This is a genomic window from Salinicola sp. MIT1003, assembly GCF_001858555.1.
Classification (GTDB): Bacteria; Pseudomonadota; Gammaproteobacteria; order Pseudomonadales; family Halomonadaceae; genus Salinicola; species Salinicola salarius.
On sequence record NZ_MCAP01000016.1, the window covers coordinates 1 to 57,671 of the forward strand.

Annotated in this window: 46 protein-coding genes (1 of these 46 running past the window's edge); 28 read left to right on the forward strand and 18 right to left on the reverse strand. The window is 64.2% G+C overall.

The features are described 5' to 3' along the window. Window positions 1-283 precede the first annotated feature (283 nt). Window positions 284-2,902, reverse strand: a complete 2,619-nt coding sequence (locus BC443_RS08730) for a membrane-bound PQQ-dependent dehydrogenase, glucose/quinate/shikimate family (RefSeq protein WP_083387295.1) — start codon at window positions 2,900-2,902, stop codon at window positions 284-286. Window positions 2,903-3,377: 475 nt separating this feature from the next. Between BC443_RS08730 and BC443_RS08735 the strand changes: the two genes are divergently transcribed. The 6 genes from BC443_RS08735 (at window position 3,378) to BC443_RS08760 (ending at window position 9,364) form a co-directional block, all read left to right on the forward strand. After that, window positions 3,378-4,499, forward strand: coding sequence for a branched-chain amino acid ABC transporter substrate-binding protein (locus BC443_RS08735; RefSeq protein ID WP_071231460.1), 1,122 nt, complete (start codon window positions 3,378-3,380; stop codon window positions 4,497-4,499). 122 nt (window positions 4,500-4,621) lie between these two features. Beyond that, window positions 4,622-5,536, forward strand: coding sequence for a branched-chain amino acid ABC transporter permease (locus tag BC443_RS08740; protein ID WP_071231461.1), 915 nt, complete (start codon window positions 4,622-4,624; stop codon window positions 5,534-5,536). 1 nt (window position 5,537) lies between these two features. After that, the gene (locus BC443_RS08745; protein WP_071231462.1) at window positions 5,538-6,566 is read left to right on the forward strand and encodes a branched-chain amino acid ABC transporter permease; all 1,029 of its coding nucleotides are present in this window, start codon (window positions 5,538-5,540) and stop codon (window positions 6,564-6,566) included. Between the two features lie 153 nt (window positions 6,567-6,719). Continuing rightward, the gene (locus BC443_RS08750; RefSeq protein WP_083387296.1) at window positions 6,720-7,496 is read left to right on the forward strand and encodes an ABC transporter ATP-binding protein; all 777 of its coding nucleotides are present in this window, start codon (window positions 6,720-6,722) and stop codon (window positions 7,494-7,496) included. A 59-nt stretch (window positions 7,497-7,555) separates the two neighbouring features. Continuing rightward, complete coding sequence (locus BC443_RS08755) at window positions 7,556-8,263, forward strand: ABC transporter ATP-binding protein (RefSeq protein WP_210766270.1); 708 nt, start codon at window positions 7,556-7,558, stop codon at window positions 8,261-8,263. Between the two features lie 54 nt (window positions 8,264-8,317). Next, window positions 8,318-9,364 (forward strand): proline racemase family protein, encoded by a 1,047-nt coding sequence (locus BC443_RS08760; protein ID WP_071231464.1) that lies wholly within the window; start codon window positions 8,318-8,320, stop codon window positions 9,362-9,364. Here the strand turns inward: BC443_RS08760 and BC443_RS08765 are convergent. The 4 genes from BC443_RS08765 to BC443_RS08785 form a co-directional block, all read right to left on the reverse strand. Next, window positions 9,361-11,424, reverse strand: coding sequence for an FUSC family protein (locus tag BC443_RS08765; RefSeq protein WP_071231465.1), 2,064 nt, complete (start codon window positions 11,422-11,424; stop codon window positions 9,361-9,363). The genes BC443_RS08760 and BC443_RS08765 overlap by 4 nt on opposite strands. Before the next feature lie 5 nt (window positions 11,425-11,429). Then, window positions 11,430-12,434, reverse strand: coding sequence for an HlyD family secretion protein (locus tag BC443_RS08770; RefSeq protein WP_083387297.1), 1,005 nt, complete (start codon window positions 12,432-12,434; stop codon window positions 11,430-11,432). Continuing rightward, window positions 12,434-12,652 carry a DUF1656 domain-containing protein gene (locus BC443_RS08775; protein ID WP_071231466.1) on the reverse strand — a complete coding sequence of 73 codons (219 nt, stop codon included), beginning with the start codon at window positions 12,650-12,652 and terminating at the stop codon, window positions 12,434-12,436. The genes BC443_RS08770 and BC443_RS08775 overlap by 1 nt, the downstream gene beginning before the upstream one ends. 423 nt (window positions 12,653-13,075) lie before the next feature. Continuing rightward, entirely contained in the window at window positions 13,076-14,011 is a 936-nt protein-coding gene (locus BC443_RS08785) for a LysR family transcriptional regulator (RefSeq protein ID WP_071231468.1), read from the reverse strand. Window positions 14,012-14,236: 225 nt separating this feature from the next. Here BC443_RS08785 and BC443_RS08790 point away from each other — a divergent pair, with 225 nt between their 5' ends. From BC443_RS08790 to BC443_RS08810, 5 genes are all read left to right on the forward strand, one after another. Then, window positions 14,237-16,198: a ligand-gated channel protein gene (locus BC443_RS08790; protein ID WP_071231502.1), complete on the forward strand. Its 1,962-nt coding sequence runs from the start codon at window positions 14,237-14,239 to the stop codon at window positions 16,196-16,198. A 105-nt stretch (window positions 16,199-16,303) separates the two neighbouring features. Continuing rightward, on the forward strand, window positions 16,304-17,236 hold the full coding sequence (locus BC443_RS08795) for an iron-siderophore ABC transporter substrate-binding protein (RefSeq protein ID WP_071231469.1): 933 nt from the start codon (window positions 16,304-16,306) through the stop codon (window positions 17,234-17,236). Between the two features lie 121 nt (window positions 17,237-17,357). Further along, on the forward strand, window positions 17,358-18,326 hold the full coding sequence (locus BC443_RS08800) for an iron ABC transporter permease (protein ID WP_083387302.1): 969 nt from the start codon (window positions 17,358-17,360) through the stop codon (window positions 18,324-18,326). A gap of 6 nt (window positions 18,327-18,332) precedes the next feature. After that, on the forward strand, window positions 18,333-19,442 hold the full coding sequence (locus tag BC443_RS08805; protein WP_071231471.1) for an iron ABC transporter permease: 1,110 nt from the start codon (window positions 18,333-18,335) through the stop codon (window positions 19,440-19,442). Then, window positions 19,439-20,314 (forward strand): ABC transporter ATP-binding protein, encoded by an 876-nt coding sequence (locus BC443_RS08810; RefSeq protein WP_083387298.1) that lies wholly within the window; start codon window positions 19,439-19,441, stop codon window positions 20,312-20,314. Before BC443_RS08805 ends, BC443_RS08810 begins: the two co-directional genes overlap by 4 nt. A gap of 12 nt (window positions 20,315-20,326) precedes the next feature. On the opposite strand, the gene BC443_RS08815 is transcribed toward BC443_RS08810, so the two are convergent. Both BC443_RS08815 and BC443_RS08820 read right to left on the reverse strand, forming a co-directional pair. Continuing rightward, a complete protein-coding gene (locus BC443_RS08815) occupies window positions 20,327-20,785 on the reverse strand; it encodes a GNAT family N-acetyltransferase (RefSeq protein ID WP_210766269.1) in 459 nt (152 codons plus the stop codon). Then, a complete protein-coding gene (locus BC443_RS08820) occupies window positions 20,782-21,651 on the reverse strand; it encodes an EamA family transporter (RefSeq protein ID WP_071231472.1) in 870 nt (289 codons plus the stop codon). Before BC443_RS08820 ends, BC443_RS08815 begins: the two co-directional genes overlap by 4 nt. A gap of 310 nt (window positions 21,652-21,961) precedes the next feature. On the opposite strand from BC443_RS08820, the gene BC443_RS18815 reads away from it, so the two are divergent. The 9 genes from BC443_RS18815 to BC443_RS08865 all read left to right on the forward strand — a co-directional run bounded on the left by BC443_RS18815 (window position 21,962) and on the right by BC443_RS08865 (window position 31,780). After that, complete coding sequence (locus BC443_RS18815; RefSeq protein ID WP_170835865.1) at window positions 21,962-22,126, forward strand: hypothetical protein; 165 nt, start codon at window positions 21,962-21,964, stop codon at window positions 22,124-22,126. A 52-nt stretch (window positions 22,127-22,178) separates the two neighbouring features. Further along, entirely contained in the window at window positions 22,179-22,787 is a 609-nt protein-coding gene (locus BC443_RS08825) for a DedA family protein (RefSeq protein WP_071231473.1), read from the forward strand. A 30-nt stretch (window positions 22,788-22,817) separates the two neighbouring features. Next, a complete protein-coding gene (locus tag BC443_RS08830; RefSeq protein WP_071231474.1) occupies window positions 22,818-23,297 on the forward strand; it encodes a DUF192 domain-containing protein in 480 nt (159 codons plus the stop codon). A 324-nt stretch (window positions 23,298-23,621) separates the two neighbouring features. Beyond that, the gene (locus BC443_RS08835) at window positions 23,622-24,596 is read left to right on the forward strand and encodes a TAXI family TRAP transporter solute-binding subunit (RefSeq protein ID WP_071231505.1); all 975 of its coding nucleotides are present in this window, start codon (window positions 23,622-23,624) and stop codon (window positions 24,594-24,596) included. Between the two features lie 175 nt (window positions 24,597-24,771). Further along, on the forward strand, window positions 24,772-27,372 hold the full coding sequence (locus BC443_RS08840; protein WP_071231475.1) for a TRAP transporter permease: 2,601 nt from the start codon (window positions 24,772-24,774) through the stop codon (window positions 27,370-27,372). 121 nt (window positions 27,373-27,493) lie between these two features. Continuing rightward, window positions 27,494-27,940 (forward strand): DUF4385 family protein, encoded by a 447-nt coding sequence (locus BC443_RS08845; RefSeq protein ID WP_071231476.1) that lies wholly within the window; start codon window positions 27,494-27,496, stop codon window positions 27,938-27,940. Window positions 27,941-27,982: 42 nt separating this feature from the next. Then, window positions 27,983-28,771, forward strand: a complete 789-nt coding sequence (locus tag BC443_RS08850) for an MOSC domain-containing protein (RefSeq protein WP_071231477.1) — start codon at window positions 27,983-27,985, stop codon at window positions 28,769-28,771. Between the two features lie 581 nt (window positions 28,772-29,352). Next, window positions 29,353-30,012 carry a carbonic anhydrase gene (locus BC443_RS08860; protein ID WP_071231479.1) on the forward strand — a complete coding sequence of 220 codons (660 nt, stop codon included), beginning with the start codon at window positions 29,353-29,355 and terminating at the stop codon, window positions 30,010-30,012. A gap of 79 nt (window positions 30,013-30,091) precedes the next feature. Beyond that, the gene (locus tag BC443_RS08865) at window positions 30,092-31,780 is read left to right on the forward strand and encodes a SulP family inorganic anion transporter (protein ID WP_071231480.1); all 1,689 of its coding nucleotides are present in this window, start codon (window positions 30,092-30,094) and stop codon (window positions 31,778-31,780) included. A 76-nt stretch (window positions 31,781-31,856) separates the two neighbouring features. On the opposite strand, the gene BC443_RS08870 is transcribed toward BC443_RS08865, so the two are convergent. From BC443_RS08870 to cra, 3 genes are all read right to left on the reverse strand, one after another. Further along, window positions 31,857-32,339 (reverse strand): GNAT family N-acetyltransferase, encoded by a 483-nt coding sequence (locus BC443_RS08870; protein ID WP_071231481.1) that lies wholly within the window; start codon window positions 32,337-32,339, stop codon window positions 31,857-31,859. Continuing rightward, entirely contained in the window at window positions 32,336-34,258 is a 1,923-nt protein-coding gene (locus tag BC443_RS08875; protein WP_247643248.1) for an alkaline phosphatase D family protein, read from the reverse strand. Before BC443_RS08875 ends, BC443_RS08870 begins: the two co-directional genes overlap by 4 nt. Window positions 34,259-34,469: 211 nt before the next feature. Beyond that, window positions 34,470-35,453 carry a catabolite repressor/activator gene (gene cra, locus BC443_RS08880; protein WP_071231482.1) on the reverse strand — a complete coding sequence of 328 codons (984 nt, stop codon included), beginning with the start codon at window positions 35,451-35,453 and terminating at the stop codon, window positions 34,470-34,472. 306 nt (window positions 35,454-35,759) lie between these two features. On the opposite strand from cra, the gene ptsP reads away from it, so the two are divergent. The 4 genes from ptsP (at window position 35,760) to BC443_RS08900 (ending at window position 42,225) form a co-directional block, all read left to right on the forward strand. After that, the gene (gene ptsP / locus BC443_RS08885) at window positions 35,760-38,684 is read left to right on the forward strand and encodes a phosphoenolpyruvate--protein phosphotransferase (protein WP_071231507.1); all 2,925 of its coding nucleotides are present in this window, start codon (window positions 35,760-35,762) and stop codon (window positions 38,682-38,684) included. Then, window positions 38,684-39,649 (forward strand): 1-phosphofructokinase, encoded by a 966-nt coding sequence (pfkB, locus tag BC443_RS08890; protein WP_071231483.1) that lies wholly within the window; start codon window positions 38,684-38,686, stop codon window positions 39,647-39,649. The genes ptsP and pfkB overlap by 1 nt, the downstream gene beginning before the upstream one ends. Before the next feature lie 26 nt (window positions 39,650-39,675). After that, entirely contained in the window at window positions 39,676-41,472 is a 1,797-nt protein-coding gene (locus BC443_RS08895) for a PTS fructose-like transporter subunit IIB (protein WP_071231484.1), read from the forward strand. A 210-nt stretch (window positions 41,473-41,682) separates the two neighbouring features. After that, complete coding sequence (locus BC443_RS08900; protein ID WP_071231485.1) at window positions 41,683-42,225, forward strand: O-acetyl-ADP-ribose deacetylase; 543 nt, start codon at window positions 41,683-41,685, stop codon at window positions 42,223-42,225. A 49-nt stretch (window positions 42,226-42,274) separates the two neighbouring features. On the opposite strand, the gene BC443_RS08905 is transcribed toward BC443_RS08900, so the two are convergent. From BC443_RS08905 to folB, 4 genes are all read right to left on the reverse strand, one after another. Continuing rightward, window positions 42,275-42,967 carry a response regulator gene (locus tag BC443_RS08905; RefSeq protein WP_071231486.1) on the reverse strand — a complete coding sequence of 231 codons (693 nt, stop codon included), beginning with the start codon at window positions 42,965-42,967 and terminating at the stop codon, window positions 42,275-42,277. 15 nt (window positions 42,968-42,982) lie between these two features. After that, window positions 42,983-44,575, reverse strand: a complete 1,593-nt coding sequence (locus BC443_RS08910; RefSeq protein WP_071231487.1) for an ATP-binding protein — start codon at window positions 44,573-44,575, stop codon at window positions 42,983-42,985. 104 nt (window positions 44,576-44,679) lie between these two features. Beyond that, complete coding sequence (gene folK, locus BC443_RS08915) at window positions 44,680-45,237, reverse strand: 2-amino-4-hydroxy-6-hydroxymethyldihydropteridine diphosphokinase (protein ID WP_071231488.1); 558 nt, start codon at window positions 45,235-45,237, stop codon at window positions 44,680-44,682. Then, window positions 45,237-45,590, reverse strand: coding sequence for a dihydroneopterin aldolase (gene folB, locus BC443_RS08920; RefSeq protein ID WP_071231489.1), 354 nt, complete (start codon window positions 45,588-45,590; stop codon window positions 45,237-45,239). The genes folK and folB overlap by 1 nt, the downstream gene beginning before the upstream one ends. A gap of 152 nt (window positions 45,591-45,742) precedes the next feature. Here folB and BC443_RS08925 point away from each other — a divergent pair, with 152 nt between their 5' ends. Next, window positions 45,743-46,462, forward strand: a complete 720-nt coding sequence (locus BC443_RS08925) for a glycerol-3-phosphate acyltransferase (protein ID WP_348769671.1) — start codon at window positions 45,743-45,745, stop codon at window positions 46,460-46,462. Here BC443_RS08925 and tsaD read toward each other — a convergent pair. Next, window positions 46,443-47,471: a tRNA (adenosine(37)-N6)-threonylcarbamoyltransferase complex transferase subunit TsaD gene (gene tsaD / locus BC443_RS08930; protein ID WP_071231490.1), complete on the reverse strand. Its 1,029-nt coding sequence runs from the start codon at window positions 47,469-47,471 to the stop codon at window positions 46,443-46,445. The genes BC443_RS08925 and tsaD overlap by 20 nt on opposite strands. 300 nt (window positions 47,472-47,771) lie before the next feature. Between tsaD and rpsU the strand changes: the two genes are divergently transcribed. The 3 genes from rpsU to rpoD all read left to right on the forward strand — a co-directional run bounded on the left by rpsU (window position 47,772) and on the right by rpoD (window position 52,249). Beyond that, a complete protein-coding gene (gene rpsU, locus BC443_RS08935; protein ID WP_071231491.1) occupies window positions 47,772-47,987 on the forward strand; it encodes a 30S ribosomal protein S21 in 216 nt (71 codons plus the stop codon). Window positions 47,988-48,231: 244 nt separating this feature from the next. Beyond that, entirely contained in the window at window positions 48,232-50,136 is a 1,905-nt protein-coding gene (gene dnaG / locus BC443_RS08940; RefSeq protein WP_071231492.1) for a DNA primase, read from the forward strand. Window positions 50,137-50,368: 232 nt separating this feature from the next. After that, window positions 50,369-52,249 carry an RNA polymerase sigma factor RpoD gene (rpoD, locus tag BC443_RS08945; RefSeq protein WP_276231999.1) on the forward strand — a complete coding sequence of 627 codons (1,881 nt, stop codon included), beginning with the start codon at window positions 50,369-50,371 and terminating at the stop codon, window positions 52,247-52,249. Window positions 52,250-52,438: 189 nt separating this feature from the next. Here rpoD and BC443_RS08950 read toward each other — a convergent pair whose 3' ends face one another. The 3 genes from BC443_RS08950 to BC443_RS08960 form a co-directional block, all read right to left on the reverse strand. After that, complete coding sequence (locus BC443_RS08950) at window positions 52,439-56,398, reverse strand: NahK/ErcS family hybrid sensor histidine kinase/response regulator (protein WP_071231494.1); 3,960 nt, start codon at window positions 56,396-56,398, stop codon at window positions 52,439-52,441. A gap of 96 nt (window positions 56,399-56,494) precedes the next feature. Then, window positions 56,495-57,010 (reverse strand): hypothetical protein, encoded by a 516-nt coding sequence (locus BC443_RS08955; RefSeq protein ID WP_071231495.1) that lies wholly within the window; start codon window positions 57,008-57,010, stop codon window positions 56,495-56,497. Window positions 57,011-57,101: 91 nt separating this feature from the next. Further along, a protein-coding gene (locus BC443_RS08960; RefSeq protein ID WP_071231496.1) for a sodium:solute symporter family protein crosses the window boundary here: on the reverse strand, window positions 57,102-57,671 show its 3' portion. It continues 1,212 nt past the right edge of the window; 570 of the gene's 1,782 nt are visible here — the last part of the coding sequence; its start codon lies off the right edge, out of view; its stop codon occupies window positions 57,102-57,104.

Sequence of the window (57,671 nt, forward strand, 5' to 3'; positions counted from 1 at the left end):
TCACTGAACACGCGGCCGCGCAAGACGCTCGACTGGCGCACGCCGCTGGAAGTCTACGCCGAGGTGCTCAAGAAATCGGTCGCTGGACCGAGCACCCTTCAATAGCGTTGCGCTTGGAACTTGAGACCGCCTAGCCTTGGCCTACGCTATCACCATCTCGCAATAAAAGAGCGGGCGGCAGTGTCGGTGACACCGCCGCCCGTTATTCTTTAGCGCTGACTTTTTGCCGGCTCCCTGAATGGATTTTATCCAGACAGGGAGTGGCGCTGGCCGAGACCAGTAATCAGCTATCGTCACTCTTGGGGAGTGCATAGGCGATCACATAGTCACCGGAGGGCGTTTCCATGAAGTGGTGTCCGGTGGCGACGATAACCACGTACTGACGACCATTGGCTTCATACACCATCGGGTTGGCCTGACCGCCCGCGGGTAGCGCAGCCTGCCACACCGTCTCGCCACTTTCGATGTCGATGGCACGAATGAGGTCGTCAGTCGCGGCAGCAATAAAGATCAAGCCACCAGCGGTCACCACGGAACCACCGTTATTGGGCGTGCCGATATCGATGGGTAGCCCTGAACGAATGCCCCACGGGCCATTGGCGCGAGCCGTGCCTAGCGGCCGATCCCATAGCGTATCGCCGCTGGCCAGGTCGATGGCGCGGATATGACCATACGGCGGCTGCTTGCAGAGCATGCCGGTGTAGGGCACACGCCAGCCAGCGTTGACGTTGATCGCATACGGCGTATTGGCTTGCGGATCACCGGCACCCTCGGCGCCACCACTGTCTTCTTGCTGTTCCTCGCGGGGCACCCAGCCCAGTTTGTTGGCGACGTCACGCGGCACGAGTTCGTTGTAGTTCGGCATATCGTTGTAGTTGGCGATGATGACGCCGCGACGCGGGTCGATCGCCACGCTACCCCAGTCGGAGCCGCCGTTGTAGCCGGTGTACTGGATCCACGGCTCCTCGGCGGTCGGCGGGGTATACATGCCCTTCCAACTGGCCTGGTGATACTGAATACGGCAGAACAGCTGGTCGAACGGGGTCATGCCCCACATGTCCTTCTCGTCGATGTCCGGCTGACGCAGCGTTGCGTAGAGTGAGAAAGGTTGTGTCTTGCTGCGCTGCTCCGGCTCGGCGCCGCCCTGGGGTACCGGCCGCTCTTCGGCACCGCCACCCAGCAGTTCACCCGTCTCACGATTGAAGACATAGATCTCGCCCTGCTTGGTCGGCATGACCAATGCCGGCACCTTGCCATTGTCGGTGGGGAAGTCGATCAATGTCGGCTGTGAACCCGGATCGTAATCCCAGACGTCCTTGTGCGCCGTCTGGAAATGCCATTTCGGCAGGCCCGTCTCGACATCGAGCGCGATCATGGAACTGGCCCACTCGTTCTCTTCCGGCGTACGCGAGCTGCTCCAGTAGTCGGCGGCACTATTGGCCATCGGCAGGTACACGAGGCCCAGCTTGCTGTCACCGGCCGCGGTGGTCCACATGTTGGGAGAGCCGCGCACATAGGTCTCGTCGCCGGTCAGGGGTTCGCTCTGATCCGGGCGACCAGCATCCCACGCCCACAGCAGCTCGCCGGTTACGACGTCATAGCCCTTGATCACGCCGGAGGGCGGGTAGCGACGCTGCCCATCCAGGACCTGGTGACCCGTGACGAGCACGTTGCGCACCACGACAGGCGCTGAGTTGATGGAGACATATCCTTCCGGCGTCTCGCCCATATTGCGCTTGATATCCACCTGACCATTGTCACCGAAGCCGGTGCACGGTTCGCCGGTTGCGGCATCGACTTCGATCAGACGGCCGTCAAGCGTGCCCGAGATGATGCGCGCCTGGCAGGACTGGTCGTCATTCGAAGTGGTGGCCATCTGGCTCGACGATGCCTCATCGGACTGCGCCTGGCCTTCATCGTTGCCTTGTGGCTCGTTCGCTGCCGTAGACTGGCTCGGGTCCGCTGATTGATCCGTGTTCGACGTCTGATCTTCCGGCACCTCGTAATACGTCACGCCGCGGCATGCAGCCGTATAAGGGATGGCGTCCTCGGAAACCTGCGGGTCGTAGCGCCAGTTCTCCTCTCCGGTTGCAGCGTTCAGAGAGATCAAGATATTGCGCGACGTGCACAGAAAAACATCATCTCCGATTTTCAGCGGCGTAGTTTCAGCGCCCCAGCGATGATCGAGAATGTCACCGGTGCGATATTGCCAGGCCACCTGCAGGTCGCCGACGTTATCCGGGGTGATCTGCTCGAGAGGCGAATAGCGCGTGGCAGCCGAGTCACGACCATAGGCGGCCCAGTCGCCCGGAGCCGGCGTATCGGCTGGCTGTGCGTTACCGACATCCGTCGATAGCGATGCATCGGCTATCGCAGGGACATCCTCAAGATGCTCGTAGCCGCGGTTGGGAAGGAACGCTAGCGCGCCGGCCACCACTAGGCCCAGAAACAGGACGCCTGCCAGCGAGAACCCGGCCTTGCGGGAGGGACCGTTCTTCAGCGCAGGGGTGACCAGCGCGACCAGAATGGCCAGGATCAGCACGACATCCAGACGAGGGATCCAGCGCCAGTAATTCAGTCCCGATTCCCAGGCCGCCCACAGGAAGGTACCAATGAAGACGATCCCGTAAATAACGGCACCGGAAATCTGACCGCGGAACAATTGGATGCCGGCAATCAGCATCAGCACGCCAGCGATAAGGTAGTACCAGGAACCGCCTAGTACCGCCAGGTAAGCGCCGCCGGCTCCCAGAGCCAGACCAACGAGCGCAACAATGATTCCGACGAGCTTGGCAAAAATGCCCCCTGCACCGCCGGAAGAAGTCGTAGTGACCACTGCATTCTCCCTTGAATGATATTTGGTATTAGGTTGGTCATGCGTCGAAGCGACCAACTGCCTCATGCGACAAGCTGTGGCATATAGTTAGGGTAGTCACGGTAATCCAAGCTGGCGACCAAAATCCCTCGAAACCCGGTCAGATCCTTCCTTGCAGTGATTCCCAGGCTCGCTTGCTCTGTGCAACGCGGTCAGGAAAATGAACAGGCCTGTCACGACGCTCATTGACACCGCGTAAACTGCGGCGCCAGCCCGGTCCTTCTTCACCGATTTTTGCCTTGTCTGGCCTTTGCTCGTCGGCTTTTCAGACAGCGCCGAGTACGGGGGCGGGGAGAAGGGGGGACAATACGACCAATCGGGATCTTGTATATTTTATACAAAACGCCTAGTGTCTGCAGAGTGTCAGAACGTAACTTCCATGTCAGGATACAACAATGCCGCTATCGAAGCGGCGAGAGAACGGAAGGGCCCCGCCCGACCCCCTTTGCAGTACGAACAAACAAGCGAACAAACAACAAACGCTGAAGGGAGTAATCGCTGTATGGGTAAACTTCTCAAACTGATCGCCTCTGCGGCCGTCGTCAATCTGGCAGCCGGTTCGCTCGCCATGGCGCAGGACGGACCCATCACTATCGGCGTCCAGGTGCCGACCACCGGCTCCGAAGCCACCTATGGCAAGGACATGTACAACGCCATGTCGCTGGCCGCCGACGAGATCAACGCCGACGGCGGATTGCTCAATGGACGCCAGATCGAACTGGTCACCGGGGACACGGCCTGCGACCCGCAGCAGTCGGTCAACGCCGCCAGTCGCCTGGCCTCGCAGGAAGTCGTCGGCGTGGTGGGCGGCTACTGTTCCGGTGCGACCCAGCCGACGCTCAAGACCTACGGTGATGCCAACATCCCGTTCGTGATCGTGGCAGCCAACTCGACCCAGTTGATCCCGGCCAACCCGGGCAACGCGGTGATGATCAACTCCACCGGTGACGATCAGGCCAAGACTGCACTCGAGTTCTTCGAAGGCAAGGGCATCGAGAAACTGGCAATCGTCAATCAGGGGGATGCCTATTCCCAGGATCTGGCCAATCTGACCCGAGACGCCTGGACCAGTGCCGGTCACACCGTCTCGGCCTTCGAATACGTCAACAAGGGGGAGCAGGACTTCTCCGCGCTGGTCAACAAGATCCGTGGCTCCGGTGCCGAAGCGGTTTTCTGGACGGCCTACTACGCCGATGGCGGTCTGCTGATTCGCCAGCTGCGTCAGCGTGGCTTCCAGGGCACCATCGCCGTGGGTGACGGATCCAACTCGCCGGAACTGTTCAATATCGCCGGTCAGGCTGCCGAGGGCGTGTTCGCATTCTCCAATCCGACAGCCGACTTCCTGCCGGCCGCCAAGCAGTTCACCAGTGACTACCAGGCCAGGTTCGGCAACGCGCCGGGGCCGTATGCGCCGCTCGCCTATGACGGCATGCAGCTGATGGCCTGGGCGATCGACAAGGCCGGCTCCACCGATGGCGATGCCATCATCAAGGCGCTGAACAGCGCCGACGGGCAGGAGTGGCTGGCCGGTCCGATCTCCTTCACGCCGCAGCACACGCTGGCACGCAGCAACTTCGTGGTGCTCGAGGGCCAGGGCGGCAAGTGGACTCGCTACGAGGAATGACGATTCCCTCTTCGGTTCGAGTCTTGGCTCGAACCGAAGGCGTCGTCGCGCGTCGCGGGGCGTGAAACCCGCGACGCGCTCGCTCTCCTCATTCGCTTTCCGCTGTTCAGAGACGCACGCCCATGACCTGGTACGATTCTTTTCTGCAGCAGCTCGTCGACGGGCTGGTGCTAGGCTCTTTCTATGCCCTGGTGGCGCTCGGTTACACCATGGTGTTCGGGGTCATCAAACTGCTCAACTTCGCCCATGGCGATCTCTACATGACGGGCGCCTTCGCGGGCTTCGGTGGCCTGTCCCTGGTTTCCGGATTCCTCGGCGCCGGCTGGATCGGCATCTTCGTTGCCATGCTGCTGGCGATGCTCGCCGTCGGCTGCCTGGGGGTGGTGATCGAGCGGGTGGCTTACCACCCGATGCTCGGCGCGCCGCGGCTTTCGATCCTGATCACGGCGCTGGCAGTGTCGCTGGTGCTGCAGAACGCAGCGCTGGCGCTGACCGGTGGTCAGTACACCGCTTTCAGCACTGATCTCGGGTTCGGCGGCTTCAATCTCGGCAATCTTTTCCTCTCCTACAACCAGATCGTGCTGGTGGCGACCGCAGCGGTATTGATGATCGCGCTCGAGCTGTTCGTCTCCAGGACGCTTTACGGCCGGGCCATGCGGGCGGTTTCCATCGACAAGGACATGTGCCGGATGATGGGGATCAACGTCTCCGCCGTCATCGCGGTGACCTTCTTCATCGGCTCGGGGCTGGCGGCAGCCGCAGGCACCATGGCCGGCGCCTATTACGGCAGCATCTGGTACTTCATGGGATTCCTGATCGGGCTCAAGGCGTTCACCGCCGCGGTGATCGGCGGGATCGGCAGCATCACAGGCGCCATGCTGGGCGGCCTGATCCTGGGGTTGCTGGAATCCTTCGGGACGCACATTCCGTTCATCGGCAGTGAGTGGAAGGACGTCTTTACCTTCTCGATCCTGATTCTGGTGCTGGTGTTCAAGCCCACCGGTCTGCTGGGCAAATCCGAAGTGGAGAGGATGTGACATGGACAAACATTCACCGCCCTCGACGCCCGATACCCACGAGCCTGATTTCCATGAGCCTGACTTCCACGAACCCAGGCCACGCAATCCGCTCCAGCGCCTTTACGCGGCATTCGAATCCCCGGGTCGAAGACGGGCGCTTCATCTCGCCATCATTGCGATCCTGATCGTCACGCCCTGGATCTCGAGTCAGTACACCACGGTGATCCTGACCAACGCGCTGCTCTACGTGGTGCTGTGCCTGGGGCTCAACATCGTGGTCGGCTACGCCGGCCTGCTCGATCTCGGCTACGCCGCCTTCTTCGCCGTCGGCGCCTATACCGTCGGCATTCTGACGCAGCAGTTCGGCGTCAATTTCTGGGCGGCGATCCCCTTCGCGCTAATGGCGGCGGCGCTGGCCGGCGTCATCATCGGCGGGCCAACGTTACGCCTGCGCAGCGACTATCTGGCGATCGTGACGCTGGGTTTCGGTGAAATCGTGCGCTTCACCGCGCGGAATCTCGAGATCACCGGTGGCGCCAGCGGCCTGTCGCACATTCCGGAGCCATCGCTGTTCGGCTGGCACATCGATAGCTCGATCGACTTCTACTACGTCTTCGTAGTGCTGGCGGTGCTGGCGTATATCGCCAGCCAGCGGCTGTTCGATTCCCGTCTCGGCAGGGCATGGCTCTATGTCCGTCACGATGAGGATGCCGCCGAGGCGATGGGGATCAATCGGGTCGCGACCAAGCTGGCGGCCTACATCATCGGCGCCATCTTCGGCGCGATCGGGGGAATCTTCTTCTCGGTGAACCTGGGCGCGATCTCGCCGGAAAGCTTCAGCTTCCAGCAGTCCGTGCTGATCCTGCTGGCCGTCGTGCTGGGCGGCATGGGCAAGATACCCGGCGTCATCCTGGGCGCGTTCATCGTGGTGCTGGGGCCTGAATTGCTGAGGGATTTCGGCACCCTGAGACTGCTGATATTCGCCGTGCTGCTGTTGCTGATCATGCTGTTCCGGCCGAGCGGTATCTGGCCCGAGAAGCGTTCATGAAAGGTACCTACAAAAGGGCTGCGCTCGACGATACCGCGTTAAAAATGGCCTCGGAGTACTCATTTACCCGAGTAAACTCCGTTTCCTCGGCCATTTTTGCCTTGTCTCGCCTTCGCTCGCCTGTTCTGTAAGCACCTTTTTGAGGAGTTCTTGATGCTGCTGCAACTGAAACAGGTGTCGCTGAGCTTTGCCGGCAACACCGTCCTGCACGAGGTCGACTTCGGCGTCGAATCGGGACGCATTCATAGCCTGATCGGCCCCAACGGGGCCGGCAAGACATCGATGTTCAACGTCATAACCGGGTTCTATCGCCCCCAGCAGGGGGAAATCACGCTGGATGGCGAGTCCATCGTCAAGCGCAAGCCGCACGCCGTGACGCGGCTGGGCATCGCGCGGACTTTCCAGAACGTTCGGCTGTTCCGGGAAATGTCGGTGCTGGAGAACGTCATGGCCGGCCAGCATTGCCGGACGCGATCGGGGGCGCTTGCCGCCATTCTCCGGCTGCCGAGTCAGCGTGCAGAGGAGCGCCGGATTCTCGAAACTAGCCTGGAGTGCCTCGATTTCGTCGGTCTGCTGGGGCATCAGGATCGGCTGGCCACCAACCTCGCCTATGGTCATCAGCGGCGTGTCGAAATCGCCCGCGCATTGGCGACCCAGCCCAAGCTGCTGCTGCTCGACGAACCGGCAGCGGGCCTCAACAGCGGCGAGAAGGAGGCGCTGGTCGAGTTGATCCGGCGCATTCGTGACGAACGCGGCATCGCCGTGCTGTTGATCGAGCACGACATGGGCCTGGTGATGAATGTCTCCGAGCGTATCAGCGTGCTCGACCACGGCAGTCTGATCACGGAAGGCGACCCGCACACCGTGCAGAACGATCCCAAGGTGATCGAGGCCTATCTTGGCCAGGACGACGAGGAGCTGGCGCTGTGACGGAAACCCTCACTCACCCCGATTTGACGACAGACACCGCGCGACCCGGAAAGGTACGCCTGAGCATTCGCGACGTCGAAGCCTTCTACGGACAGATCCAGGCGCTGCGAGGCGTGTCTCTGGATGTCCATGAAGGCGAGATCGTCACGCTGCTGGGCAGCAACGGGGCGGGGAAGTCGACCACGTTGAAGACCATCTCCGGCCTGGTCCGGGCGCAGCGGGGCGACGTTCGGCTGGAAGGGGAATCGATTGCCACGCTGGCGGCTCACGAGATCGCTCGTCGCGGCGTGGTTCACGTCCCCGAGGGCCGACGTATCCTGCGCGGGCTGACGGTCAAGGAGAACCTGGAACTGGGCGCCTTCACGGTCAAGGACAATGCCCTGCGCCGCCAGCGGCTCGACGAGGTCTACGAGCTGTTCCCGATCCTGCACGAGCGCCGCCATCAGGACGGTTCGCTGCTCTCCGGCGGTCAGCAGCAGATGCTGGCGATGGGACGCGCGCTGATGCACGGCCCCAGCGTGATGCTGCTTGACGAGCCTTCCATGGGGCTAGCGCCGAAGCTCGTGACCGACATCATGCGCATCATCAAGCGCCTGAACGAAGCGGGTACCACCATTCTGCTGGTCGAGCAGAACGCACGCCTGGCGCTGCGGCTGGCGCATTACGCCTACGTGATCGAAAACGGCGAGATTCGCATGCAGGGTGCCGCCGCCGAGCTGCGTAAAGACGAATCGATCGTGAAGGCCTACCTGGGCATTGGTGAGTGACGAAGTGGCGTCGTATCGGGAGCTTGGCGTCCTGTTGAGCATTGGAGAGATCGTATGCAGACCACTCGCGTGATTCATAGCGTCAGTTGCCATGCCGAGGGAGAAGTAGGGGATGTCATCGTCGGCGGCGTGGCGCCGCCACCCGGCGAGACGCTGTGGGAGCAGTCGCGCTGGATCGCGCGTGACGAAACGCTGCGCAACTTCATGCTCAACGAACCCCGTGGCGGCGTCTTCCGGCACGTCAACCTGCTGGTGCCGCCCAAGGATCCACGGGCACAGATGGGCTGGATCATCATGGAGCCGGAAGACACGCCACCGATGTCCGGTTCCAATAGTCTCTGCGTCGCGACCGTGTTGCTCGAAACCGGGATCCTGCCGATGCAGGAGCCCGAGACCCATCTGGTGCTGGAAGCCCCCGGGGGCCTGATCGAGGCCGTGGCGCGCTGCGAAAATGGCCGAGTGCTGGACGTCACCGTGCGCAATCTGCCGGCGTTCGTCGAGCGGCGAGACCTTCAGCTCGAAGTGGAAGGGATCGGCACGCTGCGTGTCGACACGGCATTCGGCGGCGACAGCTTCGTGATCGTCGATGCCGAGGATCTCGGCTTCGAGCTGGTGCCGGATGAAGCGCGGGATCTGGTCGAGACCGGCATCCGCATTACCGATGCCGTCAACGCGCAGTTCGGGTTCCATCACCCTACCAACCCCGACTGGAAGCACGTCTCCTTCTGCCAGATCGCGGCGCCGCTCAGGCGGGAAGGCGGCGCCTGGCTGGGGCGCAATACGGTGGCGATCCAGCCCGGCAAGCTAGACCGTTCGCCCACCGGTACCGGCTGCTCGGCGCGCATGGCGCTACTGCACGTACGCGGCGAACTCAAGCTGGGCGAAACCTTCATCGGCGAATCGATCATCGATTCGCGCTTCGTCTGTCGCCTCGATAACACCACCACGGTGGGAGATCGGCCAGCGGTGACGCCGCTGATCCGCGGGCGCGCGTTCATCACCGGGACGCATCAGCACACCCTCGACCCGCGTGACCCATGGCCCGCCGGATACCGCATCGCCGACACCTGGCCGCGGATCGGGCTGAATCGCGTCCGCTAGGAGGTCGCCGGCTCCGGGGTTTGATCCGGTTTGATATGCGGTCGCTCGGCCATGATCCGGCCGAGCCGTTCCAGCGCCAGTTCCAGGCGCTCGATCAGTCCTTCCAGCAGCACGCGGCGATCCGCCGGCACGTCGCCGTGCTCGGCGATCGCGGTCTCGAGCTTGCTGCCGGCTTCACGGATCCCCTGCGGCTGACGGCCGTTGGCACTCGCCTCGAACCCATCTGCCAGCGTGCGCAGCAGCTGGCGATGAGCGCGACGGATCAGGGGATGGGTCGCGTTGTCCAAACGGTCGCGCAGACGCAGCGTGGCGGTCCCCAGATCCAGCCCGGTTAGCCCGAGAATGAACAGATGGCGCTGATCCTGAGGCAGCATGTCGTCGTGCTGGGCCAGTTGCAGGATGCGATCCGCCATATGGCCAATGAAGCGGGTTTCGGCGTCGCGTATCGATCGCCGCCGCAGATGATGGATGTCTCTGGAGATCGCATTGATCAAGCGCCGCCGGCGCAGGCGCGTGCCCAGCCCGGGCAGCAGCCGGAAACCCATCATCACGCAGGTGAGGCCGATGATTACCGCGACCGCGCGATTGGCGAAGCTGTCGAAAGAGAAGTCCATGTTGTTGCCGGGCATGGTCAGCAGGATGTTGAAGATGGTGAAGGCCAGGCAATAACCCATCGTCGCCGGATTGGTTGCCCCCATCAGCCCCAGAAACAGCGGCGTGCCGAACAGCAGCGCCAGCATCGGAAAGCCGTTGGCCTGCGACAGCAGTACATGGCCAAACAGGAACGCGCTGGGAATGGCCGCGAGCATGCCCTTGTAGAACATCATGGTGATCGCGACCGGATTGTCGCGACTGGCAAAGAAGGACGAGAACAGCGTGCCCAGCAGCATGGCCACCATGGCGCTGTTCCAGGCCGTGAGAATCCAGAACGTGGCGAGCACACCAAAAACGATCCCCGAGCGGATCGCATTGATGGCGGCGGCGAGATGATCGCGATGCCAGGCCAGCGAGGCCGAGCGCAGCCGGTAGGTGCCGGGGGAGGCGATCGCTTCGCGGGCGTCCAGCATCACCATGGCATGGCCGATCGATTCGCGCAGCCCCAGGCGCGCACGCCGGTCCAGCGGTGCCATGCCTTCTTCGTCGCTCTCGTGCACGAGATGGCGCAGTTCCTGGAGTTCCTGGCGTGCCTTGGGAACGCCCTTGACGTGTTCCGCCTCGCGAAAGCCTTGTGCGACCCGGCGCGCGATCTCGATGCTGCGGGGCGCCAGCTTGTCGGCATGGTCGTGCAGCATCTGATGCAGCGCCTGAAGATTGGCCAGAAAGCGCAGCGTGCGTCGGGTCAGAACGTGGGTGGCGCGGACGCGGCCCGGGCCTTCCGGGCCCTCGAAGCGCGCCGCCTGGCTATCCGTCTCCAGCGTGGTCAGCGAGCCGAGGCTACCCCGCAACGCCTTCTGCATGGCTGGAATGTCGTTGCTCGCCTCCAGGCGCAGGGCCGCGTTCTCGAAGGCTTCGTTGATGACGCAATCGGCCTGTGTCGAGAGATGCTTGCCGACTCGGGAAGGCCACAGCAACGAGCTGACCAGGGTGGCGCAGATCGCACCCAGCCCCAGTTCCGACAGTCGTGCCACGGCGATGTCAAAGATCTCGCCGGGCGTGCTGCCGTTGGAGATCACCACGATCAGCATCGCGGTGACGGCTGCCATCAGACAGCCGTAGGTATAGTTGTTGCGCCACAGCGAGCCGACGTAGGTACACAGCATGATCCATAGCGTCAGGGTCATCAGCGCGGGCACCCTGGCCTGGGCAAACAGCGACATGATGACGATTCCCGCCACCGCCCCGATGAACGTGCCGCCGAGCTGGCAGATGCCTTTCTCGATCACCATGCCGCTCATCGGGCGGATCTGCAGAAAGGCCGCCGAAATCAACGCCCAGTAGGGGCGGTCGAGGTTGAGCCAGAGCGCCAGATAGAGCGCGATCATCATCGCCACGGTGGTCTTGATGGCGAACTTGACCGCCGTGGCGTCGGGCATCAGGTAGGTCTTGACGAGCGGTGGCATGGCACTCACTGCGTGTCGTCGGCGGCGTTCCCGGCTGGCATTGCGTCAGCCGGTCGCGATTGAGCCTGCTCGGTCGGACGTCGGTCGGCTGGCTGGGTCGGCTTCGTTGTCGTACTGACAGGGTCGTCAGGAGACTCGGATGGCGGCGTGCCGTCGCCGTGCTGAATCCTGACCGTTGCCGTCATGCCGGCGCTGAGCAGCGTCTCGTCCGGAACGTCATCCAGGGTGATGCGAACCGGAATGCGCTGCGCCAGCCGCACCCAGTTGAAGGTCGGCTGGACTTGCGGCAACAGCTGGTTGTTGAGACTGGTATTGGTATCGGCGATCCCTCGGCCGATGCCGGCGACATGGCCATGCAGATGGGTATCGCCATTCATCAGGATGACCTCCGCAGGATCACCGACGTCGATGGAGGACATCTTGGTCTCTTCGAAATAGCCCATGACGTAATAGGAGTTCGACTGTACCAGCGCCATCACCGATGTGCCTCGACTGACATAGTTGCCGGCCGACAGCTGCAGGTTGAGCACATGGCCGCTGACCGGCGCCACGACGCGGGTTCGCTCCAGATCGAGCTTGGCGCTGGTCAGATCGGCCTGGGCCTGCTTCAGATCGGCAGCGGCGACACGACTGTTGATCTGAGCAATCTGGCGATCCTCTGCGCTGATCGAACGGTTGCTCAGCTGGTTACGGCGCTGGGCTTCCGTTTGGCGTAGCTGCAAGGTGGCCTCGCGGTTTTCCACCGTCGCCTGGGCCTGATCCAGTGCCGCCTGATAACGCGCCTTGTCGATCTCGAACAGGGTATCGCCCTTGGCGACGAAGTCGGTGTCGTTGACGTTGAGCGTGCGTACCCAGCCGGAGACATCCGGCGCGATCGTGATCACTTCCGCCCGCACGCGGGCATCCCGCGTCCAGGGGGTGAAAAGATAGTAGTTCCAAAGCCAGATGCCGGCGGCCACGGCGATCGCGACGACGACGAGGGTCATGAGGATACGTAGCGAATTGCGCATCAAGTACTCTCGAGCAGGACGGAAAACAGAAAGGTAATGCCGGCAGTGAACAGCACGAACAGCGAGACGTCGAACCAGGCTTCATACCACAAGGCGCGCTGCCCGATCACCCAATGCAGCAACCAACGCAGGAAGAGGGTGGCGATGAAGCCAAAGAAGGCATAAATCAGCAGTGGGCTGAGAAAGATCCCGCCAACGGCAATTTCCTGTAGACCCATATCTTCCCTGTTGGCCGCGTCGTGATTCGACAAGCGATCAATGTTAGCACGCTATTCAAGTCGCTGTCAGACATGCGGCACTGGAGTCGCCGCGTCTCTCCTGCAGTCTAACCGGAAAAGCCGGAATTCGCGTACCTGGCCCGTATGAAGGAAAGGGGCATCAGTGGCATGCAGGGTAGGTATCGAAAGAACGAGTATCGAAGGAGCGGGTAGAGCCCCTTTCCAGTGATCAACCAGACGAAATCGAAAGGGCCTGCCTCGCCAGCAGACAACTGCAAGGCATCGCCTATGCGATAGTCGATCCACTTTGCCAGTCCGGCCCGTTCGGCCATGTCCCGCGCATAGAAGGACTTTTCGGCTTCCAGCCCCATGGTAATGACCTGACCACCCGCAGGCGTGCGGTATCGGCAAGGTGAATGGTGTTCAGCGATCGACGGCCGGGGCTGGCAGCTCCGCTGTCTCGCGTTGCCAGGCGGCCGGTACCGATTGGCGTAACTGCTCGATCAGTGCAGTGATCTTCCGGGGCTGATGGCCATAGGGATAAAGCAAGGTGACCGGTAACGGCGGCGCCTGCCATTCTCCCAGACACGGCACCAGGGTTCCCGGGTGATGGCGCAGACGGCGTTCGGCCATCCAGTGGGGCATCAGCCCCAGCCCTTGGCCACGAGCGATGGCATCGGCATGTAACGCCAATTGATCGACACGCAGCCGGCTGCCGGCCGACGGAAGGTGGTAATGGCCCTGGTAGGGGTGGCTCAGCGTCACGCCGCTTTCGGTATCGCCGAGCAGGTCGACCCAGGCGTGGTTTTTCAGTTCATGCGGATGGCCTGGCGCGCCCCGGTGACGGAGATACTCGGGATTGGCGTAGATGCCGCGCGTGATCCAGCCCAGCACCTCCTGGCGAAGGCCGCATTCCACCACCGCTCCGACCCAAAGGTGAAGAGCACTGCCATCCGGTATCGAAGGGGCCGATCGAAGGGTGCGCACTTCCAGCCTGGCCTTGGGGTGGCGCTCCAGGAAGCGCTCTGCCTGCCTCGCCACGAAACCGCGCGCCAACGCCGAGTGAACCTTGACGATGACCTCACCGCTGATTTCCGCCTTCAAGTCGTCCAGCGCCAGATGGCTCTGTTCTGCAATGCGCAACATCTCCCGCGCGTAACCCAGGAAAAGCCCGCCGGCCTCCGTGGGCATCAGACGGTTGGCCTGGCGCCGGAGCAATGGTTGGCCCAGCCGGGTTTCCAGGTGCGCGATGCGGCGACTCAAGGTCGATTTGGCGACGCCCAGGCGACGAGCGCTCACCGTCAGGCTGCCGGATTCCATCACATCAGCGAAGGTCGCGAGTTCCTCGAGATCGTACATGAATTCCCTGGCAAGCCAGCCCGGTGGCGTGGGCGAGTTATAGCGTGAATGAAAATGGTTATCAGAAACTTTAACGGTTTTATCGTTTCGACGCGATCTTCCAGTGGTTGCGAAAAACGCAACGCACTGTCGCGAGATTTTAGACAGGGAGTATGGAAGAATCTAAATGATAAGAATTTGCATTATCGATCAGGCTGGCGCTTCATCTCAAGGGAACCGATGAACATGAATTCCGCTATCTCGCCACGCATCACGTGGTTGGGCTTGGCCATCGCCGGCGTTTCCGGCTTCTCCCCTCCTGTCATTGCGGCCGAAAATATGAGCCCAATGGTTGTTACCGCATCGGGCTATGCGCAACAGATCACGGATGCGCCGGCTTCCATCAGCGTGGTCAGCCGTGAAGAGCTGGAGAACAAGCATTACCGCGATATCACCGATGCCTTGATAGATGTGCCTGGGGTCGTCGTCACCGGCGGCGGTTCATCCCAGGACATCAGCCTGCGTGGCATGGGGGCCAAGTACACGCTGATCCTGGTCGACGGCAAACGACAAGGCTCGCGAGAGACGCGTCCCAACAGCGATGGCCCCGGCATCGAGCAGGGTTTCTTGCCGCCGCTTTCGGCCATCGAGCGCATCGAGGTGATTCGCGGCCCGATGTCCTCGTTGTACGGCTCCGATGCGCTGGGTGGCGTCATCAACATCATTACTCGGAAGGTCGCCAACAAGTGGGGCGGCAGCGTGACCGCCGATACCACCATTCAGGAGGATTCCGACTCCGGCGATATCGATCAGACACGTTTCTACGTCGGTGGGCCGCTCAAGAACGACGTGCTGGGCTTGCAGGTTTACGGCCAGTATTCGCAGCGCGACGAGGACGAGATCGTCAATGGCTACAACGACCAGAACATGAGAAGTGGTACCGCCAAGCTCAGTTGGACGCCAACGGACAGTCAGACTCTCGACTTTGAAGCCGGGGTGAACAAGCAGGAGCGTACCTCCAACCCGGGCAAATCCAGTGAAGCATCGGATACGCGAAACGAGCAGGATTATATTCGCCGCCACTATGCCGTGACGCACCAGGGGCGCTGGGACTTCGGTACCACCGACAGCTATGTACAGCGCGAGGAAATCGACAACCCTTCACGCGACATGACTTACGATAGCACGGTGTTCAATTCCCAGACCGTGATGCCGCTGGGGATGCATATCGTCACGCTGGGTGGGCAATACGAGTACCAGAAGCTGAGCGACGAGGGTAACGAGGCGGGTGACCTGGACGAGCTTACCCGCTGGCAGTGGGCGTTATTTCTCGAGGATGAATGGCTGCTGACCGAAGACTTTTCCCTCACGGGCGGTGCACGCCTCAACAAGGACGAAAACTACGGGACACACTGGTCGCCGCGGCTGTACGGGGTGTGGAACCTCGCGCCGGAATGGACGGTCAAGGGCGGCGTGACCAGTGGCTATCGGGCACCGGATCTACGTCAGGCCTCTCCTGGCTGGGGACAATCCACGGGGGGGCGCAACGGCAATGCCGTGATTCTGGGGAATCCGGATTTGAAACCGGAGAAAAGTCTCAATCATGAGCTGGGCGTGATCTGGGATAACCAGCAGGGCACCCAGGCCGGATTGACCGTCTTCTACACGGACTTCAAGGACAAGATCACGGAAGACCGGATCTGTGATATCGACAACGGCGATGCAGTCTGCACCTACGATGGGCATGACTATGACTTCATCAGCAAGCGCTATAACGTCGACAAGGTCACCATGCAAGGTATCGAGGCGATGCTGACCTTGCCGCTGGGCAGGGATTACTCGCTGAGTACCAATTACACCTACACCGATTCCGAGCAGAAAAGTGGCGAGTACGAGGGCATGCCCCTCAACAACCTGCCCAAGCACATGGCCAATGCCACCCTGAACTGGCAGCCGGAAGGCGCGCTTTCCGCCTGGGCGCGGGTCAACTATCGCGGCCGCACGAGCGAAGGAACGGGCCATCGGGGCATCGAGAAGAAGATTCCTTCCTATACCTTCGTCGATGTCGGTGCAGCCTATCGATTGACCTCGAGTGCCACGCTGTTCGGCGGTGTCTACAACGTCTTCGACAAGAACGTGGATTACGAAGATTTCGAAAAAGTGCTGGATGGTCGCCGCTATAACGCCGGTATTACCGTGAAGTTCTGAGCCATCGCTCATTTGGCAGTTGTTCATCCGGTCGGAGAGCCTGCCGCGAGCCGTGGAAAGCGGCTCGGGCAGGCATTCGATCAGGCTCAAAAGGAGTACAAGATCATGTCGTCAATTTTCAAACTGTCTCGAGCGTGTCAGGTCCTGGTGACGAGTTTCGCCCTGGCAAGCGGGCTGCTGGCGGCCACGGCCCAGGCCCGCACGCTGGAGACGGCGTACGGTGAAGTCGAGATCAAGGGCCAACCCCAACGGGTGGTGACGCTGTACGAAGGGGCGCTGGATACCGCCCTGACGGCGGGCGTGACGCCGCTGGGGGCGGTGGCGACTCGCGGCGGCGAGGGGGTGGCGGGCTATCTGGGAGAGGCCGCCGCGGATATCGCCATCGTCGGCACCGCACGCGAAACCAACATCGAGGCGGTCATCGCGCAGCGGCCGGATCTGATCCTGGCCTCGTCGCGCCTGCCAGAGGCGCAGTACCAGTTGCTGTCGCAGATAGCGCCGACGGTGGTGCCCAGGACCGAAGGATTCGAGCCGGAAGCCTGGAAAGCCGAAGCGCGTCTTTTTGGCGAAGCGCTGGGTCGCGAGGCGGCGATCGATGACGCCATCGAGACAATTGAAAATCGTTCTCGATCGCTTGCACAGCGTCAGCCCAATGGTGACACTACCGCCACCCTGGCGCGCTGGATGCCCAACGGCCCGCTGGTGATGTCGACCCGGCTGTTCGCGACCGGGCTGCTGGCGGCCAGCGGGTTCGACGTGAAGGACGGCGGCGTGGTCAAGGTCGGGCGTCCGCACAGCGATTCGCTGAGTCTCGAGAACCTGTCGAGTATCGACAGCGACTGGCTGTTCCTGGCGACGCTGAACGACGACGGCGAAGCGGCGCTGGAATCCGCCCGCCAGTCGCCGGCCTTCGAGCGCCTCGACGTCGTGCAGCAGGGCCATGTGATGCCGGTGGACGGCCAGCTCTGGACCAGCGCTTCCGGGCCCATCGCCGCGCAGCGCATTCTCGACGATATCGAGGGCGTATTGACGCAGTGACCACTGATGCCATGACCCCGGATTCGATTCCATGCCCCGGATTTCGTGACGACCTGCCGTGACTGAACCGATGTCCCGTGAGCGCTCGTCGTTTCGTGAACGATCCTCGCTCCTCAATCTGATGCTCGTCCTGCTGGCCTGCCTCCTGTTGGTCGGCGTGACGAGCCTGCTCCTGGGAGCCGGCGATGTTGGCCCGCTCGCTGCCTGGTCGGTTCTGATCGGTAGCGGTAGCGACGAGGCGCGTTTCGTCGTCGAGTCGCTACGCCTGCCGCGCACGCTGATCGGTGTGGCCGTCGGCATGGCGCTTGGCGTGGCGGGGTCGCTGATTCAGGCTGTCGCCCGCAATCCGCTGGCCGAGCCAGGGCTTCTCGGTGTCAGCGCGGGCAGTGCCCTGGCGGTGGCGATCGCGCTGGTGCTGGGCGCCAGCGCGGCGACGCTGAGAATCTCCGTGGCGCAACTGGGGGCGCTGGCCGGGTGCCTGTTCGTGCTGGCGATGGCGCGCGTCAACGGAGTCGGTAACGATCCGGTCAGGCTGGTGCTGGCCGGGGCGATCCTGTCCGGGCTGCTGGGCGCGTTGACGTCACTGCTGCTGCTGGTCGACCAGCGCAGTGCCGACGAAATCCGGTTCTGGGTCATCGGCAGCCTGGCCGGGCGTCGGCTCGAGGATCTTCGCGCTATCCTGCCCAGTCTGCTGTTCGCCGGCGTGCTGATCGTCGCCATCGCCCGGCCGTTGGCGGCGCTCGCGCTCGGCGAGCGGGTGGCCGTCGGGCTGGGTCATCATCCCCGCTGGATTCGGCTCCTGTGCGTCATCGCGGTGGCGGTGCTGGTCGGCGCGGCCACGGCGGTTGCCGGCCCGATCGCTTTCGTGGGGCTGGTGGTGCCATTCGTCGCCCGGGCGCTGGCCGGTCCCGACATTCGCCGTACCCTGTGGCTGGCGCTACCGCTGGGGCCGATCCTGATTCTCTGCGCCGATATCCTGGCGCGACTGTTGGTGGCGCCTTCGGAAATGCCGCTGGGTGTGATTACCGCGCTGGTCGGGGCGCCGGTATTGATCGCTGTCGTCCGTGCACACCGACTGCCCGCGCTGTAACGCCTGATGAAGCCTCGCACCCTGACACCGCCCGCCTGCCTGATGAATCGTCATGATACCGGCGTGACACCTCCGCCCGGCTCGTGGCGCCTGAGCTGGGCGCTCGGCGAGCGCGACTATTCGATACTGATCGAGCGTCGCGCCTGCTTCGTCTGCCTCGGCTTGCTGGTTGCACTGCTGGCCGTTTCACTTCTGTCGCTGTGCCTGGGCACGCTGACATTGAACCCGCGGGAGGCGCTGGCCGGTGTCTTCGGTTACGGCGATCCGGTCAGCGCCTTTGTCGTCCAGGAGCTGCGCATGGTGCGATTGGCTGCGGGTATCGCGACCGGCGCGGCGTTTTCACTCTCCGGTTGCCTGATGCAGACGCTGGCCCGCAACCGTCTGGCCACGCCCGGGATCGTCGGCATCGACAATGGCGCCACGGCCTTTGCCGTTGCCTCGGTCGTGGGGCTTGGCACCAGCCTGGCGCCACCGCCGATGGCGCTGGCGGGGGCCGCCACGGCGACGGCCATCACCTTTGCGCTGGCCAATGACGTCGGGGCGCGGGGCTATCGCTTCATCGTGACGGGAATCGGGGTCGGCGCGGTCTTCGGGGCATTGACGCAACTGCTGATGGCGCGGGTCGCCATCGACACCGCCAACACCGCCTATCCCTGGACCGTCGGCAGTCTCAATGCCCGCGACGGCGCCGCGCTGGTCTGGCTCTGGTGCGGTCTGGCGATCGGCCTCGTGGTGGCCTGCTATCTCTCTCGGGCGATGCGGATACTGCGCTTTTCGGACGCCGTGGCCCAGGGGCTGGGCTACCGCGTGCGCGCCTGTCGTTACACGGCGCTGGTGGTGTCGGTGGCGCTGGCGGCACTGGCGGTCGCGGTAGCCGGTCCTGTCGGGCTGGTCGGGTTGATCGGCCCGGAAATCGCCCGCCAGCTCTCTTCGCACCGGGGCGTTTCGCTGATCGCCTCGGCACTCTCCGGGGCGATCGTCATGGTCGCCGCGGATCTGGTCGGGCGACTGCTGCTGGTGCCGATCGAAGTGCCCGTCGGTATCGTGACCGCAATCGTCGGGGCGCCTTTTCTTCTGTGGATACTGTTACGTCCTGCACCGAGGTTTCAGTCATGAACTCGTTTGCCGCTATCTCGCCCGATACGCCGCCATCGCATGGCTCGCCGGAGATCGCGCCGCCCCTGGCCGCGCGCCAGCTATCGTTGAGCTATGGGCGGGGCAGCGCGCGGCGCACGGTGATCGATGCGCTCAATCTCGAGCTGCCTGCCGGGCAGGTGACGGCGATCGTCGGCCCCAACGGCTGCGGAAAGTCGACGCTGCTGGCAAGTCTGGCGCGTCTGCACGTGCCGGATCGAGGCACGGTGCTGCTCGACGGTCACGATATCCAGCGTCTGCCGGCGCGCGAGATGGCGCAGCGGCTGGCACTGCTGCCACAGGAAACCCATGCGCCGGAAGGCCTGACCGTCGCCGAGCTGATTCGCTTCGGACGGCAGCCGCATCAAAGCCTGTTCAAGCAGTGGTCTCGAGACGACCGACGCGTGGTCGACGAAGCGCTGGCGGCGGCGGATCTGCACGAACTCGCTGACCGACCTCTGGATGCCATGTCCGGCGGTCAACGCCAGCGTGCCTGGATCGCCATGGCGATCGCCCAGCAGACGCCGCTGCTGCTGCTCGACGAACCGACTTCCGCGCTCGATCTCGGCCATCAGCTGGAAGTGTTCGAACTGATTCGGGACCTGGCCGCGGCAGGCAAGACGCTGGCGATGGTGGTCCACGATCTGGTCAGCGCCTGCCGCTTTGCCGACTACCTGGTGGCGATGCTGGACGGCAGGATCGTCGCTGCCGGCAGACCGAGCGACGTGGTGACGACGGCGCTGGTTCGCGATCTCTACGGCGTGGAATGTACCTTGATGCAGGATCCGGCTACCGGCAGCCCGCTCTTGACCAACATCCGCTCGGCTCGTCACTCCGCGGGGCCACACACCTAGGGCGGGTCCGGCTCAGGCGTTGGCATCTTCGACCAGCACGCGGGAAAACTTGACGATCTCGTCGCGGCGATCGGCCCAGCCCAGATGCTGCCAGAAGCGGTGGGCTTCGTGATTGTCCGCCAGGGTATCGAGATGCACCTTTTCGATGCCCGCTTCCAGCAGCGCCGCCAGGCAGTGATCGACCATCGTCCGGGCGAGCCCCAACTGGCGATAGTCCGGATCGACCATGACGTGTTGCAGATAGCCGCGGTGGCCATCATGGCCTGCCATGGCGCAACCCACGATGCCTTCCCCGTTGGCCGGGCGCGCCACGAAGCTCAATCCCGGGTTGCGCTCCAGATAGCGTTGCGTGGCCGCGTAGCCGTCGGCGGTTCTCAGCACCACGCCCGGCGTGCGTAGCATCATCGCAGTGAAATCCGCGTGATCGTCGAGTGTCATGGGCAGGATATCGGGGAGGGCGGGATGACTCATGAAACGGGCCTCGGCTTGCGTTGACGGCGAAAACGGATGTTGATGATGGCCAGCCCGGCGATGACCATGGCCCCGCCCGCGACCTTGTTGATGCCCAGCGGGTCGTCGAGCAGCCAGACGCCGAGCATGACGGCGAACACCGGCATCAGCAGCGTCAGCGGCACCACGCGGCTGACGGGGTGCTTCTGCAGTAGCCGGTACCATAGCCCGTAAGCGGCGATCGAGGACATCACGGCGGTATATACCACCGCGCCCCAGCCGGCCCAACTGGCCTGGTGAAGCGCCAGCCACTGGTCGTCCTCGAAGATCCAGCTGCCCAGCGCGACCAGGGGAATCGCGAACAGCGAGATCCAGCCGGTCATGGTCAGTGGCGCGATGGGCGGGGCGAGCTTGATGATCATGGTCGAGACCGCCCAGAAAAAGGCGCTGGCGAGCAGCAGGGCGGTGGAGGCCGGTGGCGGCAGCGACGGGCCTCCGGCCAGCACCACGACGCCACCGAAGGCGAGGATCAGGCCGACGACCCGGCGGGGCCCCAGCTTCTCCTTGAGAAACATCGCTGCCAGCAGGGTGGCAAACGGGGTGCCCATCTGGACCAGAAGTGCACCGGTACCGGCCTCGGACTGCTGGAGCCCGAGAAACAGCAGCGGGAAGTGCAGGCCGCCGAAGGTGACTGCCAGTAGCAGGATCCAGGGGAGTTGCTGACGCGAGATCCGGGTAAACGGCACGACCAGCACCGCGACCAGCATGAAGCGCAGTACCGTCACCAGCAGCGGTGGCAGATCCTCGACTCCGAGCTTGATCACGATGATGTTGAAGGCCCAGATGGCGATGATGCCGAGACCGATCAGTAAATCCTTGAGGGGCACGCGCAGTACTCATCGTTGAATGATGTGGTTGGAAGACGTCGCTGAAAGGCGTCGTCGAGACGTTGCTAAATGGCGTCGATATTCCATTGTCTCAGCGACTCGGGCGAGAGCAAGGTTATTTTGAGATGTCACGCGACCGGCCATGAAACGCCGACAGGCCCTGGCATGCCATCGCAAGAATCACGGGCGATGTTCGGTTGCCGGCGGCGAACTCGGCATCCCGCTATCCGAGGAATGCGCTACCATGCGTCAACGTCTTCCGAAGGTTGACGCCCCGATTTCGAAATCATCGCCACCGAGAGCCCGGAACATGTTCAAGGGAATCGTCTTCTGCCTCTGTTTTCTCGTCGTCCAGCTGTTCACGCTGTCCTACATCGACCATCGGGTCGGCCAGGGTGAATCCGCCACGCGTCAGGCGGCCACGGCGCAGAACGGCTCGCGCCAGCGCGAATCCGGGACGGAGGAGCAGGCGTGACGGCATGGCACTGGCGTGAGAGGCATGGCATCCCGCCGGCGGGAGCCGTTGCATGTATTCACTGATTCAGCAGGCGGTCGATACGCTGAGCTACTTCGGGCTGGTGCTGCTGATGTTCGCGGAGAACCTGTTTCCGCCCATTCCCTCCGAACTGATCATGCCGCTGGCGGGTTACCTGTCGAGCCAGGGAAAGCTTTCGCTGATCGGCGCGATCGTGGCGGGCACGGTCGGCTCGGTGCTGGGAGCACTGCCGTTCTACGGCGTCGCTCGCTGGTTCGGCCATGACCGGATGTCCGCTTTCGTCGAGCGACACGGCCACTGGCTGGCGCTATCGCGGCGGGACCTGGATCGCGCCGATCGCATCTTCAAGCGCCACGGTGGCTGGATCGTCCTGTTTGGCCGGCTGGTGCCCGGCGTGCGGTCGCTGATTTCGTTGCCGGCCGGGGTCTACGCCATGCCGATCGGGCGCTTTTTGCTGCTCACCGCGTCGGGCAGCGCGATCTGGAGCGCCTTCCTGGCCGTGGCCGGTTATCAGCTGGCCGAGAATTTCCGCGCGCTGGAAGCCTATATCGGCCCGGCATCGAAGCTGGTGCTGGGTCTGCTGGTGCTGACCTGGCTCTATCATGTCGGTAAGCATTACTGGCGCCGTCGCCACGGATGAGGCGGCGCCGCAAAGTCGAGGAGGAAGGGCATGCTGGCTAGGGTTCGGGCCTGTGGGGCATGGGCGCTGTGCGCGCTCTTCGCGGTACCGGCATGGGCGGAGACGTTGCCGCGCCAGACGGTGACGCTCGACGATGGCCGGCATGAGCATACGCTGTATGTCGAGGTGGCGCGGACGGCATCCGAGCGTGCGCGTGGCCTCATGGAGCGCGAGTCGTTGGCGGAGAACGCGGGCATGCTGTTTCTCTACGACCGCGAGCAGCCAAGCAGCAACGCCTACTGGATGTACAAGACCAGAATCCCGCTGGATATTGCCTTCATCGGCGGTGACGGCGTGATCCGCTCGCTCAGGACGATGCCTCCCTGCCATGCGACCTCGTCTCGCGACTGCCCCGTCTATCCGGCAGGCGCGCCGTTTCGGGCCGCGCTCGAGGCCAACGCCGGCTACTTCGACGCCCATGATCTGGCCGTGGGGGATCGGGTCGATCTCTCCGCCTGGCTGGCGCCGTGACGGCATTCGTGTCCGGCATGAGGCATGCCGATCGTGAAAGGTCATTGGCGCGAAACGAGCCCCGGAGCCTCTGGAGGCGGTAAGCAATGGCAATGGCAGGCCAACCGTTGGGCGAGACGGGCGGCAGACTGTCATCTCGCGGTTTTGCCTGGCTCTAACTCACTATATGATGGCGCGCCGTCAGGGATAAGATATGTTGCAATAGGCAAGTCCACGGGCACGGTGCGATTCGAATTACACCCTGACGCACGCCGGCCAGCCCGTTGTCTTCGCGGTCGGGAAACCGATCAACACAATAAACGGGAAAATCTTCGAGGTATGCGCATGAAACGCCATGCATTAACCGCAGCCGTTCTCTCCTCCGCCCTGATGGGCGCCGCATCGATCTCCACGCCGGCTATGGCTCAGGATCAGCAGTACATCACCATCGGTACCGGTGGCCAGACCGGCGTCTATTACGTCGTCGGCCAGTCCGTCTGCCGGATGGTCAACCGCAGCGCCGAAGAGAGTGGTATCCGCTGTAACGCACCGTCCACCGGTGGTTCCGTTGCCAACATCAACGGCATCAAGTCCGGCGAGCTGAACATGGGTGTCGCCCAGTCCGACGTCCAGTACAACGCCTTCAATGGTGAAGCGCAGTTCGACCAGCCGATGGAAAATCTGCGCTCGGTCTTCGCGCTGCATGGCGAGCCGCTCACCATCCTGGCGCGCGAAGACGCCAACATCCATTCCATCCAGGATCTGAAGGGCAAGCGCGTCAACATCGGCAACCCGGGTTCCGGCCAGCGCGCCACCATGGAAGTGCTGATGGACGCGGAAGGCTGGGACACCAGCGTGTTCTCGCTCTCCTCCGAGCTGGGCGCCGCCGAGATGGCTTCCGCGCTGGCGGACAACAACATCGACGCCATGGCGTACGTCGTCGGTCACCCCAACGGTGCGATCCAGGAAGCGACCACCACCGTCGCCTCCAACCTGGTGCCGCTGAACGACGAGGCCGTCAAAGGGCTGGTCGAGAAGTTCCCCTACTACAGCATGTCCACCATTCCCGGCGGCATGTACGAGGGTAACCCGGACGACGTCGAGACCTTCGGTGTGCGCGCGACCTTCGTCACGTCTGCCGACGTCGACGACGAAGTCGTCTACCAGACTGTCAAGGCCGTGTTCGACAACTTCGACCGTTTCAAGCGTCTGCACCCGGCTTTCGCCAACCTGACGCCGGAAGACATGATCAGCCAGGGGCTTTCCGCACCGCTGCATGAAGGCGCCAAGCGTTACTACAAGGAGCAGGGCTGGCTGTAATTGCCCACGGCGTCATTCCTGACGGAATGCGTTGACACTCTGGCGCGGCGGTTGGCAACAACCCCCGCGCCGTTGGATCGATACCCCGCGACGTCGACCGTCGCATCGAATCAAGCGCGAAATGATGTCTCTCCGATGTCCTTTCGCCTACCGGCTGCCAAGTCAGGATCTGCTCATGACGGATAACAAGGCTTCTGGCCCCGATCAGGCCAAGCTGGACGAACTGGCTGCGACCGATACCGGTGGTCGCAAGCTGACCGGAACGCCCAACCGCATCCTGCTGGGTGTGGCGGCGCTGTGGTCGCTGTTTCAGCTCTGGATCGCTTCGCCGCTACCCTTCATCGTCGGGTTCGGCGTCTTCAGCGCCACCGAGGCGCGCTCCATTCATCTGGCGTTCGCCGTTTTTCTCGCCTTCATGGCCTATCCGGCGTTCAAGCGCTCCCCGCGCGAACGCATGCCGATCCTCGATTGGGTCATGGCAATCGTGGCGGCATTCTGTGCCTCCTATCTCTACTTTTTCTATGCCCAGCTTTCCCAGCGTCCCGGCGCGCCGATCCTGCAGGACGTGATCGTCGGCGTGGTGGGGATCGTGCTGCTGCTCGAGGCGACACGTCGCGCGCTCGGCCCGCCGCTGATGATCATCGCGCTGATCTTCCTGATCTATTCGCTGGCCGGGCCCTACATGCCGGGCATGCTGGCCCACCGTGGCGTGAGCTTCTCGGGGCTGGTCAACCATCAATGGCTGACCACGCAGGGCGTCTTCGGCATCGCGCTGGGGGTTTCCACCAGTTTCGTGTTCCTGTTCGTGCTGTTCGGCGCGCTGCTCGACAAGGCCGGTGCGGGCAACTATTTCATCAAGGTGGCGTTCTCGCTGCTGGGGCACTATCGCGGTGGTCCGGCCAAGGCCGCCGTGGTCTCTTCCGGTTTGACCGGCCTGATTTCCGGTTCCTCGATCGCCAATACGGTTACCACCGGCACCTTTACCATTCCGATGATGAAGCGCGTCGGCTTCAGTGCGACCAAGGCCGGTGCGGTGGAAGTTTCTTCCTCCGTCAACGGTCAGATCATGCCGCCGGTGATGGGCGCGGCAGCCTTCCTGATGGTGGAATACGTCGGCATTCCGTATATCGAGGTGATCAAGCATGCGTTCCTGCCGGCGGTGATCTCCTATATCGCGCTGCTCTATATCGTCCATCTCGAAGCGCTGAAGGCGGGCATGCAGGGGTTGCCCAGCGGTAACCCGCAGCGGCCGTGGCTCAACAAGATCCTCGGCTTCCTGACCGGCCTGGTCGGCATCATGGCGATGGCATTCGCGGTCTATTACGGTATCGGCTGGCTCAAGCCGGCGCTGGGCGGTGCGGCGCCCTGGGTCATCGCCCTGGGCGTCGGCGTGATCTACATCGCGCTAATGAAGATCGGTTCCCGCTATCCCGAGCTGGAAGTGGACGATCCCTCGCAGGAAATCACCCAACTGCCGCGCACCAAGCCGACCGTCATGGTGGGGCTGCATTACATTCTCCCGGTGATCGTGCTGGTGTGGTGTCTGATGGTGGAACGCCTGTCGCCGGGGCTGTCGGCGTTCTGGGCGACCGCCTTCATGATCTTCATCATCCTGACCCAGCGGCCGATCGATGCCTTCTTCCGCGGCAAGAGTGACCTGGCCAACGACATCAAGCGCGGCGGCATGGACTTGTGGGACGGGCTGATCGATGGTGCCCGCAACATGATCGGCATCGGTATTGCCACGGCTACCGCCGGCATCATCGTCGGCGCGGTGGCGCAGACCGGCGTCGGCCTGGTGCTGGCGGATCTGGTCGAGACACTGTCGATGGGCAATCTGCTGCTGATGCTGCTGCTCACCGGCGTGCTCAGTCTGATCCTGGGCATGGGGCTGCCGACCACCGCCAACTACATCGTGGTGTCGGCGTTGCTGGCGCCGGTCATCGTCCAGCTTGGCGAGCAGAACGGCCTGATCGTGCCGCTGATCGCGGTCCACCTGTTCGTGTTCTACTTCGGCATCATGGCCGACGTAACGCCGCCGGTGGGGCTCGCCTCGTTCGCGGCGGCGGCGATCTCCGGCGCCGATCCGATCCGGACCGGCTTCCAGGCGTTCTACTATAGCCTGCGAACGGCGGCGCTGCCGTTTCTGTTCATCTTCAATACCGACCTGCTGCTGATCAACGTCGACTGGCTCCACGGGATCCTCATCTTCATCGTGGCGACGGCGGCGATGCTGATCTTCGCCGCGGCGACCCAGGGCTTCATGCTGGTCAGGAGCCGCTGGTACGAAAGCCTGCTGCTGCTGCTGGTCGCCTTTTCCTTGTTCCGTCCGGGTTTCTGGATGGACATGGTCGATGCCCCCTATGAAGAAGTGCCGCCAGCGCAGTTCGAGCAGGCGCTGGGGGAGATCGGGCCTAACGAACACCTGATGACACGTATCGAGGGTCTCGACGCCTACGGCGCGCCCACCAGCTTCGTGATCCAGGTGCCGGCGACGGAAGGCGACACCGGTGCCGAGCGGCTCTCGAGCCTCGGCCTGCATCTGATGCAGGAGGATGGCAAAGTGCTGGTCGACATGACCGATTTCGGCAGCCAGGCGGAAAAGCTGGGCTTCGATTTCGATCAGGAGATCGTCTCGGTGCGTATCCCCACGTCGCAACTGCCGAAAGAGCTGATGTGGATCCCGGCGCTTTTGCTGTTCGGGCTGGTGGTAGCGCTCCAGCGACGTCGGCGCGAGCCCAAGGCCAACAAGCCCCAGCAGGTCGCGGCGACCTGACGTAGCATCAAAGGCGTGGCAACATGACGGTCGTCTCCTCGGAGACGGCCGTTTTTCGTCCCCGCGATGTCTCGCGCCGCCTTCGCCGCGCGATCCCGTCACAACCCTGAGCGAGGTGAGCGTGAGTTTCCCCGATGCGTCCATCGATTATCGTCGGCATCCGGAATGCTATCGGATCGGCCACGGCGAGCGCGGTGTGTTTCATGTCCAGCCCTACAAGGATGAGCTGCTCCCGCTGTGGGCCATCCGCAACGAGGCCGACGCCAGACAGGCCGTCGCCGAGCTGCACGCGCGCTATTGCGACTATCGTGAACGAGGCGACTTCGTGGGCATGGACATGGCGCGGAAATATCTGCAGATGGGATATACCCGCGCGCGGCGTTATGCGCGCTACCCGGGTGGGCGCAAGAAGGACGCCCAGGGCCGTCTGCGCCAGCCGCGCAACGTCGATGCCGAGAAGGCTCGCATCGCCGAGTGCTACCGCGAAAGGCTGGATCGCGTGCGCGCCGACGAGGTCTATCAGCAGGCCAAGCGCGAGCATCAGCGTCGCCTGAAATCCAGGCGCTGATCGCCCCGAATCAAAAGATCATCTTTGCGACAGGAGCCTTTCATGCCAGCGCTTGCTGCCATTCATCGTTATCCGATCAAATCCACGGCCGGTTCGTCGCTGCAGCGCGCTCGGGTCGAGGAAGAGGGCCTGGTCGGCGATCGCCGCTTCATGGTGGTCAAGCCCGACGGCACCTTCCTCACGGCGCGCACGCATCCCCAACTGCAACTGGTGCGGGCGCAGTTCGATGGCGAGCGTCTGACCCTGACCCACGGCACGCTGCCGCCGGTGGATGTGGCGCGCCAGGAGTTCTCGGGGCAGCCGTTCGACACCCAGGTCTGGGCCGACCCTTTCAGTGCGACCACCACGCATGCCTCGCTCGACGACTGGTTCAGCGAGGCCGCGGGCGAGCCCGCACGGCTGCTGTGGCTGGGGGAGCGATCGCCGCGCTATCGGGAGTCGATCGGCGTGAGGGTCAGCTTCGCCGACGGCTATCCGCTGCTGCTGATCTCCGAGGCCTCGCTGGAAGATCTCAATGCCCGCACCGACGGGACTCATGTGATGGCCCAGTTCCGGCCCAACCTCGTCGCGACCGGCACCGAGCCCTACGCCGAGGATGGCTGGAAACGCATCCGGATCGGCGACGTGACGTTTCGGGTCGATGCGCCATGCTCTCGCTGTGCCATGGTGACGGTCGACCCTGCCAAGGGTGAAAAACGGGCCGACAAGGAACCGCTCAAGACCCTGGCGGGCTACCGCCGAGGCGAGAAGGGCAAGGTCTATTTCGGTCAGAATCTCGTGGCGGAAAATAGCGGTGACATCGGCGTGAACGACCCGATCGAGGTGCTGTAATCGTCGCTGTGACATGAACCGGGCATGAACGTTATCGGCGGGTAACGTTCATGCTCTCCGAGCCCCCTTGCTGGCATGAAAGGGTTCATCTTCACGCAAGGTTGTCGTGCCTTCTGTTACATTAGATTTTATTAAATTTCTGATGTTTCCCACCTTCCTTTTCCCTCCCTGAAGCCTGCTGTCATGCAGGGTTCATAAACGCGATCGACGGCGGGTGGAAGGCCCGATTTTACGTTTCTTGACAATTGGCAGCTGTCAGCCCAGCAAGACAAGACGATGATTTCGTCGTCATCCTTCGTTATTCCTGAATCAACATTCAATCACGTAGCCTTACAAAATTTGCAGGCTGCAAAGCGGTTTTTGCTTGCCCATTCTGCCTCTCCACCGTACGACTAAAAGCCAGGTCTGCGCCTTTCGTCTCATGCTCGAGTCGCCGCAATGACGACGACGGCCAGGCCGACATTACCGCTGGGAAGTCGAGCTCGAACGCCGAAAAGACCGTGTGAAAACCGGGTTCGTCGATCGTCGCTATCGCCACTACACAAAACGCCACTGCACAACACTGCACAAGGAGTGCCTCCATGCAATTCTGCGACCGTCTGCTTCTCGAGAACCGGGCCTGGGCCGATGACATGATGGCCTCCGATCCCGACCTGTTCGAGCGTCTGAACCAGGGGCAATCGCCCGCCGCGCTGTGGATCGGCTGCTGCGACAGTCGGGTGCCGGCGGAGCAGATCTGCAATGCCAGGCCCGGAGAGCTCTTCATCCATCGCAATATCGCCAATCTGGTGCATGAAGACGATGCCAACGTGTCGAGCGTGCTCGAGTACGCAATCAACGCGCTGAAGGTGGATCACATCATCGTCTGCGGGCACCGCGGCTGTGGCGGCATCCAGGCAGCGGTGGGCGGCGGCGACGCCCTTCGGACGTTGCCCCATGTCGACAGGCATCTGGGACAGGTCAAGCAACTGGTCGCCGAGCGGGACGCCGAACTCGTGCAGTTCTCGCAACTCGGCGACAAGGTCGATCACCTGGTCGAGCTCAACGTGATCGCGCAGATCGAACGGCTTGCCGGCCTGAAACTGATCACCGGGAGCTGGCAGGCGCGGCGGGCGCCAAGCCTGCATGGCTGGGTCTACGATCTGGCGAGCGGACACTTGGAGGAAGTCTATCATCGCGAGGCCGAGGGAGCGGAAGACAGGCTCGACGAACAGCGCTGGCAGCGCGTGGCGGCTGGTTAAAAGCTGATCTTCGAGAGCAACCAAGAGCAATAAACCACGCTATTTTCACGCTGTGACTCAAGGATCCGAGGACACGACAATGACGGCATCGAGACAGACGGCATCGAGACAGACGACATCGATCCAGAAGACATCGGCCCAGAAGACATCGAGACGGACGACGCCCGCAGCGTCGGCGTCTCAAGACGGCTCCGATACGTTCCATGACACCGGCCACGACAGCCCCGATACCTTCTCGTTCCGACACCTCTCCCGCGATGTCCCGGCGGGCATCGTGGTCTTCCTGGTCGCGATTCCGCTCTGCCTGGGGATCGCGCTGGCCTCCGGCGCGCCGCCCATCGCGGGGCTCGTCGCCGGCATGGTTGGCGGCCTGGTAGTGACGATGTTCAGCGGCTCGGCGCTCAGTGTCAGCGGCCCGGCAGCGGGACTGACGGTGATCGTGCTGGATGCGATCGAGCAGTTGGGCAGCTTCGCCGCATTTCTGATAGCAGTCATATTGGCCGGCGTACTGCAGCTCTTGATGGGCGTGTTCAAGCTCGGTCGTATCGGTGCCTTCGTGCCAACCTCGGTGATCAAGGGCATGCTGGCGGGGATCGGCCTGATTCTGGTGCTGGGGCAGTTTCCGATGGCGCTGGGGCATCCGCTGGACGACATGCCATCGATCACCGATCCGGTGGCGCTGTTCAGTGGCATCTCACCGCTGGCGACCGGGATCGCGCTGTTCAGTCTGGGCCTGCTGATACTCTGGGAGCAGCCGGTGATCAAGCGTCATCGCGTGCTGGCACTGATCCCGGGGCCGCTGCTGGTGGTGCTCGGCAGCATCGCGATCGATCGCCTGGTCGGCGGTGCGATGCCTGGCTGGGCGCTGGGGGCAGGGCACCATATCGATCTGGGCGGATTGTCCGGCCCGGCGGAACTGATCGGGCAGATGACCCATCCCGACCTCGGCGCACTGGCCAACCCGGCGGTCTATACGGTCGCGATTACCATCGCCATCATCGCCAGTCTCGAGACCCTGCTGAGCCTGGAGGCCATCGACAAGCTCGATCCTCTCAAGCGCCACTCGCCGCCGCATCGCGAATTGAAGGCGCAGGGCATCGGCAACATGGTCTGCGGGCTGGTGGGCGCGCTGCCGGTGACGGCGGTGATCGTGCGCAGCTCCGCCAATGCCAACGCGGGTGGCCGCACCCGGCTGTCGAGCCTGATCCACGGCAGCCTGCTGCTGGTCAGCGTGGCGTTCCTCGCCATGTGGCTGGAGCTGATTCCGCTGGCGACGCTGGCGGCGATCCTGCTGCATACCGGCTATAAGCTGGCCAGGCCGGCGCTGTTCCTCGATCAGTATCGCGAGGGCATGCGCCGCTTCATCCCGTTCACCGTCACGGTGATCACGATTCTGGCTACCGATCTGCTGATGGGCGTGCTGGTGGGGCTGGTGTGCAGTCTCTACTTTCTGCTGCAGTCCGGTTACCGCTCGGCAATCGCCTGCACCCGGCGCGGCGATCACACGCTGCTCAAGTTTCAGCAGGACGTCTCGTTTCTCAACCGCGAAGAGATGCGCCAGTGTCTCGATACCGTGCCGGACAACGGCGAGCTGATCATCGATGCCATCGGTGCCAACTACATCGATCCGGATATTCGCGAGGATATCGACCGTTTCGTCGAGCACGCCGCGGCCAGGGGAATCGTGGTCGAACTGCGTGATGTCGAAGGGACGACCGGCACGTTCGGTGATGTCGAGGCGCTACCGGGCGCCGCTCGCGCCGGTTGACGAAAGCGCGACACCGCGCGCCCACCGCCGCGTCCTCTACCGGGCGCGGCGGTGGGCGTATCGAGACGAAGGCGCGTTAGAGCGACTTGCGCAGATAGATCCGCTTCAGCCCCCGCTCTTCGGCGCGGTGCGTCTCGACATAGCCGTAGCGTCGATAGAGCGCCAGATTCTCGTGCATCTGCTCCTGGGTATAGAGCGTGATGCTGTCGAACCCGTGGTCGCGAGCGTATGTTTCCGCCATCTGCATCAGTCGCTTGCCGAAGCCTCGGCCTTGCGCGGCGGGGGAGACCGCCACGTTGTCCAGCAGCAGCGTATCGGGCTTGGGAATCAATACGAGAAGTCCGACCGGAGCACCGTTGTCGCTATTGCAAGCGTCATCGTCATCGAACAGCAGATTCACGTAGCCGGCGGCGATGTAGGGCGCATAGCCGTTATCATCGACGTCGCGCATTGGCCCCGGCGTCATGCCGATGCGGGCAACGTAATAGCCATAGGCGGCGTCGACCAGCGCCTCGACAGCGGCGAGATCCGGGGCCCGGGCCAGGCGGATCGTGCTCATCGGTGTTCCTCGTGGAAACGAGTGTCGCAGTCATCGGCGCCCAGCTGCGTGACTTCCCGGGGCGCGCCCTGATCGTCGAGCAGGACCTGGCCGATACCGGCTCGGTTCCAGAGCCGCTCGCCCTTCGAGGCGCGTTCGGGATAGTAGGGATCCACCGCCATGCGACGCCGCTTGGTGAGCCAGTTGAGCGGCGACCAGGGCGCGTAGAGCCAGCGGTTGAGGCGGTCGAACCAGTCGAGCAGGGTATCGGGGAAGGTGTTCTTGAGGCCGCTGCTGGTGATCTGCCACATGCGGGGGCTGTTGCGATGCTGGCGAATGGTGATGGCGTAGACGAAGGAGTAGTGCACGTCGCCGGAGAGAATCACGTAACGCTGGGGCGTGCGGCTGTGGCGCAGGATGTTGAGCATGGTGTGGGCCGCGCCGGGATGCGCCATCCAGTTCTCCGCGTCGACCAGCAACGGCTTGCCGAACCAGGTGAAGACGCGCTGGATGCCTTCGATCAGCTTGACCCCGAAGATCGGCGCCGGAGAGACGATGATCACCGAAGGTTCCTCTAGCAGTTCCTGCTGGAATTCGCTCAACGCTTCCCAGTCCATCAGGCCCGAGGGGTGATGCCGGCGACGCTCGCTACGCCAGCGCCGGGTGCGTGTGTCCAGCACCACCAGGCGCGGCGTCGAGTCGAGGGTATAGCCCCAGCCGGTGAAGCGCAGCAGGCGCGTCACGAGCCGGTTGTGCGTCTCGCAATCGAGCCGGCCGTCATGGCCGGCCGAGTCGAGCCATTCGCGACTGGCGGCCAGCGGCTCGGCCAGACCGTCGGGATCGTTGCCCCACCCCTGACACAGCAGGTACGCGATCAGCGCATTACCCACGATCCGGCGCGAGAACGGATGCTCGTAGACCGTGGCCTCCCAGGCGGCGGAGAGGTTCCAGTCGTCGGTGACGTCATGGTCATCGAAGATCATCAGCGTGGGCAGGTGGGCGAACAGGCGCGCCACGCCCGGCAGGCCGGCAACGAACGCATCGATGTGGCGCTGTTCGGCGCGGTAGCGATCCTGCTCCTCGGCGGCGAGTTGGGGAACCTCCACCTCGATCAGACGCCACGGTGTCGGCGACCACACCAGCAGATACATCGCCAGCAGCTCGGCGAAGGTGATCAGGTGATTTTCCGCGCTGGCGGTGGTGAAGATCGGCTTGCGCACGCCGCCGAAGAACTTCTCGCGCAGGGCCTCGGTGGAGCGGATCGCCGGCAGCAGATCGTCGCGGTGATAGTAGGTTTCGTCGCGCGCGTAGAGCTCGCTGCCGCTGGCGATCTCCGTCCCCTCCAGGCATTCGTCGTAGAGCCCGAGCCGGGCGATCAGTGCATGAATGGCGGCAAGCATCGGGCCGGCCACGTCGTCGGCGTAGATCTGGTCGCCGGTCATCAACAGCGCTGCCGGCCGCGCGGCGCTGTCGGCGTGGCGCTCGCTCAGCCAGCGGTCGGCGCGAACCAGGCCATCGGCGCTGGCGTGATGCGGCTTGCGGCAGGAGCCGTGGAGCAGATTGTCGTAGCGCGAACGCAGCACCAGCGTAGGCAACGGCTCACCGTCGTAGCAAAGGGCCTCGCCCCAATCCCGCATCGAGCGCCAGGCGGTGCCTTTCCCTTCGGTGCTCACTCCCCCTTCGGCATTCACTCCCCCTTCGGCATTCACGCTCCCTTCCGCATTCGCACGATAGGCGAGGTCGTAGGCGATGCGGACATCCCGGGGCAGGGCGTCGTCGAGCGGCAGGTCGATCAGGTGAAGATGTGCGTGGCGACCGACCGCCAGGCGAGTCGTGGCCGACCCGAGATCGTGGTGCTGCGAGAGGTCATCGGTACATAGCGTCAACTGAAGTTCTAGCGGGCGCGAAGCGACCAGCCACATCACCAGTCGCTGCGGCATGGCGCGACGGAGTATCGGCCCGGCCAGGATGTCGGGAAGATCGTCTGACAAGTGTCGTTCCTGATACGTCGGTGGACTACGCTCTGTCCGAAAATGGCTGCGCTCGCCAGCTTTCAGCCAGATTGCAGACAAAGCTCAAGCATACTTCAGTCGCGACGTTCAGCCCACGCTCTGCCGTGGGCGATCCGTCTCGCCCGGCATTCACCGGCGTTCAACGTCGACGCTTGAGCGTCCTGTCGATCACGTCCAGCCCCGGCACATACTGGCCGCGGGCCGCCTGCAAGGCGCGCGCCAGGGCCTGTTCGGCGACCCGGTCGTGATCCTGGGGGAGCGAGTTGACCTTGCACGGCAGGAAGTCGAGCAGCCGATCGTCGCCGAATGTCGCCAGATGCAACTTGGCGGGTGGCGCACCGTGTTCGAGCAGAACGTCGAGCAGCCCGTCCATCAGCGTGTAGGAGGCGGTGACGATGGCATCCGGCAAACCGCCCTCGTCCAGCAGGCGGCGCATCAGTGCGGCGCCGCTGTCGCGATCGTAGCGTTCACCGCTGAAGCAGCGCGGACGGCACAGAGGCCTGTCGAGCAGGGCGTCGAGGAAGCCACGCCGCCGCTCGGTGCTGATCGACAGATTCGGCACTGCGTCCAGCCACACCACGTCCGACACGTCGTCGGCCAGCACCGAACGGGTCAGCATTTCCCCGGCAGCGCGACCGTTGGTGACGATGTTGACGAATCGCTCGGGGTCCAGCGGGCGGTCGATGGCAATCACCGGCAGCCCCTGGGCCGACAGTTCGGTATAGAAGGGATCCTCGGGGCTCAGGCTGCTGGCGACCAGCAGCACGTCGCAGCGCTGGGCGCGCAGCGACTTCGCGACTTCGCGCTCGCTTTGCGGATCGTCGTCGGAACCGGCGATCAGCAGTTGATAGCCCTGCTGGCGCGCGCCGTGTTCGAGCCGCTTGGCCAGGCGCGCATAGCTGCCGTTCTCCAGATCCGGCACGATCAGGCCCAGCGTCCGGCTGTCGCCGCCGCGCAGGGCCGCCGCCTGGGCATCGATCCGGTAATCGTGGGCACTGGCGATGGCCAGCACGCGGGCTACCGTGGCCTCGCTGATGCGACGCGTCCTGGCCTGGCCGTTGAGCACATAGCTGGCGGTGGTACGAGAAACGCCGGCCAGTCGGGCGATATCGGCAAGCTTCATGCAAGGCTCCTGCAACGTTCATGATCGACGATGACGCGTCCGCACGGGGGGAACGATACCGCGTCGGGCCGCCCCGGCCCAGCCTGATTTTACGCTCGGCGCTATCCGGCCCGTTCCGTCGCAGAGATCGGCGGCGAAGGTCTGCGGCGAAGGTCTAGCTTGTCAAACGGTCGACGAACGGAGAGCATGTCGACACGACAGGTGACACGATTCAGCAAAAAGTCGGAACATCGCGATGTCCCGGTGGTATCGGAAGCGCCGCTGCCCCATGCTACGGACATCGAACGACCATTCGGAGAGATCGTTATGCTGACCCTCCAGCCGCAGGACGCGGCGCTCAATTGCCAGGCCGACAGCTGGCAGGATGCACTGGATCAGGCCGCCGCGTCGCTGCACCGGGCCGGCCTGGTCGAGGCGAGCTATCGCGACGCGCTGCACGCCCGCGAGGCGCAGGGTTCGACCTTCCTCGGCAGCGGTATCGCCATTCCCCATGGCACCCCGGAGAGCCGCGAACAGATTCACCGCACCGGCGTGCGGCTGCTGCAGTTTCCCCAAGGCGTGACATGGCACGACGGCAACCGCGTCTATCTGCTGGTGACGATCGCCGCCGCCAGCGACGAACATCTGGACGTGCTGCGGCGATTGACGCACGTGCTCGACGACGAGAGCGTGGCCGAACGCCTGGCCAACGCCGACACGGCCGAGGCGATGGTCGCTCTGCTGGCCAAACCTCGGCTCAAGGCGCGTCTGGATGCCGGCACGCTCTGCCTGGGCTTTCCGGCGCGGGACCGTTTCGAGCTGGCGCTGGCGGCGGCCGCGCGGCTGCGCCAGGCCGAGTGCGTCGATGCGCGCTTCGTTGCCGCGATCACCGAGCAGGAACCGATCCCGCTGGGCCAGGGGCTGTGGCTGGTGAGCGCTGCCGCAGGCGTCAGTCAGCCGGCGCTGGCGCTGGCGACGCCGGAGCGCTCGTTCACCGGCCCGAAAGGCGTGGTCAATGGCGTGTTCTGCGTGGCGGCGCAAGGCGACGTTCATCGGGAGCTGCTGGAGCGGCTGGCGGATCTGCTGGATAGCGGCGAAGGCGAAGCGCTGGTCGACGCCGATGCCGACCATGTTCTGGCGCGGCTGTCCGGCGAGTCGAGCCACGCCGAGACCGCTCGCGTGACACTGCTCAACGCTCACGGACTGCACGCCCGCCCGGCCAAGCTGCTGGTCCAGGCGGCCCGCGAGCAGTCCGTGCCGGTTCGCGTGCGGCTGATGGAAGGCGCGGCGGAGACGGTTTCCGCCGCCAGCCTGACCAAGGTGATCGGGCTCGGCGCCCGGCGCGGCCAGACGCTGATCTTCTCCGCCGAAGGCGGGGGCGAGGGTAAGAGTGCCCAGGCGGCATTGGCGGCGATGGTCGCCGCCGTCAAGGGTGGGCTCGGCGAGTCCGTGCGGCCGCTGGCGGATGCCGCCGGCGCCAGCCACGTCTCGCGGCGCGATGCCGTGGGCGAGGCAACGGGCGAGATCCCCGGCACGGCGGCACCGGAGCCCATCGCCGACGATACCGCGTTACCCGCCACCGCCGCCTCGCCGGGACTGGCGATCGCGCCGGTCTTCGTGATGCGCGCGCCCAGCTTCGACTATCCCGAACGGGCCCGCGATCTGGCGCCGGAAAAACAAGGTGGCGCAGAACGTCAGCGCGAGCGCCTGCGCGCCAGCCTGGTCGAAGCGCGTGACCAGCTGCGGGCGTTGATCGGCACCGCCAAGGGCGGGGACGTGGCCGAGATTCTCTCCATGCATGCCGAGATGCTCGATGATCCCGAGCTGCACGAGGCTGCCTTCGAGGGCATGCGCGACGGCATGAGCGCCGAAGCGGCATGGTGGCAGGCGATCGACACCGCCGCCCGGGCCCAGGAAGTGCTGGCGGATCGTCTGCTGGCGGAGCGTGCCGCCGATCTGCGCGATGTCGGCCGCCGCGTGCTTGGCGTGCTGTGTGGCGTCGAGCTGCCGACACCGCCGGCGCATCCCTACGTGCTGGTCACCGACGACATCGGTCCTTCCGACGTCGCGCGTCTCGATACCGCCCAGGTGCGCGGCCTGCTGACCGCGCGCGGTGGCGCCACGTCGCACAGCGCGATCCTGGCCCGGGCGCTGGGCATCCCGGCGGTGGTCGGTGCCGGAGAGCGGGTGCTGACCCTGGCCGACGGCGACGAGTTGATCCTCGACGGCGATCTCGGCCGGGTGATCGTGCGGCCATCCCGCGAGCGCCGCGACCGCGCCGAACTGCGGCTCAAGGAGCTCGAACGACTGCGCCGCGAGGCCCATGGCCGGCGTTTCGAGGAAGGGCGCACGGCGGACGGCAAGCGCATCGAGGTCGCCGCCAATCTCGGCAACACCGCCCACGCCGAGGACGCGGTCGAACATGGCGCCGAAGGCGTCGGCCTGCTGCGTACCGAATTCCTGTTCATGGCCCACCCGGAGGCGCCGGACCTGGAGACCCAGATCGGCGAATACCGGCGCGCCTTCGATGCCTTGGGTGGCCGTCCGCTGGTGGCACGCACGCTGGACGTCGGCGGCGACAAGCCGCTGCCCTACTGGCCGGTAGCGGCGGAGGACAACCCCTTCCTCGGCCTGCGCGGCATCCGGCTGGCGCTGACCCGCCCGGACGTGCTGGAAACCCAGCTGCGGGCGCTGCTCACCGCCGCCGGGGATCGTCCGCTGCGGATCATGTTCCCGATGGTCAAGGACGTCGACGAGTACCGTCAGGCCAGGGCGATCGTCGACCGGCTGCAGCAGGAGATTGGCGCGTCCGATGTCCAGGTCGGCGTGATGATCGAGATTCCCTCCGCGGCGCTGCTGGCGCCGAGCCTGGCGGCGGAGGTCGACTTCTTCTCCATCGGCACCAACGACCTGACCCAGTACACCCTGGCGATCGACCGCGGCCATCCCGAGCTGTCGTCCCAGGCGGACGGCCTGCATCCGGCGGTGCTGCGGCTGATCCGGATGACCGTGGATGCGGCTCACGCCGAGGGCAAGTGGGTCGGCGTCTGCGGCGAGCTGGGCTCGGACGCTGCCGCCGTGCCGGTGCTGGTCGGGCTGGGCGTCGACGAGCTCTCGGTCTCCGTGCGCCAGGTGCCGATGGTCAAGGCACGCCTGCGCGGGATCACCGAGGAGAGCGCCCGCCTGCACGCCGAGACGGCGCTGGCCCAGGCCACCAGCCAGGCCGTGCGAGATGCGCTGGAGGCGCTCTAATGGCGCACGTGCTGGTGGTGACACTCAATCCGGCGCTGGATCTGTCGATCCAGCTGCCGCGGCTCGAGCCGGGCGCGGTCAATCGCACGCGGTCGTCGCATCTGGCGGCGGCCGGCAAAGGCCTCAACGTGGCGCAGGTGCTGGTGTCGCTGGGTCACCGGGTCACGCTGTCCGGCTTTCTGGGGGCGGACAACGACACCGCGTTCGTCCAGGCTTGTCGGCGCGACGGGATCGAGGATGCCAGCCTGCGTCTGCCCGGCGAGACCCGGATCAACGCCAAACTGGCCGAGGACGACGGTCGCGTGACCGACATCAACGGCCCGGGCATCGAGGTCTCCGAGGCGGCGCTGGCCGAATTGACGGCCGATCTGGTCGCGCGCTGCAAGGCGACATCGCCGGCTGCAGTCGTGGTGACCGGCAGCCTGCCGCCGGGCGCGACGCCGGAGGCGCTGGCGGCGCTGATTCGAGCGCTCAAGGCCAGCGGTGTGCCGGTCTGGATCGACACCAGCGGCCCGGCCCTCACCGCGGCGCTGGCGGTATTGCCCGACGCGGCCAAGCCCAATGAACAGGAACTGGCCGACTGGGCCGGCGGCCCGCTGACCGATCCGGCGGCCCAGCTCGATGCGGTCCGGCGTCTGCACGCTTCCGGCGTCGAGGAGGCGATCCTGTCGCTGGGTGGTGACGGCGTGCTGTGGGTCAGCCGACGCGGAGAGTGGCGCGCCACGCCGCCCCGGGTCGAGGTCCGGAATACGGTGGGCGCGGGCGATACGCTGCTGGCCGCCCTGCTGCATGGCGTGATCGCGGATCAATCGCCGCAGGAGGCGCTGCGGCAGGCGACGGCACTGGCCGCCGAAGCGGTGCGCCATATCGGTGTCGGCAATCCGCACGTCAGCGACTTCCAGCAATTACTGCAACAGACGAGCGTCAGCCGCTGCGGCGAAGCGCGCGTCGGGGGGAATGCATGAACGGGGAACGTATGGATGGGGAGCGCATGAACGTCATTCTGATTACCGCCTGCCCCAGCGGCATGGCGACGACCTTTCTGGCCGCGAGACGCCTGGAGCAGGCCGCCAAGCGTCGCGGCTGGCAGGCCCGGACGGAGATGCATGGCGAACTCGAGGCCGTCACGCCAGTGTCGGAAGAGGCGATCGCCGCGGCGGACCTGATCATCGTCGCAGCGGAGCGGGTGCCCGAAGCCGCTCGCTTCGACGGCAAGCGGCTCTATCGCGCGCCGATCCAGCAGGCGCTGCCCGACCCCGAGGCGTTTCTCGAACGCGCCGCCCGCGAGGCGACGACGTTCGATGCCGCCAGCGAGCCCGCGACGCCTCCGACGGCGAAGTCGCCCGAGGCTTCCGGCGTCAAGCGCATCGTCGCGGTGACGGCCTGTCCGACCGGCGTGGCGCACACCTTCATGGCGGCCGAGGCGCTGGAGCAGGCCGGGCGGGCGCTGGGCCACCGGATTCATGTCGAGACGCAGGGATCGGTGGGCGCGCAGAACCCGATCAGCGACGAGGATATCGAGGCGGCGGACGTCGTGCTGCTGGCCTGCGACATCGAGGTCGACGACGCCCGCTTCGCCGGCAAGCGGGTCTATCGCACATCCACCGGTACTGCGCTCAAGCAGCCGCAGCAGACGATCCAGAAGGCGCTCGACGAGGCGCAGGTGGAATCGGCCGGCAGCGGGAAGAGTGCCGGCGGCGAGCGCAAGAGCGTAAAGGAACGCGGGCTCTACAAGCACCTGCTGACCGGGGTCTCGTTCATGCTGCCGATGGTGGTGGCGGGCGGGTTGTGCATCGCGCTCTCGTTCGTGTTCGGGATCAAGGCCTTCGAGCAGGAAGGGACGCTGGCGGCGGCGCTGATGCAGATCGGCGGCGGCACCGCCTTTGCGCTGATGGTGCCGGTACTGGCCGGTTACATCGCCTACTCGATTGCCGATCGCCCCGGGATCGCGCCGGGCATGATCGGCGGGATGCTGGCCTCGACGTTGGGCGCCGGCTTCATCGGCGGGATTCTGGCCGGCTTCCTGGCCGGCTACTCGGCCAAGGCGGTGACGCGCTACGTCAAGCTGCCGGCCAGCGTGGAGTCGTTGAAGCCGATCCTGATCATTCCGCTGCTGGCGAGCCTGGTCACGGGCCTGGTCATGATCTACGTGGTCGGTACGCCAGTGGCGGCGGTTCTTTCGGCATTGACTGCCTTCCTCAACGACATGGGCTCGACCAACGCGGTCCTGCTGGGCGTGCTGCTCGGCGCGATGATGTGCTTCGACCTGGGCGGGCCGGTCAACAAGGCGGCGTATACCTTCGGCGTCGGGCTGCTCTCGACCGAGACCTACATGCCGATGGCCGCGATCATGGCCGCGGGGATGGTGCCGCCCATCGGCATGGGCCTGGCGACGTTCCTGAGACGCAGCCGGTTCGCCCAGGCCGAGCGCGAGGCGGGCAAGGCGTCATTCGTGCTGGGGCTCTGTTTCATCAGCGAAGGGGCGATTCCGTTCGCCGCCAAGGACCCGCTGCGCGTGATTCCGGTGTCGATGGTCGGCGGCGCGGTGACCGGGGCGCTCTCGATGTGGTTCGGGGTCAAGCTGATGGCGCCTCACGGCGGCCTGTTCGTGCTGCTGATCCCGAATGCCGTCAACCTGGCGCTGCTCTATCTGCTGGCCATCGCTGCCGGCTCGGTCATCACCGGCGTCGGCTACGCCCTGCTCAAGCGTGGCGAGGCCGGCATGGCACCGGCCGCCGCAACGTCGTCCGAGCCCGCGCCGGCCGAGGCGAGCCGTCAGGCCTCCTGATTCGAAACGGCTCTGGTTCGGAACGGCTCTGGTTCGGAACGGCTCTGGTTCAAAACGGCTTAGGTTCGAACCGGCTTAGGTTCGCCAGCGTCGGCATCGCAGCCTACATTGTTTGAAACGATGGGTTGGCAAACACGGGTTGGCAGCGATTCGGTCGTTGCCAACCTTTTGCGTTTTGCCAATCGGGTGTTCGTGAACAGGAGGGAGGCTATGAAGATTCACTGGCAGGGCGACCGTCTGGTCGTTGCCGAGGGCAATATCACCCGCTTCGATGGCGATGCGATCGTCAATGCCGCCAACAAGAGTCTACAGGGCGGTGGTGGCGTCGATGGCGCAATCCATCGCGCAGCCGGCCCCGAACTTCTCGAGGCGTGCCGCGAGTTGCGACGCACGACCTGGCCGGAGGGGCTACCCGTGGGCGAAGTGGCAATGACGCCGGGGTTCCGGCTGCCGGCCTCTCATGTGATCCACACCGTGGGGCCGGTTTTCGCCAAGTCGGCGGATCGCTCCGAACAGCTGGCCGACTGTTATCGTAACTCGCTGAGACTGGCGGGAGAGCATCGATTCACGCGGCTGGCGTTTCCGGCCATCTCGACCGGTGTCTACGGTTATCCGGCCGATGCAGCCGCCGCTATCGTGGCCGGCGTGATGCGCGAGCTGCTGCCCACGCTTCCCGACCTCGAGGTGACGCTGCTGTTCTTCTCGGCGGCGAATGTCGATACCTTTCTGACCCATGGCGCCCCGGGCGGCTGACCAGGGCCGGCGCTTGCCGGCCAGCGTCGAGACCGGGCCGGAGACGGCATCACTCCTCGGGCTGATACTTGTAGCCGACGCCGTAGACCGAGCGGATGATGTCGCGGTCCGGCCAGACATCGGCGATCTTGCGCCTGAGCTTCTTGACGTGACTATCGACGGTACGCTCGGAAACGATGCGGTGGTCGCGATACATGTGATCCATCAGCTGGTCGCGGGAGAAGATGCGCCCGGGGCTGTACATCATCACCTTGAGGAGCTGGAACTCGACGGCGGTGAGATTCAGATCCTCGCTGCCCGCCATTGCGCGCCAGCCATCTTCGTCCAGCGTCAGGCGATCGCCTTCGGAGAGCGACTCGTCCGCGCCGGTGGTGCCGTAGCTGCGGCGCAGCACGGCCTTGACGCGAGCTACGACTTCCCGGGGGCTGAAGGGTTTGCAGATATAGTCGTCGGCGCCCAGTTCGAGCCCCAGCAGGCGATCCACTTCCTCGACACGGGCGGTCAGCATGATCACCGGAATGGTGGGAAATCGTTCGCGGATCTGGCGGCACAGGGTGAGGCCATCGGTGCCGGGCAGCATCAGGTCGAGCAGGATCAGCATCGGCTGATTCTCCTCCAGCCACGCCATCACGGCGTTGCCGTGATCGATGTGATCGGAAGCGTAGCCGCTCTTCGACAGATAGTCGGCGACCAGGCGTGCGATCTTGGGTTCGTCCTCGACGATCAGAATGGTGTCGTTCATCAAACCGGCTCCCTGTCAGTTGGCGTGGCTGCCGTGTCTATCGGATGGTTCGTTATATCGCTTGCTGGATCTTTCATCGGGCTGTTCGTGGCACGGCGCATGGGCGGGCGGACCGGATGAATCGTCGGCGCGCTCGATGAATGATTCTGCGGTCATGTCGGCGAGAAGCTCCCGCGGAAACGTCAGCGTCCAGCGCAAACCGCCGAGTGGCGAAACCGAGGGCACCAGCGTGCCGCCCTGCGCTTCGATCAGCGCGTTGGCGATCGACAGCCCCAGGCCGCTGCCACCGCTGCGGCGATTGCGCGACCCTTCCACCCGGTACAGCCGCTCGGTCAGGCGGGGCAGTTCGTCCTCCGACACGCCGGGGGCGGTGTCCTCCCAGACGACGGTCGCCTGATCGCCATGGCGCTTCAGCGTGACGCGCAGCGTGCCGGGGCTGTCGGTATAGGCGATGGTGTTGGACAGCAGGTTGTCCCAAAGCTGACGCAGACGCTGGCTGTCGGCACGCACCCACAGCGGTTCGGTTTCGAGCTGAAGCGCGAGGCCGAGGCTTTCCAGTCTCGGCTGACTGTCTTCGAGACGCTGCACCAGCGACTCCTCGAGATCCACGGGTACGAGGTGCATGTCCAGCGCGCCGGCGTCGCTCTGGGCCAGCAGGCGCAAGTCCTCGACCAGATGCCCGAGCTGGTCGACCTCCTGCTGCAACGATCCCAGATTATCCACCGACAGAGGGCGGATGCCGTCCTGCATGGCTTCGATTTCGCCTCGCAGCACTGCCAGCGGCGTGCGCAGCTCATGGGCGATATCGGCGACCCAGCGCTGGCGCGCGCGACGGTTGGCCTCGAGCGTCTCGGCGAGCTGGTTGAAATCCGCCGAGAGACGCGAGAGCTCGTCGCGGCCGCGTTCGGAAAGGCGCACGCTGTAGTCTCCCAAGGTCAGGCGGCGCGTGGCCAGGGTCATGAGCCGGGCACGACGGCCCAGCCACCAGGCGAGCCCGCCGGCCAGGAGCAGGGAGGCGAGAAACAGCGAACCGACGATGATGGTCAGGTTGCGCTGCTGGCGCTCGAGAAAGATCTGGTCCATCCGCGCCATCAGCCGTTCCGGCGGCAGATAGCCCAGTTGGCCGACCAGCTTGTCACCACTGCGGATCGGCACGAAATGGGGCTCCGGCGGTGGCGGAATGTCCAGATCGTCGTCCTGAGGGGGCGGCTTGAGCAGGGGCTCGCCGATCACCGGATTGCTCAGCTCGTCGAGCAGAACGTAGCCGCGGGCATCGGAAAACTGGCGATCGATTCCGCTGGGAGGGCGCTTCTCGCTGGACCAGAGCTGGCTGCGCACCAGGCTTTGCCAGGCGCGAGGATTGTCGCGCAGCCACTGCCAGCTGCCGCGCTGCGTCCACTGTTCGCCCAGGGCGTTGGCCAGTGTCTCGGCTCGTGTCGACTGGCTGCGCTCGAGATAGTTGACGAAGCCCTCGTCCAGGCTGCGCGAGACGAACACGAACACCAGGCCGCTGATCAGGACGTTGGTAATCAGGATGATGGCGAACAGTTTGATGCCGAGACGCGACAGTCGTGGCCAGTCGCGCCATCTGCTATACGACAAGGACATGGGGTCCGGCTTTTTCACGGGCGGTATCGATGCCTCCAGTGTGTCTCATCGCGTGGCAGGGATGGTTCAGACAATGGGCAAAGAAGATGGAGATTGCGAGCGCTTCATCGTTCCTGATCCAGATCGGGCACGGCGCGGGAAACGAAGCGCTCTCTCCACTGGAAATCCACCGGCCAGTGAGGTTGGTCGCGAGATTGATCGGCGGCATCGAAGGCGGCCCATAGCGCATCGAACGTGCGGCCGTCGACCGGATGAACGTGAGAAGGCAGCAGTTCGGCCAGCGGGTGCAGCACGAAAGCGTAGCGCAGAATGTCTTCGCGCGGGAGGCGAGCGTCGCCATGGCGGCCGACGGCGTCGCCCCACAGCAGCAGGTCGATGTCCAGCGTGCGGGCAACGAACTTGGTCGGACCGGCGGGCCGGCCATTCTCGCGCTCGATGCTTTTGCAGCGGTCGTTGAGCGCGGTCGGCGACAGCTCGGTCTCGAACGCCACCACCAGATTGTAGAAGGGGCGATCGTCCTCGAAGCCGACCGCGGGGCTCTCGTAAACCGGGGAGAGTCGTAGCGGGATCGGGGCGGCGAGGGTTGCCAGTGCGTCCAGAGCTCGGGTCAGGTGATGCTGGCGGTGGATGTTGCTGCCCAGCCCGAGAACGGCCAGCGGCATCAGTCGGCACTGCGCTCGATGCGAATGCCCACCGCGCGTGCCGCGGCCACGGCGCCGGGCTTGCGCACGGTCAGGCGTAGCTGGCGGACGCCGAACTCCTCGATCAGCAGTGCCGCGACGCGCTCGGCGAAGGTTTCCACCAGGCCGTGGGCGTTGGCGTCGGCGTAATCGGCAAGACGCTGGCAGATGGCGGCGTAGTCGAGCGTCCGGTCGAGGTTGTCGTCCCGGGCGGCCGGGCGGATGTCTGTGCCGAGTTCCAGATCCAGCTCCAGGCGTTGGCGTACCGTACGTTCCCAGTCATAGACTCCGATGACCGTCTCCAGACTCAAGCCTTCGATCAATACCTGATCCACGCGAATTCCTCGTCGGCAGCGATGCTTTTGGTGGTGATTTCCGCCGGCGGGCCGTTCCCGCTCGGCGCGACGGCCATCGATTGTACGCGAGGAGAGTGGCAGAATCAGGGCTCTCGATGATGTCCGCGCCAAGCGGCCAGGGGAGTCTTGTCTTGCCACCGATCCTTGTTACCGGCCTGCTGATGGGGGCCGGCTATCTCAGCGGTTCGCTGCTCGGGGCGATCTGGGTGTGCCGGGCCTGGGGCCTTCGCGATCCTCGCTGGGCGGGCTCGGGGAACCCGGGGTTTTCCAATGTGCTGCGTGCCTTCGGCTGGCAGCCGGCGCTGGCGACGCTGATCATCGATGCCGCCAAGGGCATGCCGGTGCTGTGGCTGGCTGGCGCGGCGTCGCTGTCGGTCTGGTCCCAGGGGCTGGTTGGCCTCGGCGTGCTGATCGGGCACAGCTGCCCGGTCTGGCATCGGTGGCGCGGCGGCAAGGCGGTGGCCAGTGCGTTCGGCGTGCTGCTGATGCTGGCGACGCCGGTGGCGCTGATCTGCGCGATCTGCTGGTTCCTGCTCGCCTGGCGGGTGCGCACGGCGGCGGTGGCCTCGCTGGCCACGGCGTTGATGGCGCCGCTGCTGAGTTACTGGCTGGTGCCGCCGATGACGGGAGTCATCTGCGTGTTCTCGCTACTGGTTCTGGCTCGGCACGCCTGGAACATCCGGCTGTGGCGGGAGCGATGCCGCGAGACGCACGAACCGGCGCTGGCCGATCCGTTTGACGAGGAAGATGCCCTGTGCGATCGCCGCGAACTTAGGCAACAGGACAGACAACAGGACAGGCAACAGGACAGGCAACAGGACAGGCAGCAAGTCAGGCCGCAGGAGGAGTGAGCTCCGCCAGCGGCCAGCGCGGGCGAGGCTGCAGGGTCTGGCTGCGCTGGCCGGCGGCGAGACGCTGCGCGCCGGCGTAGGCGATCATCGCGCCGTTGTCGGTACAGAAGCGGCCGCGCGGGTAGAACGCCTGGGCGCCCAGTTTGGCGAGCGCGGTATCCAGCGTCTCGCGCAGGCGCCGATTGGCGCTGACGCCACCGGCGACGACCAGACGCTGCCGCCCGCTCTCCTTGAGGGCGCGCCGGCACTTGATCACCAGCGTATCGACCACGGCATCCTCGAAGGCGCGGGCGACGTCGGCACGCGCCTGGGCGTCGAGGGCGTCCTGTTCGCGAAGCGTGCGCAGTGCAGTCAGGGTATGGGTCTTCAGCCCGGAGAAACTGAAATCGAGCCCCGGCCGATCGGTCATCGGGCGGGGAAAGCGAAAGCGCTCGCTGCGCCCCTGCTCCGCCAGCGCGGCCACCTGCGGGCCGCCGGGGTAGGGGAGTTCCAGCATCTTGGCGACCTTGTCGAACGCCTCCCCGGCCGCATCGTCGACGGATTCCCCCAGCAGCCGATAGTCGCCCAGGCCGCGGACGTCCACCAGTTGGGTATGCCCACCGGAAACCAGCAGCGCGACGAAGGGAAACGCCGGCGGATTCTCCTCCAGCATCGGCGCCAGCAGGTGGCCTTCCATGTGATGAACGCCGAGGACCGGGATCCCGAGTGCGCGAGCCATACCGTGAGCCGTGCAGGCACCCACCATCAGCGCGCCGACCAGGCCGGGGCCTGCAGTGTAGGCGATGGCATCGAGATCATGCTTGGCCAACCCGGCCTCGCCGAGCACCTGATCCACCAGTGGCAGCAGCTTGCGGGTGTGATCGCGGGAGGCGAGTTCCGGCACCACGCCGCCGAATTCGGCATGTAGCGCTATCTGACTGTAAAGCGCATCGGCCAGCAGCCCGGCCTCGGTGTCATAGAGGGCGACGCCGGTTTCGTCGCAGGAAGTTTCGATGCCCAGCACGCGCATGGTCGGATGTCCGTCGGTCGGGAGAATCTGAAGGCGCGCTAGTTTACGCTGTCGAAAAGCCATTTGCATTGGTTCCGGGGCGCGACTAGAATACGCTGCTCTGTAGAACTGGGTCGTGCGCCTTTAACACGTCCTCGACTGTCGAGCGACCTCGTGAGACAGCTCTGGGCCGGGAAGATCCCGATAGCGACACGTCAGGATTCGAAGCCTTTCGCGGCGTTGTCTCGAATTTCTCGGGTCGTGCGTTCAAAAGGGCGTGCGTTCAAACCGAACTCAATTCCCAAGGTAGGTGAGTGCTTCATGCCCGCTGTTAAAGTACGTGATAACGAGCCGTTCGACGTCGCGCTGCGTCGCTTCAAACGCTCCTGCGAAAAAGCCGGAGTTCTGTCCGAAGTCCGCCGTCGCGAAACTTACGAAAAGCCCACTTCAGTCCGCAAGCGTAAAGCCGCGGCTGCCGTGAAGCGTCACGCCAAGAAGCTGCAGCGTGAGCGTAAGCGTTTCGAACGCTTGTATTGATCCGTACTGCGGGTGACTTCGGTCACCCCAGAGGGACGATCAAACGGCCGCCGTTCAGGTGGCCGTTTGTTTTTGTTCCGCTGCCATTGCGCCAACGCCCGTGGGCTCAAGATCCATGGTATCGATGTCGGCGCGGATGCAGTGTTTTCTTGCCTGTCCTATCTTCAGCTGGATATCGCTCCATGACAGGCATGACAGTTCGCGGCCTGGCCTGCGAGCGGATCTCCCGAGAGCGTCTGATGATATGGCCGGACAGATTTCCCAGCGTTTCATCGATGACCTGTTGGCCCGTACCGACATCGTCGATGTGATTTCCGAGCGGGTGCAGCTCAAGAAGAGCGGACGCAATCACAGCGGCCTCTGCCCGTTCCATCAGGAAAATTCCCCGTCGTTCACGGTAAGCCAGGACAAGCAGTTCTATCACTGCTTCGGCTGCAGCGCGCACGGCAATGCGCTGCGCTTTCTGATGGAATTCGACAATCTGCGCTTTCCCGAAGCGGTCGAGCAACTGGCCTCCCGGGCAGGCATGCAGGTCGAGCGAGAAGGCGGCGAGGATCCGGGAGCGCGCCAGCGTCAGCAGAAGCGGGAAGAGGGCGTCAATCTGCTGGAACTGGCTTCGCGCTTCTTCCACGAACGCCTGGTACTCGGCGGCGGACGCCAGGCTCGGGAGTATCTCGATCGCCGCGGTTTGAGCCAGGAGATCATCCGGGATTTCGGCATCGGTTACGCCGAGGACGAGTGGGAGTCGCTCAAGCGCCATCTGCTGGCACAGGGCATCAGCGAAGCGGTCCAGGTCGAGTACGGGCTGCTGGTGCACCGTGAAGAGACCGGACGCACCTACGATCGCTTTCGTGACCGGGTGATGTTTCCGATTCGCGACTGGAAAGGCCGCACCATCGCCTTCGGTGGCAGGGTGCTGGGCGATGCCAAGCCCAAGTATCTCAATTCGCCGGAGACGCCGGTCTTTCACAAGGGACGCGAACTCTACGGACTGTTCGAGGCGCGTCAGGCCAATCGGCAGCTCTCGCGATTGTTGGTGGTCGAAGGCTACATGGACGTGGTCGCGTTGGCGCAGTTCGGCATTCGCAACGCCTGCGCCACCCTGGGTACGGCGCTGACGACGGACCATCTGCAGCGGCTGTTCCGGCTGGTCGACGAGGTGGTGTTCTGCTTCGATGGCGACAACGCCGGCCGTCAGGCTGCGCGTCGCTCGTTGCAGACGGCGCTGCCGTCGATGATCGATGGACGGCAGGTGCGATTTTTGTTCCTGCCCGAGGGCGAGGACCCCGACACGCTGGTTCGCCAGGAGGGTCAGGAGGCGTTCGAGAAGCGCATCACCTGCGCCAGCCCCCTGTCGGAGTTTCTGTTCGAGCAGGCGGCGGAAGGGCGTGATCTCAAGCAGGTGGAGGGGCGCGAGCGCTTCGTGACGGCAGTGCTGGACGCCCTGAAACTTTTGCCGGAAGGCGTGCTCAAATCGCTGCTGATCAAGGAGCTGTCGGTCAGAAGCGGGATCGACCAGTCGCATTTCACCGGCTGGCTGGAAAAGCATGCGGCGCCCGAGCCGCGCCAGGCGATGACGCCGGACGCCGGCTACGAAGCGCTGATGATGACCTCGGATGGCGACATCGACGCCACTTCAGACCCGGGCGTGACGGTCGATAATGGCAATAATCGTGCAAGGCGGCGCGGACACCCGGCATCTCGCTCAGGAACTGCTACGCTTTCTCTGAGCATTCCGGCTCGGATATTGCATCTGTTGTTGCACGAACCGGGATTGGTCGAGGGGCTGCCGGAATCGGTCGAGTGGTGCCCGGTCGAAGTGCCCGATGGGCGCTTGTGCCGCGAAGTGGTGCAGTTGTTGCGCGCCGGACGCTACCGCAGCCCCCAGGTATTGCTGGCTCACTTCCACGGCAGTGCAGATGGTGAGCGCCTCGATCAGCTGGCGCGTCGCGAACTGGAGATTCCGCGCGACGTCCGGGCCAGCGAGCTGGAAAACTGGGTACGTTATCTCGAGCGCGAGAGCGCCCGTTTGACGCCGGTGGAGGAGTACCACCAGCTGCTGGAAAAGAGCCGTCAACCGGGAGCGCTCAGCAGCGCGGACAAGCAGCGCCTGAGAGAGCTGATCGGAAAGTTGGCTGGAGGGCCGTGAGCCATGAGGTTCGTGAGGTACGAATGTCGCGATTGAAATCAGGGCTACTAGCAAGGAAGCGTGGAGTGGTCAATCGACAGGGCGGTCGAAAGGTTGAAATGGCGGTGATCGCCACCAGATAGGTTAACCAAGCACACTAGCACACCTGGCAGGCAAGGTAATAGAAGCTGGCAGCAAAAAGCGGGGGCGCGCTATACTAGCCGGCTTTTGGGTCGTCGCGCCGTCACCCCAGGTGCTTCATTCTTCTTCGTCGAGTAGGGTTTCTATGGCTGGAAATGCGCAGCAGTCACGTTTGAAGGAGCTGATCGCACGCGGCAAAGAGCAGGGCTTCCTGACTTATGCCGAAGTGAACGATCACCTCCCCGAAGATATCGCTGATCCGGATCAGGTGGAAGACATTATCTCCATGATCAACGACATGGGGATCAATGTCGTCGAGGAGGCACCTGACGAAGACACGCTGATGATGTCCGACGATTCCACCGACGAATCCGCGGCGGAAGAGGCCGTGGCGGCGTTGGCAGCGGTGGAGAGCGATGTCGGACGTACGACCGACCCGGTGCGCATGTACATGCGCGAGATGGGCACGGTGGAACTGCTGACCCGCGAAGGCGAAATCCTGATTGCCAAGCGCATCGAGGAAGGCCTGCGGGAAGTCATGTCCTCCCTGGCCTATCTGCCCGGCGCGGTGGATTCCATTCTCGACGTCTACGATCAGACCCAGGACGAGGAAGCTCCCGGACGTCTCTCGGATCTGTTCTCCGGTTTCATCGATCCTGACGAAGGGATCCCCGGGGTCGCCGAAGTCGAGATGCCGGAAGAAGTCGAAGCCGACATCAGCGGCGACGAAGACGACGAAGACGACGAAGACAGCGAAGACGACGACAACGCAAGCGAAGGCGGCCCCGATCCCGAAGAGGCACGGGTGCGCTTCGAGCAGATTCGCGAGCAGAACGAAGCGGCCAAGGCGGCGATCGAGAAGCACGGGCGCGGCTCCGAAGAAGCCGATATCGAGCAGGCGCGTCTGGCCGAGCTGTTCTCGCCGATCAAGCTGTCGCCCAAGCATTTCGAGCGTCTGGTCGGCCAGGTACGGATCAGTGTCGATCAGGTACGGAGCCAGGAAAAGGCGATCATGCAGGTGTTCGTCAAGCAGGGCAAAGTACCGCGCAAGACGTTCATCAGCTCGTTTCTGGGCAACGAAACCGCCGAAGGCTGGTTCGACGAATTCATCGCCAAGAACGGCAAGTATGCCGATCGTCTCGAACCGTTCCGTGGTGACGTGCAGCGCGCGCAGCGCAAGATCGGTTTCGAGCAGGAAATGGTGCTGCTCGACGTCGGCCAGCTGAAGGAAGTCAATCGCCGTCTTTCCATTGGCGAGGCCAAGGCGCGGCGTGCCAAGAAGGAGATGGTCGAGGCCAACCTGCGTCTGGTCATCTCGATCGCCAAGAAGTACACCAACCGCGGTCTTCAGTTCCTGGATCTGATCCAGGAGGGCAACATCGGCCTGATGAAGGCGGTGGACAAGTTCGAGTACCGCCGTGGCTACAAGTTCTCCACGTATGCCACCTGGTGGATTCGCCAGGCGATTACGCGTTCCATCGCCGACCAGGCCCGCACCATCCGTATTCCGGTGCACATGATCGAGACGATCAACAAGCTCAACCGCGTATCGCGGCAGATGCTGCAGGAGATGGGCCGCGAGCCTACCCCGGAAGAGCTGGGCGAGCGTCTCGAGATGCCGGAAGACAAGGTACGCAAGGTGCTCAAGATCGCCAAGGAACCGATCTCCATGGAGACGCCGATCGGTGACGACGAAGACTCGCACCTGGGCGACTTCATCGAGGACAGCACCATGGTGCTGCCGATCGACTCCGCCACCGGCGAAGGTCTGATCGAGGCGACCCGCAACGTTCTCGGCGGTCTGACCGCACGCGAAGCCAAGGTGCTGCGCATGCGCTTCGGCATCGACATGAACACCGACCACACGCTGGAAGAGGTCGGCAAGCAGTTCGACGTCACCCGCGAGCGTATCCGTCAGATCGAAGCCAAGGCGTTGCGCAAGCTGCGTCATCCGTCGCGTTCCGAGCCGCTGCGCTCGTTCCTCGACGAGTAGGACATAGCCGCAAGCCACGGGCTTCGGGCCGCGAGCAAAAGCTAGTTGCCTTGCTGTGCGGAGTGGTTTGATTTCGGCTTTGAATAAAAAATGTCAGCGGCGCTAGCGTCGCTGACATTTTTTTGTTCAAGGACGGCATCCTGATTTTCGAAGCCCGAAGCCCGAAGCCCGAAGCCCGAAGCCCGAAGCTTAGTCGCTCGACAGCCTCGCTGCGCGGCTCGCCTGCAGCGTTCGCGTCAGCAGGGCGCGCAGGGCGGCCGGGCGCACCGGCTTGAGCAGGATCTGGTAGCCGCCGCGCTTGATCTCCTCGGCGACTTCTTCGGTGCGATCGGCGGTGATCACGATGCCCGGTACGGCCTGCTCGCAGAGCTCTTCCAGCGCTTCCAGGGCCATCATGCCTGTGACTTCGTTGTCGAGGTGGTAGTCCGCGAGAATCGCGTCCGGATCGCCACCCATGTTGCGAAGCGCCGACTTGGCGCCACCGATGGAGGTGGCCGTGTAGACTTCGCACTCCCAGCCTTCCAGCATCGCCTTCATGCCTTCGAGGATCAGGCGTTCATTGTCGATACAGAGAATGCGCGTGCCGGCCAGCTTGTTGCTGACCCGCTTGTTGGATGACGTCTCTTCCGGGGTGGCGGCGCCGCGACGATCGGCGATCATCGGGACGGAGACCGAGAACACGGTGCCTGCGCCGACCCGGGAGCGGACGAGAATCGGGTGGTCCAGCACGCGGCTCATGCGCTCGGAGATCGACAGACCCAGGCCCAGTCCGCGCTCGCTCTCCTTGTGGCGGGAGGCCTGATCGAGACGCCGGAATTCCTGGAAGATCTCGCTCAGCTTGGATTCCGGTATGCCGGGACCGGTATCCCAGACCTCGATCATTACCCGCCCGCCGGCGCGCCGGCAGCCCAGCAGGACGCGTCCCTGCTGGGTATAGCGCAGGGCATTGGACAGGAAGTTCTGAATGATGCGTCGCAGCATCTGGGCATCGCTGTCCACCCACAGGCTGGTCGTGACCATGTCCAGATCGAGGCCGCGATCGTCGGCCATGACTTCGAATTCGGCGCGCAGCGGACGCAGGATATCGGCCAGCGGGAACTGGCTGCGGCGCGGCGTGAGCGCGCCGGCGTCGAGCTTGGAGATGTCCAGCAGCGTGCCCAGCAGCTCCTCGGCAGCCTGCAGGGAGTTGTCGATATGGCCGATGGTGCGGCCGTGATCGAGATCCTCGATCTGCTGGCCCAGCGCCGAGGTGAACAGCCTGGCGGCATTGAGCGGTTGCAGCAGATCGTGACTGGCGGCGGCCAGAAAACGCGTCTTCGAAGCGTTGGCGTCCTCGGCGGTCTGCTTGGCCTGGCGCAGCGCCTGTTCGGCCTCGGCGCGAACGCGGTTTTCCTGGCGCAACGCCGCGTTGGCCTCCGATAGCGCCTGGGTACGCTCGCGAACCCGCTCCTCGAGGTTTTCATTGGTCTCGCGCAGGGCGATCTCTGCCAGCCGGCGCTCGGTGATGTCCTGATAGAGCGCGAAGAAGCCGAGGATCCGCCCCCCTTCGCCGAAGTGCGGCGTATAGGTCACCAGCATGTAGCGAATGCCGCCGTCGCCGTCGTCGAGAGAGATCTCGAAGGTGACCCGCTCGCCGCTCAGCGCACGCTGCATCCAGGGCGTGCGCTGACGCGCCGTCTGCGGCGGCAGTACCTTGTCCGCCCGCTCTCCGATCACCGCGTTGCGGTCGATCCCCATTGCCGCTTCGTAGGCGCGGTTGGTGAAGAGATAGCGACACTCCTTGTCGAAGTAGGCGATCAGTGCCGGCACGTTGTCGGTGTAGATACGAATGTTGCTTTCGGAGCGGATCAGCGCTTCCTCGGTGCGCTTCTGCTGCGTGATGTCCTGATAGGTGTAGACGAAGCCGCCACCCGGCATCGGGTTGCCCAGCACCTCGAGCACCGAGCCGTCGGGGCGGTAGCGCTCGTAGCGGTGCGGCTGGCCGCTGCGGATGTTCTCGATCAGCTGCTCGACGTGTTCCTCGGGGTCGCCGGGGCCGTATTCGCCGTTGTGGGCGTTGTAGCGGAACACCTTCTCCATCGGCGTGCCGACACGGATCAGGTTGTCGGGGAAGCGGAAGATTTCCAGATAGCGCTGGTTCCAGACCACCAGGTTGAGGTTCTGGTCGACCACGCCAATGCCCTGGTTGATGTTCTCGATGGTCGCCTGCAGCAGCGCCCGGTTGAATTCCAGCACCTGTGACGCTTCGTCGACGATCGAGATGACGTCCGAGATACCGATACCGCGGCCCTGGAGCGCGGAATTGACCACGATGCGGGACGACGACGCGCCAAGTACCGAGGCCAGCAGGCGTTCGGTGAACTGGATGACGTCGATCGAGGCTCGGGTGTTGTTGTCCATGGGCTTGGCGTTGCGCCGGGCGTAGTCTTCGAAGGCACGCTCGACCTGCGACTTGCCCAGGAAGCGCTCGCACAGCACCTTGAGGTCGCCCATGGTCGTGGCACCTGTCCAGGGGCGGTTGACCGTGGTCTGACGGGTTTCGATGCTGTCGACGAACAGCGAGGCCTGGATGCGCTCGACGACCCGCTGCGGGGTCAATTGCGAGATGAAGATGTAGAAGAACAGGTTGAAGCCCAGCGACAGCATCACGCCGTGGGCGAAACTGTCGGTGACGTTGAGACCGAACAGATGCAGCGGCGAGAGCCACTCCAGCCCCAGCGGGCCGCCGACCAGCCACGCTTCCGGCAGCAGGTTGGCCTGGATCAGCGCCGGCATCAGCAGGGTGTAGGCCCAGATCGAGAAGCCGACGTTGAGACCGGTCACCACGCCCAGGCGATTGCCGCGCTTCCAGTAGAGCCCGCCAAGCAGCGCCGGGGCGAACTGGGCGGCGGCCGAGAGCGACAGCAGGCCGGTGGCGGCGAGCGAGCTGTATTCGGCGACCAGCTGGTAGAACAGGTAGGCCAGGGCGAGAATGACGACGATGGTGAGGCGTCGGGCGCGCAGCACCAACCGGCCGTAGTCCCGGGGCTGCTCCTCGAACCAGCGCAGCCGGAACAGCGCCGGCAGCACGATCTCGTTGGAGATCATGATCGCATTGGAGACGACGGCCATGATCACCATGCCGGTGGCCGCCGAGAGACCGCCGACGAAGGTCATCATCGCCAGCCACGGCTGGTCGGCGACGATCGGCAGGGCGAGGACATAGCTGTCCGGCGAAATGCCCTCGCCGGGAAACAGCGACAGCCCTGCAGCAGCCAGGGGTAGGACGAAGAAGCCGATGGCCACCAGATAGACCGGGAACAGCCAGCGGGCGCGCTTGGCATCGTCGGTGTGGGTATTTTCGACCACCGTGATATGGAACTGGCGGGGAAGGCAGAACACCGCCAGCATCGCCAGCAGCGTCTGGGTCCAGAAGCTGGTGTCGAAGTTCTGCTCGGTCAGCTGCTGCTGCAGCTTTAGATAGGTATCCGCGCGCGTCAGCAGTTCGCCCAGGCCATCGAACATGCCCCAGGTGACGTAGGCGCCCAGCACCAGAAAGACCAGCAGCTTGACCACCGACTCGAAGGCGATGGCCTGGATCAGCCCTTCGTGATGCTCGGTGGCGTTGGTATCGCGGGTGCCGAAGAGGATCGCGAAGACCGCCATGAAGATGGTGATGTAGAAGGCGGTGTCGTCGACGATCGGCGCCTTCACTGCATGGCCGTCGCTGGTCATCACGCGGAAGGCGCTGGAGACGGCTTTCAGCTGGAGGGCGATATAGGGCAGCGTGCCGATCAGGGCGATCAGGCTGGCAAAAGCGGCCAGCGATTGGGACTTGCCGTAGCGCGAGGCGATGAAATCGGCGATCGAGGTCACGTTCTGGCGCTTGGCGACACGGATCATCTTGGTGATCACCGGCCAGAACAGCAGGAACGCGAGCACCGGACCGACGAAGATGCTGGCGAACGACCAACCCGATGTCGCGGCCTGGCCAACGCTGCCGTAGAAGGTCCAGGAGGTGCAGTAGACTGCCAGTGCCAGACTGTAGACGATCGGCCGGCGGCTTGCGGCGCCGTGGCGTCTGGCGTGCCGATCCCCGCGCCAGGCAATGACGAACAGCGTGGCGACGTAGAGCAGTGCCACGACGATCAATAAACCGCCTTCGAACATGAACTCTCTCCCTTGATATGCGGCCATTCTAGGGCAACGCCCACCTCGAGGGCAGCCGCGATCCTGGGTTTGATGCTGATGGTGCCGCGTGCCGGATCAGCTTTCGGAGCAGACCGTCTCGAGTTGCGGGTCGTCGCCCGCGAGATGACGCAAACGGCCGATGTCGGGCTGGCGGCTATCGCCCACGAGCGGGACGCTCTCGCGAGCGCTGCAATTGACCAGATACGCCTGGTGGGTCAGCACGTCGCGATACTGCATTTCGAAACGATAGAGAACGAACTCGACGAGGCGCTCGCCGTTGGCTCGCGATTGCACCAGTTTGTCTCGGTCGACGACGCTGAACGCCGTGGTCAGCGGATGGAGGTAGGTCCATGGGCGCCATAACATCCGGCTCTTCTCGGTCGATACCACTTTCGCTGATTCGGGCAACTGCTGGCGCTTGTATTCATACCAGCCGTATTCGTAGTTGATCTGGTAGGCCAGTAGGCCCAGCCCCGCGCAGGCCGGGATGATCCAGCGCGGTAGACGTTTACCGCTGAGAGAACGTAACAGTAGCGCCGCGCCGGCGGCGCCCAGGCCGGCGGAGGCTGCCGCGACCAAATGCCATATCATGGTGATTCCTTGCTCAAAGAATCGGGCTTCCCGCTGGGAAGCCCGATTCGAGTGGTGCCAGTTAGCCTGACTCTTCAGGAAGCATTGTCGCTTAGTGATCGATCGCGGCACCAGCCCCCTTGGGATAGCGCACGCTCTCCACCAGATCCTGAATTTCCTGCGGCGGCTCCTCGGTGACGCTGGAAACCATGTAGGCCACGGCGAAGTTGAGGATGGCGCCTACGGAGCCGATGGACAGTGGCGAAATGCCCATTACCCAGTTGGCTTCGGTGTCCGGCAGGTTGTTGGTATCGGGAATGAAGAACCAGCCCTTGTAGACGAAGATGTATACCAGGGTGAAGATCAGGCCCGAGAGCATGCCGGCGATCGCTCCCTTGTTGTTGATCCGCTTGGAGAAGATTCCCATCATCAGCGCGGGGAACAGCGAGGCGGCAGCGATACCGAAGGCCAGCGCCACGACCTGGGCGGCGAATCCGGGAGGATTGACGCCGAGGTACGTCGCGACCACGATCGCCACGGACATCGAAATGCGGGCTGCCCGCAGTTCGCCCCTTTCGGTGATCCTCGGATTGATCGCCCCTTTGATCAGGTCATGACTGATCGCCGAGGAAATCGCCAGTAACAGACCTGCCGCCGTGGACAGCGCTGCAGCCAGGCCCCC

Bases quoted from the DNA above. Each gene is read 5' to 3' on its own strand.
- BC443_RS08835 (WP_071231505.1), top strand. From the start codon at position 23,622: ATGAAACGCCATGCATTAACCGCAGCCGTTCTCTCCTCCGCCCTGATG.
- BC443_RS08825 (WP_071231473.1), top strand. From the start codon at position 22,179: ATGTATTCACTGATTCAGCAGGCGGTCGATACGCTGAGCTACTTCGGG.
- BC443_RS08830 (WP_071231474.1), top strand. From the start codon at position 22,818: ATGCTGGCTAGGGTTCGGGCCTGTGGGGCATGGGCGCTGTGCGCGCTC.
- rpsU (WP_071231491.1), top strand. From the start codon at position 47,772: ATGCCCGCTGTTAAAGTACGTGATAACGAGCCGTTCGACGTCGCGCTG.
- BC443_RS08800 (WP_083387302.1), top strand. From the start codon at position 17,358: ATGCTCGTCCTGCTGGCCTGCCTCCTGTTGGTCGGCGTGACGAGCCTG.
- cra (WP_071231482.1), bottom strand. From the start codon at position 35,453: ATGAAGCTTGCCGATATCGCCCGACTGGCCGGCGTTTCTCGTACCACC.
- dnaG (WP_071231492.1), top strand. From the start codon at position 48,232: ATGGCCGGACAGATTTCCCAGCGTTTCATCGATGACCTGTTGGCCCGT.
- BC443_RS08775 (WP_071231466.1), bottom strand. From the start codon at position 12,652: ATGGGTCTACAGGAAATTGCCGTTGGCGGGATCTTTCTCAGCCCACTG.
- BC443_RS08875 (WP_247643248.1), bottom strand. From the start codon at position 34,258: ATGCCGCAGCGACTGGTGATGTGGCTGGTCGCTTCGCGCCCGCTAGAA.
- BC443_RS08765 (WP_071231465.1), bottom strand. From the start codon at position 11,424: ATGCCACCGCTCGTCAAGACCTACCTGATGCCCGACGCCACGGCGGTC.
- BC443_RS08785 (WP_071231468.1), bottom strand. From the start codon at position 14,011: ATGTACGATCTCGAGGAACTCGCGACCTTCGCTGATGTGATGGAATCC.
- BC443_RS08735 (WP_071231460.1), top strand. From the start codon at position 3,378: ATGGGTAAACTTCTCAAACTGATCGCCTCTGCGGCCGTCGTCAATCTG.
- BC443_RS08760 (WP_071231464.1), top strand. From the start codon at position 8,318: ATGCAGACCACTCGCGTGATTCATAGCGTCAGTTGCCATGCCGAGGGA.
- BC443_RS08840 (WP_071231475.1), top strand. From the start codon at position 24,772: ATGACGGATAACAAGGCTTCTGGCCCCGATCAGGCCAAGCTGGACGAA.
- BC443_RS08810 (WP_083387298.1), top strand. From the start codon at position 19,439: ATGAACTCGTTTGCCGCTATCTCGCCCGATACGCCGCCATCGCATGGC.
- ptsP (WP_071231507.1), top strand. From the start codon at position 35,760: ATGCTGACCCTCCAGCCGCAGGACGCGGCGCTCAATTGCCAGGCCGAC.
- BC443_RS08730 (WP_083387295.1), bottom strand. From the start codon at position 2,902: ATGAGGCAGTTGGTCGCTTCGACGCATGACCAACCTAATACCAAATAT.
- tsaD (WP_071231490.1), bottom strand. From the start codon at position 47,471: ATGCGCGTGCTGGGCATCGAAACTTCCTGCGACGAAACCGGCGTCGCC.
- BC443_RS08865 (WP_071231480.1), top strand. From the start codon at position 30,092: ATGACGGCATCGAGACAGACGGCATCGAGACAGACGACATCGATCCAG.
- BC443_RS08900 (WP_071231485.1), top strand. From the start codon at position 41,683: ATGAAGATTCACTGGCAGGGCGACCGTCTGGTCGTTGCCGAGGGCAAT.
- BC443_RS08790 (WP_071231502.1), top strand. From the start codon at position 14,237: ATGAATTCCGCTATCTCGCCACGCATCACGTGGTTGGGCTTGGCCATC.
- BC443_RS08950 (WP_071231494.1), bottom strand. From the start codon at position 56,398: ATGTTCGAAGGCGGTTTATTGATCGTCGTGGCACTGCTCTACGTCGCC.
- BC443_RS08955 (WP_071231495.1), bottom strand. From the start codon at position 57,010: ATGATATGGCATTTGGTCGCGGCAGCCTCCGCCGGCCTGGGCGCCGCC.
- BC443_RS08770 (WP_083387297.1), bottom strand. From the start codon at position 12,434: ATGCGCAATTCGCTACGTATCCTCATGACCCTCGTCGTCGTCGCGATC.
- BC443_RS08870 (WP_071231481.1), bottom strand. From the start codon at position 32,339: ATGAGCACGATCCGCCTGGCCCGGGCCCCGGATCTCGCCGCTGTCGAG.
- BC443_RS08745 (WP_071231462.1), top strand. From the start codon at position 5,538: ATGGACAAACATTCACCGCCCTCGACGCCCGATACCCACGAGCCTGAT.
- BC443_RS18815 (WP_170835865.1), top strand. From the start codon at position 21,962: ATGTTCAAGGGAATCGTCTTCTGCCTCTGTTTTCTCGTCGTCCAGCTG.
- BC443_RS08850 (WP_071231477.1), top strand. From the start codon at position 27,983: ATGCCAGCGCTTGCTGCCATTCATCGTTATCCGATCAAATCCACGGCC.
- BC443_RS08905 (WP_071231486.1), bottom strand. From the start codon at position 42,967: ATGAACGACACCATTCTGATCGTCGAGGACGAACCCAAGATCGCACGC.
- BC443_RS08860 (WP_071231479.1), top strand. From the start codon at position 29,353: ATGCAATTCTGCGACCGTCTGCTTCTCGAGAACCGGGCCTGGGCCGAT.
- BC443_RS08895 (WP_071231484.1), top strand. From the start codon at position 39,676: ATGAACGTCATTCTGATTACCGCCTGCCCCAGCGGCATGGCGACGACC.
- BC443_RS08805 (WP_071231471.1), top strand. From the start codon at position 18,333: ATGAAGCCTCGCACCCTGACACCGCCCGCCTGCCTGATGAATCGTCAT.
- pfkB (WP_071231483.1), top strand. From the start codon at position 38,684: ATGGCGCACGTGCTGGTGGTGACACTCAATCCGGCGCTGGATCTGTCG.
- folK (WP_071231488.1), bottom strand. From the start codon at position 45,237: ATGCCGCTGGCCGTTCTCGGGCTGGGCAGCAACATCCACCGCCAGCAT.
- BC443_RS08910 (WP_071231487.1), bottom strand. From the start codon at position 44,575: ATGTCCTTGTCGTATAGCAGATGGCGCGACTGGCCACGACTGTCGCGT.
- BC443_RS08815 (WP_210766269.1), bottom strand. From the start codon at position 20,785: ATGAGTCATCCCGCCCTCCCCGATATCCTGCCCATGACACTCGACGAT.
- BC443_RS08795 (WP_071231469.1), top strand. From the start codon at position 16,304: ATGTCGTCAATTTTCAAACTGTCTCGAGCGTGTCAGGTCCTGGTGACG.
- BC443_RS08750 (WP_083387296.1), top strand. From the start codon at position 6,720: ATGCTGCTGCAACTGAAACAGGTGTCGCTGAGCTTTGCCGGCAACACC.
- BC443_RS08740 (WP_071231461.1), top strand. From the start codon at position 4,622: ATGACCTGGTACGATTCTTTTCTGCAGCAGCTCGTCGACGGGCTGGTG.